Annotated in this window: 50 protein-coding genes, 1 pseudogene and 1 riboswitch (2 of these 52 cut by a window edge); of the genes and pseudogenes, 31 read left to right on the top strand and 20 right to left on the bottom strand. The window is 35.6% G+C overall.

Annotation, left to right across the window (positions count from 1 at the left end):
- A protein-coding gene (locus tag NST60_RS12070; RefSeq protein WP_016201597.1) for a tyrosine-type recombinase/integrase crosses the window boundary here: on the top strand, nt 1–455 show its 3' portion. It extends 103 nt beyond the left edge of the window; only the last 455 of its 558 coding nucleotides appear in the window; its start codon lies off the left edge, out of view; the stop codon is at nt 453–455.
- A 38-nt stretch (nt 456–493) separates the two neighbouring features.
- Here NST60_RS12070 and NST60_RS12075 read toward each other — a convergent pair whose 3' ends face one another.
- The gene (locus NST60_RS12075) at nt 494–1,186 is read right to left on the bottom strand and encodes a universal stress protein (RefSeq protein WP_016201598.1); all 693 of its coding nucleotides are present in this window, start codon (nt 1,184–1,186) and stop codon (nt 494–496) included.
- 230 nt (nt 1,187–1,416) lie between these two features.
- Here NST60_RS12075 and NST60_RS12080 point away from each other — a divergent pair, with 230 nt between their 5' ends.
- The 8 genes from NST60_RS12080 (at nt 1,417) to queF (ending at nt 8,047) form a co-directional block, all read left to right on the top strand.
- Entirely contained in the window at nt 1,417–3,834 is a 2,418-nt protein-coding gene (locus tag NST60_RS12080; protein WP_169189464.1) for a Na+/H+ antiporter subunit A, read from the top strand.
- Complete coding sequence (locus tag NST60_RS12085) at nt 3,818–4,243, top strand: Na(+)/H(+) antiporter subunit B (protein ID WP_016201600.1); 426 nt, start codon at nt 3,818–3,820, stop codon at nt 4,241–4,243. Before NST60_RS12080 ends, NST60_RS12085 begins: the two co-directional genes overlap by 17 nt.
- Nucleotides 4,243–4,581 carry a Na(+)/H(+) antiporter subunit C gene (locus NST60_RS12090; protein ID WP_016201601.1) on the top strand — a complete coding sequence of 113 codons (339 nt, stop codon included), beginning with the start codon at nt 4,243–4,245 and terminating at the stop codon, nt 4,579–4,581. The genes NST60_RS12085 and NST60_RS12090 overlap by 1 nt, the downstream gene beginning before the upstream one ends.
- Nucleotides 4,574–6,058, top strand: coding sequence for a Na+/H+ antiporter subunit D (locus NST60_RS12095; RefSeq protein WP_016201602.1), 1,485 nt, complete (start codon nt 4,574–4,576; stop codon nt 6,056–6,058). The genes NST60_RS12090 and NST60_RS12095 overlap by 8 nt, the downstream gene beginning before the upstream one ends.
- 36 nt (nt 6,059–6,094) lie before the next feature.
- The gene (locus NST60_RS12100) at nt 6,095–6,577 is read left to right on the top strand and encodes a Na+/H+ antiporter subunit E (RefSeq protein ID WP_101728931.1); all 483 of its coding nucleotides are present in this window, start codon (nt 6,095–6,097) and stop codon (nt 6,575–6,577) included.
- Nucleotides 6,570–6,854: a Na(+)/H(+) antiporter subunit F1 gene (locus NST60_RS12105; protein ID WP_016201604.1), complete on the top strand. Its 285-nt coding sequence runs from the start codon at nt 6,570–6,572 to the stop codon at nt 6,852–6,854. The genes NST60_RS12100 and NST60_RS12105 overlap by 8 nt, the downstream gene beginning before the upstream one ends.
- On the top strand, nt 6,832–7,212 hold the full coding sequence (mnhG, locus tag NST60_RS12110) for a monovalent cation/H(+) antiporter subunit G (RefSeq protein ID WP_016201605.1): 381 nt from the start codon (nt 6,832–6,834) through the stop codon (nt 7,210–7,212). Before NST60_RS12105 ends, mnhG begins: the two co-directional genes overlap by 23 nt.
- 163 nt (nt 7,213–7,375) lie before the next feature.
- Nucleotides 7,376–7,422: riboswitch (PreQ1 riboswitch) on the top strand.
- A 124-nt stretch (nt 7,423–7,546) separates the two neighbouring features.
- Nucleotides 7,547–8,047, top strand: coding sequence for a preQ(1) synthase (queF, locus tag NST60_RS12115; RefSeq protein ID WP_101728930.1), 501 nt, complete (start codon nt 7,547–7,549; stop codon nt 8,045–8,047).
- 64 nt (nt 8,048–8,111) lie between these two features.
- Here the strand turns inward: queF and NST60_RS12120 are convergent, their stop codons facing one another.
- Nucleotides 8,112–9,029 carry an aldo/keto reductase gene (locus NST60_RS12120; protein WP_016201607.1) on the bottom strand — a complete coding sequence of 306 codons (918 nt, stop codon included), beginning with the start codon at nt 9,027–9,029 and terminating at the stop codon, nt 8,112–8,114.
- Between the two features lie 257 nt (nt 9,030–9,286).
- Here NST60_RS12120 and amyS point away from each other — a divergent pair, with 257 nt between their 5' ends.
- The gene (gene amyS, locus NST60_RS12125; protein WP_224427788.1) at nt 9,287–10,831 is read left to right on the top strand and encodes an alpha-amylase; all 1,545 of its coding nucleotides are present in this window, start codon (nt 9,287–9,289) and stop codon (nt 10,829–10,831) included.
- 55 nt (nt 10,832–10,886) lie between these two features.
- Here amyS and acsA read toward each other — a convergent pair whose 3' ends face one another.
- Both acsA and NST60_RS12135 read right to left on the bottom strand, forming a co-directional pair.
- Nucleotides 10,887–12,605: an acetate--CoA ligase gene (gene acsA / locus NST60_RS12130; protein WP_016201610.1), complete on the bottom strand. Its 1,719-nt coding sequence runs from the start codon at nt 12,603–12,605 to the stop codon at nt 10,887–10,889.
- Nucleotides 12,606–12,760: 155 nt separating this feature from the next.
- Nucleotides 12,761–13,123 (bottom strand): DUF3899 domain-containing protein, encoded by a 363-nt coding sequence (locus NST60_RS12135; protein ID WP_101728927.1) that lies wholly within the window; start codon nt 13,121–13,123, stop codon nt 12,761–12,763.
- Nucleotides 13,124–13,630: 507 nt separating this feature from the next.
- Here NST60_RS12135 and NST60_RS12140 point away from each other — a divergent pair.
- The 9 genes from NST60_RS12140 (at nt 13,631) to NST60_RS12180 (ending at nt 27,803) form a co-directional block, all read left to right on the top strand.
- Complete coding sequence (locus NST60_RS12140) at nt 13,631–15,301, top strand: peptide ABC transporter substrate-binding protein (RefSeq protein WP_341098849.1); 1,671 nt, start codon at nt 13,631–13,633, stop codon at nt 15,299–15,301.
- Between the two features lie 155 nt (nt 15,302–15,456).
- Nucleotides 15,457–16,386, top strand: a complete 930-nt coding sequence (gene opp3b / locus NST60_RS12145) for an oligopeptide ABC transporter permease (protein ID WP_016201613.1) — start codon at nt 15,457–15,459, stop codon at nt 16,384–16,386.
- A gap of 1 nt (nt 16,387) precedes the next feature.
- The gene (opp3C, locus tag NST60_RS12150; protein ID WP_016201614.1) at nt 16,388–17,542 is read left to right on the top strand and encodes an oligopeptide ABC transporter permease; all 1,155 of its coding nucleotides are present in this window, start codon (nt 16,388–16,390) and stop codon (nt 17,540–17,542) included.
- A gap of 18 nt (nt 17,543–17,560) precedes the next feature.
- The gene (locus NST60_RS12155) at nt 17,561–18,616 is read left to right on the top strand and encodes an ABC transporter ATP-binding protein (protein ID WP_016201615.1); all 1,056 of its coding nucleotides are present in this window, start codon (nt 17,561–17,563) and stop codon (nt 18,614–18,616) included.
- A complete protein-coding gene (locus NST60_RS12160; protein ID WP_016201616.1) occupies nt 18,613–19,554 on the top strand; it encodes an ABC transporter ATP-binding protein in 942 nt (313 codons plus the stop codon). The genes NST60_RS12155 and NST60_RS12160 overlap by 4 nt, the downstream gene beginning before the upstream one ends.
- Before the next feature lie 403 nt (nt 19,555–19,957).
- A complete protein-coding gene (locus NST60_RS12165) occupies nt 19,958–22,444 on the top strand; it encodes a helicase-related protein (protein WP_341098850.1) in 2,487 nt (828 codons plus the stop codon).
- A 372-nt stretch (nt 22,445–22,816) separates the two neighbouring features.
- Nucleotides 22,817–25,600, top strand: a complete 2,784-nt coding sequence (locus NST60_RS12170) for an ATP-binding protein (RefSeq protein ID WP_224427790.1) — start codon at nt 22,817–22,819, stop codon at nt 25,598–25,600.
- Between the two features lie 12 nt (nt 25,601–25,612).
- A complete protein-coding gene (locus tag NST60_RS12175) occupies nt 25,613–26,470 on the top strand; it encodes a CheR family methyltransferase (protein ID WP_016201618.1) in 858 nt (285 codons plus the stop codon).
- Between the two features lie 217 nt (nt 26,471–26,687).
- On the top strand, nt 26,688–27,803 hold the full coding sequence (locus NST60_RS12180; protein ID WP_100525938.1) for an IS4 family transposase: 1,116 nt from the start codon (nt 26,688–26,690) through the stop codon (nt 27,801–27,803).
- A gap of 164 nt (nt 27,804–27,967) precedes the next feature.
- On the opposite strand, the gene NST60_RS12185 is transcribed toward NST60_RS12180, so the two are convergent.
- The 3 genes from NST60_RS12185 to NST60_RS12195 all read right to left on the bottom strand — a co-directional run bounded on the left by NST60_RS12185 (nt 27,968) and on the right by NST60_RS12195 (nt 30,724).
- Nucleotides 27,968–29,113 carry a fused response regulator/phosphatase gene (locus NST60_RS12185; protein WP_016201619.1) on the bottom strand — a complete coding sequence of 382 codons (1,146 nt, stop codon included), beginning with the start codon at nt 29,111–29,113 and terminating at the stop codon, nt 27,968–27,970.
- 199 nt (nt 29,114–29,312) lie between these two features.
- Complete coding sequence (locus tag NST60_RS12190; RefSeq protein WP_016201620.1) at nt 29,313–29,996, bottom strand: DUF4956 domain-containing protein; 684 nt, start codon at nt 29,994–29,996, stop codon at nt 29,313–29,315.
- 29 nt (nt 29,997–30,025) lie between these two features.
- Entirely contained in the window at nt 30,026–30,724 is a 699-nt protein-coding gene (locus tag NST60_RS12195; RefSeq protein ID WP_101728924.1) for a polyphosphate polymerase domain-containing protein, read from the bottom strand.
- Nucleotides 30,725–30,975: 251 nt separating this feature from the next.
- Here NST60_RS12195 and NST60_RS12200 point away from each other — a divergent pair, with 251 nt between their 5' ends.
- Entirely contained in the window at nt 30,976–32,961 is a 1,986-nt protein-coding gene (locus NST60_RS12200; protein WP_169189459.1) for a carbohydrate-binding domain-containing protein, read from the top strand.
- Nucleotides 32,962–33,056: 95 nt separating this feature from the next.
- Here the strand turns inward: NST60_RS12200 and NST60_RS12205 are convergent, their stop codons facing one another.
- Nucleotides 33,057–33,899 carry a hypothetical protein gene (locus NST60_RS12205; protein ID WP_212117636.1) on the bottom strand — a complete coding sequence of 281 codons (843 nt, stop codon included), beginning with the start codon at nt 33,897–33,899 and terminating at the stop codon, nt 33,057–33,059.
- A 328-nt stretch (nt 33,900–34,227) separates the two neighbouring features.
- On the opposite strand from NST60_RS12205, the gene NST60_RS12210 reads away from it, so the two are divergent.
- On the top strand, nt 34,228–35,343 hold the full coding sequence (locus NST60_RS12210) for an IS4 family transposase (protein WP_100525938.1): 1,116 nt from the start codon (nt 34,228–34,230) through the stop codon (nt 35,341–35,343).
- Between the two features lie 142 nt (nt 35,344–35,485).
- Here NST60_RS12210 and guaC read toward each other — a convergent pair whose 3' ends face one another.
- From guaC to NST60_RS12260, 10 genes are all read right to left on the bottom strand, one after another.
- Nucleotides 35,486–36,466 carry a GMP reductase gene (guaC, locus tag NST60_RS12215; RefSeq protein ID WP_341098851.1) on the bottom strand — a complete coding sequence of 327 codons (981 nt, stop codon included), beginning with the start codon at nt 36,464–36,466 and terminating at the stop codon, nt 35,486–35,488.
- A 223-nt stretch (nt 36,467–36,689) separates the two neighbouring features.
- Complete coding sequence (locus NST60_RS12220; RefSeq protein ID WP_016201623.1) at nt 36,690–37,337, bottom strand: class D sortase; 648 nt, start codon at nt 37,335–37,337, stop codon at nt 36,690–36,692.
- Nucleotide 37,338: 1 nt separating this feature from the next.
- Entirely contained in the window at nt 37,339–38,523 is a 1,185-nt protein-coding gene (locus NST60_RS12225; protein ID WP_016201624.1) for a processed acidic surface protein, read from the bottom strand.
- 121 nt (nt 38,524–38,644) lie between these two features.
- Nucleotides 38,645–39,307, bottom strand: coding sequence for an SIMPL domain-containing protein (locus NST60_RS12230; protein WP_254415922.1), 663 nt, complete (start codon nt 39,305–39,307; stop codon nt 38,645–38,647).
- Nucleotides 39,308–39,650: 343 nt separating this feature from the next.
- Nucleotides 39,651–40,859, bottom strand: coding sequence for an MFS transporter (locus tag NST60_RS12235; protein WP_341098852.1), 1,209 nt, complete (start codon nt 40,857–40,859; stop codon nt 39,651–39,653).
- Nucleotides 40,860–40,872: 13 nt separating this feature from the next.
- Nucleotides 40,873–41,292 (bottom strand): MarR family winged helix-turn-helix transcriptional regulator, encoded by a 420-nt coding sequence (locus tag NST60_RS12240; RefSeq protein ID WP_016201627.1) that lies wholly within the window; start codon nt 41,290–41,292, stop codon nt 40,873–40,875.
- A gap of 195 nt (nt 41,293–41,487) precedes the next feature.
- Nucleotides 41,488–43,494, bottom strand: coding sequence for a catalase (locus tag NST60_RS12245; protein ID WP_341098853.1), 2,007 nt, complete (start codon nt 43,492–43,494; stop codon nt 41,488–41,490).
- Nucleotides 43,495–43,771: 277 nt separating this feature from the next.
- Entirely contained in the window at nt 43,772–45,208 is a 1,437-nt protein-coding gene (locus NST60_RS12250; RefSeq protein WP_341098854.1) for an NAD(P)/FAD-dependent oxidoreductase, read from the bottom strand.
- Between the two features lie 448 nt (nt 45,209–45,656).
- Entirely contained in the window at nt 45,657–46,109 is a 453-nt protein-coding gene (locus NST60_RS12255) for a hypothetical protein (protein WP_101728789.1), read from the bottom strand.
- Entirely contained in the window at nt 46,106–46,864 is a 759-nt protein-coding gene (locus NST60_RS12260) for a hypothetical protein (protein ID WP_016201631.1), read from the bottom strand. Before NST60_RS12260 ends, NST60_RS12255 begins: the two co-directional genes overlap by 4 nt.
- 407 nt (nt 46,865–47,271) lie before the next feature.
- Between NST60_RS12260 and NST60_RS12265 the strand changes: the two genes are divergently transcribed.
- The 3 genes from NST60_RS12265 (at nt 47,272) to NST60_RS12275 (ending at nt 49,771) form a co-directional block, all read left to right on the top strand.
- Nucleotides 47,272–48,609, top strand: coding sequence for an ISLre2 family transposase (locus NST60_RS12265; RefSeq protein ID WP_341097941.1), 1,338 nt, complete (start codon nt 47,272–47,274; stop codon nt 48,607–48,609).
- Between the two features lie 440 nt (nt 48,610–49,049).
- Nucleotides 49,050–49,496, top strand: coding sequence for a hypothetical protein (locus tag NST60_RS12270; RefSeq protein ID WP_016201632.1), 447 nt, complete (start codon nt 49,050–49,052; stop codon nt 49,494–49,496).
- Nucleotides 49,484–49,771: a YxcD family protein gene (locus tag NST60_RS12275; RefSeq protein WP_016201633.1), complete on the top strand. Its 288-nt coding sequence runs from the start codon at nt 49,484–49,486 to the stop codon at nt 49,769–49,771. Before NST60_RS12270 ends, NST60_RS12275 begins: the two co-directional genes overlap by 13 nt.
- A gap of 59 nt (nt 49,772–49,830) precedes the next feature.
- Here the strand turns inward: NST60_RS12275 and NST60_RS12280 are convergent, their stop codons facing one another.
- Both NST60_RS12280 and NST60_RS12285 read right to left on the bottom strand, forming a co-directional pair.
- Nucleotides 49,831–50,868, bottom strand: coding sequence for a PTS transporter subunit IIC (locus NST60_RS12280; RefSeq protein ID WP_016201634.1), 1,038 nt, complete (start codon nt 50,866–50,868; stop codon nt 49,831–49,833).
- Between the two features lie 289 nt (nt 50,869–51,157).
- Nucleotides 51,158–52,618 carry a sugar porter family MFS transporter gene (locus NST60_RS12285; RefSeq protein WP_341098855.1) on the bottom strand — a complete coding sequence of 487 codons (1,461 nt, stop codon included), beginning with the start codon at nt 52,616–52,618 and terminating at the stop codon, nt 51,158–51,160.
- 967 nt (nt 52,619–53,585) lie between these two features.
- Between NST60_RS12285 and NST60_RS12290 the strand changes: the two genes are divergently transcribed.
- The 7 genes and pseudogenes from NST60_RS12290 to NST60_RS12320 all read left to right on the top strand — a co-directional run.
- Nucleotides 53,586–54,056 carry a helix-hairpin-helix domain-containing protein gene (locus NST60_RS12290; RefSeq protein WP_169189453.1) on the top strand — a complete coding sequence of 157 codons (471 nt, stop codon included), beginning with the start codon at nt 53,586–53,588 and terminating at the stop codon, nt 54,054–54,056.
- The gene (locus NST60_RS12295) at nt 54,056–54,337 is read left to right on the top strand and encodes a VOC family protein (RefSeq protein WP_016201637.1); all 282 of its coding nucleotides are present in this window, start codon (nt 54,056–54,058) and stop codon (nt 54,335–54,337) included. Before NST60_RS12290 ends, NST60_RS12295 begins: the two co-directional genes overlap by 1 nt.
- Before the next feature lie 245 nt (nt 54,338–54,582).
- Nucleotides 54,583–55,053, top strand: coding sequence for a GNAT family N-acetyltransferase (locus tag NST60_RS12300; RefSeq protein WP_169189451.1), 471 nt, complete (start codon nt 54,583–54,585; stop codon nt 55,051–55,053).
- 261 nt (nt 55,054–55,314) lie between these two features.
- On the top strand, nt 55,315–55,863 hold the full coding sequence (locus NST60_RS12305; protein WP_224428056.1) for a GNAT family N-acetyltransferase: 549 nt from the start codon (nt 55,315–55,317) through the stop codon (nt 55,861–55,863).
- 62 nt (nt 55,864–55,925) lie between these two features.
- Nucleotides 55,926–56,167: pseudogene (locus NST60_RS12310) on the top strand (metallophosphoesterase family protein); the annotation flags it as partial.
- A gap of 331 nt (nt 56,168–56,498) precedes the next feature.
- Nucleotides 56,499–57,050: a hypothetical protein gene (locus NST60_RS12315; RefSeq protein ID WP_205835685.1), complete on the top strand. Its 552-nt coding sequence runs from the start codon at nt 56,499–56,501 to the stop codon at nt 57,048–57,050.
- 95 nt (nt 57,051–57,145) lie between these two features.
- Nucleotides 57,146–57,671, top strand: partial view of an HAD hydrolase-like protein gene (locus tag NST60_RS12320; RefSeq protein WP_016201642.1) — the 5' portion only. 152 nt of this gene lie beyond the right edge of the window; the window shows 526 of its 678 coding nt (coding positions 1–526); it begins with the start codon at nt 57,146–57,148; its stop codon lies beyond the right edge, outside the window.

A 57,671-nucleotide genomic window follows, 5' to 3' on the forward strand; every position in this document is an offset into this window, starting at 1 on the left:
TTAATACAGGAATAAGAGTTAGTGATCTACTCGCATTGAAAGTTCAGGATGTAAGGGATGAATCAGGGATTAAGGAGTTTTTGTATCTTCGTGATTCAGGTGAAGTAAAGGCATACTATTTAAACAGTAAGGTGCATGCTGAATTAGAAAGTTATTTGCAAGAACATGAATTCAAAGAGGATGAGTTTCTTTTTAAGTCTCAGAAGAATAATCAACCGATTACCCGCCAGCAGGCATATCGGATTATTAATAAGGCTGCGAAGTTAGTTGGAATTACGGGGAAGATTGGAATGCACACATTAAGAAAAACATTTGGCTATCATGCGTATCGAAAAGGGATTGCTATTTCGTTATTGATGGATGTATACAATCATACCTCTCGTTCGGAAACGCTAAAATATATAGGCATTAAAAAACAAGAAAAAAGACTAGTAAAAGTGGATGTCAATCTCTAAAGAAAAACTCCACCAAATTTGGTGGAGATTAGCCAGGACTATAGATAATCATCATCGTTACTAGCATTCGTGTCGATGTCAACATTTGTTAATTCGTTAACAATGTCCTCGTGTACTTGCACTTGCAGCGTTTCTTTATCTTTCATAAATTTGAATACACCATTATTAAAGTCCGTACCGTGTTCTTTAAAGAAAATTCCTTCATAAGCTACTTGTTTTGTATGATTGAAGATTAGGCGGTATCCATTTTGTTCTTTTACTAAATATGCACGTACACCTTTTTCATATTGTCCCTCTGGATTTTTCAAAAAACGGGCAACAGAAATGATATGAAGATCAACAAAAGGAATTTCACGTAATAACGAATTAATAATCGAGCCTTTTGCAATCTGCTCCCAACGACTTTGCGCTGTTTGACCAAGGACGATTTGTGTGATGTTCTTTTCTCTAGCTACTTCTGCAACTACTTTGGAGATTGGTCTAGATTCCTTATCTTTAATGATAAACGCATCAGCGCTATGATGTTCAGCCAATTCTTTCCATCTTGCGATATAATTTGATTTTTCTGCATCTAACTCATCGAATGGCTTTGAATCCACTGTTAGGATATAGAGTGGACAATCAAGCATATTAGCTAATTTACAACCACGTTGTATAAGACGTTCACCGTTAGGACCGTAATAAACGCAGACAAGAATACTTTCATCCATGCGTTCTTTTCCATTTACCATGATTTTTTCACCTCAGGTATAGATGTGAATGATTTACACCATTAATAATAAACTATGTATGACTATAACGTATGCTACTTTATGAGTCAATGTATTTCTTAAATAATCCAAATGAACAAATATAATCTGTTTCTTTTACTAATAGTAAGGTTAGACATAGTTTCCGTTATAAATACCTTTTTGTCTTAAGTTAATCAAAAATAGAACCAATTTAAAGGAGGGGAATAAAAATGACTTGGTTACATTTTATGATCTTATTTCCATTTATGTTTGCAATATTTGTACCTTTTATTTATAAAAGGCTAACGCCACGAATTCATACTGGCTGGTTCGTGCTATTTGTTCCATTAATCATTTTTATTTATTTGTTGACGTATATCCCGAAAATGGCAAAAGGAGATGTTTTTACTTCTACAGTCAAGTGGATACCTGCATATAGTATTAACTTTACTACGTATTTAGATGGGCTTAGCCTAGTTTTTGGATTGTTAATTGCAGGGATAGGAAGCTTAGTCATTTTATATTCTATTTTCTATTTATCAAAACATCGAGAAGCGTTGCATAACTTTTATGTATACTTATTGCTATTCATGGGAGCAATGCTTGGGTTAGTAATGTCTGATAATTATTATGTTTTATATGTGTTTTGGGAAATTACTAGTGTGTCGTCCTTTTTGTTAATTGCTTATTGGTATGAAAGGGACCGTTCAAGATATGGAGCACAAAAGGCAATGTTGATTACTGTTTTTGGCGGACTTGCGATGCTAGCTGGTTTGATCATGTTGTCTATTATGGCAGATACAACAAGTATTAGAGAGACGTTGCTTCAACTTAATCAAATCCATAGCCATGAACTATTTATACCTGCTATGATCTTAATTTTGCTCGGAGCATTTACGAAGTCGGCCCAATTTCCGTTTAGTATATGGCTTCCTGATGCAATGGAAGCACCAACGCCAATTAGTGCATACTTACATTCTGCGACGATGGTAAAAGCAGGGATTTATCTGGTTGCACGTTTAACACCAATTTTTGGAGGAACAATAGAGTGGTTTTGGCTTGTTGTAGGCATAGGGATTTTTACTTTATTATATGGGTCCTTTAATGCTGTGAAACAGACTGATTTAAAGGCATTATTAGCATACTCGACTATAAGTCAATTAGGATTAATTATGAGCTTGCTGGGGCTAGGATCTGCTGCGTTATATAAGGATTTAGGAGTAGATGAGGCAGCGTTATATGCGACGGCTATCTTTGCAGCTATTTTTCACTTAGTAAACCATTCAACGTTTAAGGGTTCTTTATTTATGGTAGTAGGAATTATTGACCATGAGACTGGTACTCGGGATTTGAGAAGACTAGGCGGTCTCATTCACTTAATGCCTATTTCCTTTACCCTTACAGTAATTGGCAGTTTTTCAATGGCAGGTCTTCCTCCATTTAATGGTTTCTTAAGTAAAGAAATGTTCTTTACAGCTGTAGTGAATGCATCGCATATGGAAATATTTAATCTTCAGCATATTGGAATCTTACTTACGATTGTCGCTTGGATTGCCAGTGTGTTTACATTTATTTATTGTATGATTTTAGTTTTTAAAACCTTTAGAGGAAAAAATAAAGCACCTAAACTAGATAAAGAGGTGCATGAAGCACCTATTGGCTTATTAATCTCGCCAATGATCTTAGGTGTACTTGTGATTGTTTTCTTCTTTATTCCTAATCTCGTATCAAAGTATTTATTAAAACCAGCCTTTGCCTCTATTTTGCCGTCACTTGCACATACGGTTGACTCTAAGAAAATTAGTGCCTTCCATGGGTTTAATACAGAACTTTGGATGACAATTGGTGTGGTAGCATTGGGAACGATTTTATATTTACTACTAAAAAAATGGTATAAGATTTATCGTCTATATCCACAAGCCTTTACATTAAGCAACTTATATAATCTTAGCTTGGAGTATGTAGAAAAGCTGTCTAAATCCATTACTAATTTTTATATGACAGGATTTCTACGTGATTACTTAGTCTATATTTTTGGATTCATTATTATAATCATCGGAGGTTCCTTGCTGCTGTTTAATGGAGTTACGTTTGATATGTCTCAAGATTCTCCGATAAGTATTTTTGATATAGGAATAGTCATTGCGATGATTATTAGCTCCGTTACAGTTCTACTCTCCAAATCAAGAATTACCTCGATTGTGGCTGTAGGAGCGTTAGGGTTTCTAGTTTCGTTTTTCTTTGTTCTTTTCAGAGCTCCAGATTTAGCATTGACTCAATTAGTAGTAGAAACAGTAACCACCGTTTTATTTCTACTGTGCTTCTATCATTTACCGCAATTAAAGAAGGAAATCAGCAGAGTTCGTTTTAAAGCGGTTAATGCTATTGTTTCTATAGGAGTAGGTGTTGTAGTAACGATTATTGCTCTTTCTGCTAACGGTACACATTTGTTTGACTCTATTTCGAGTTACTATGAGGATTCCTATAAGCTGGCCGGGGCAAAAAATATCGTAAATGCCATTTTGGTTGATTTTCGTGGAATAGATACTATGTTAGAGATTCTTGTGCTTACCGTTGCAGGCTTAGGTGTATACACGTTAATAAAGGTAAAACTAGTAGGAGGGGATAAAAATGAAGAAACCAAATGATATTATTATTCGAAGTATCACAAAGGTTGCTGTCGTGATTATTCTCACCTTCGCCATAAATCTTTTTGTCTCTGGGCATCATTTTCCAGGGGGCGGATTTATTGGTGGACTCACTTTTGCTGCTGCGATTATTTTGCTTTTTCTAACCTTTGATATAGAATCGGTGCGGAAGAATATTCCCGTAGATTTTAAAGTACTCGCAGGGGTTGGCGTATTAATCGCTGTCTTAACGGGTATTGGCGGAATGGTATTAGGTGAGGCATTTTTAACGCAAGCCTTTGGTTATTTTGATTTACCAATCTTCGGAAAAACAGAGCTAGCAACGGCTGTTATTTTTGATATTGGAGTTGCTTTAGCTGTTATTGGGACGGCTATAACCATTATTATGACGATTGGGGATGATCGATAATGGAGACTTTAATGTCTATTCTTGTAGGAATATTATTCTCGATTGGAATTTATCTTATTTTAACAAAGACTTTATTACGAATAATTTTAGGAACATCAATTCTTGGTCACGGTGTAAATTTGCTTATTATTACAATGGGAGGGTTGAATAAAGGAGGTCCACCACTCTTAGGAATAACGGATCATACTTTTGCAGACTCATTACCACAAGCATTGCTGCTTACCGCCATTGTTATAAACTTTGCAACGACTGCTTTGTTTTTAGTATTGAGTTATCGAGCATATAAAGTACTTGGCACCGATGATACAGATCTACTGAGGGGTAATGAGGATGAATAATATTGTAATATTGCCGATCATCCTTCCGATTGTATTTGCGATGATTATGGTAATTTTTAGAGACAAGGTCATGCTCCATCGTGTACTAAGCTTGGTAGCGATTGGTTCTGTGTTTGTGGTGACTGTCATTTTGATTGGGCAAATAAAGCATGCAGGAATTCAATCAGTCCAGTTGGGAGGATGGGAAGCACCATTTGGTGTAAGTATGGTTGCAGATATGTTTGCAGCTATTCTCGTTTTAGTTACTAGTATTGTAAGTTTCTGTTGTTTACTGTACGCATTTCATTCAATCGGAGAGCAAAGGGAAAAATATTATTTTTATCCGTTATTTTTGATTCTGGTAACGGGTGTAAATGGATCCTTTTTTACAGGGGATATATTTAACCTATTTGTTTGTTTTGAAGTGATGCTAGTTGCTTCCTATGTTTTAATTTCTTTAGGTGGAACAAGGGTTCAGTTAAGAGAATCGATTAAATATATTTTAATTAACATCATCTCTTCTTTTCTATTTCTTGTTGCAATTGCTTATTTATATGCGATTACAGGAACATTAAATTTTGCGCATTTATCCGTTCGTATTGCTGAAGTTGGTCAAGATGGATTAATGACAACTGTAGCCATTCTCTTTTTAGTGGTGTTTAGTCTAAAGGCTGGGCTATTTTTATTCTTCTGGCTTCCTGGATCTTATAGTGCACCACCGACAGCTATCTCTGCTATTTTTGCGGCTCTTTTAACAAAAGTCGGTATGTATGCGATTATCAGAGTCTTTACCTTGATTTTTTATCATGAAGTTCAAATCACTCATCTATTGATTGGTATACTCGCAGCTATTACAATGACGCTTGGTGCGATCGGAGCAGTTGCTTATCGAGATATCTATAAGGTTATGACCTATAATGTGGTCATTGGTGTTGGCTTTATTTTAGCGGGATTGGCGACTTACACGACAGTAGGGTTGACTGGTTCCATCTATTATTTCATTCACGATATGGTAATTAAAGCACTTATTTTCCTATTGGGGGGCACCATTATTCATCTTACTGGTACAAGTAAACTAGATGATATGAATGGATTGATTCGCTTGCATCCTCAATTAGGTTGGATGTTCTTTATTGCAGCATTGTCCTTATCTGGAATTCCCCCTTTAAGCGGTTTTCTGGGTAAAATATTTATTACACAAGGAACTTTTACTGCTGAATATTATTGGCTAGGTGCATTTGGACTGATAAGTAGTCTATTTGTTCTTTATTCCATAATGAAAGTATTTATGTCCGTGTTTTGGGGCTATACAGATTTAACGCTAGAACAAGAAAAAGGGACAACAAAGGGATTAATGCTACCTATTGCTCTGCTTACTTTCTTAACGATTGCTTTAGGATTAGGGACAGAAGGAATACATCAATATGTAGATACAGCAGTGGAAGGGTTAATGAATCCTCATTATTATATAGAAGCTATTTTGGGAAATGGAAAATAAAGTGAGTGATTAAATAGGCAGAAAGGGGTGGTAACCATGCCCATGCAAATACTAATTAACTTGTTAATAGGTGTCGTATGGATGTTCTTGCAGGACACCTGGAATGTTTTAACCTTCTTTACAGGTTATTTATTTGGAATACTTGTTCTTTTCATTCTACGTCGATATATGCCTACTAAATTTTATTTAGAGACATTTATAGCTGTAGTTAAGCTATTTATTGTATTTATTGAACAACTGTTTACTTCGAGTGTAGTCGTTATTCGTCAAATAACCCAACCAAAACTTAATATTTCCCCAGGAATATTTTCTTTGGAGACGGAATTGGAGGGGGAGTTAGAGGTATCTTTATTAGCTTTATTGATGAACTTAACCCCAGGATCGGTCGTTGTTGAGGTTGCACCTGATAATAAAAAGTTTTTTATCCATGCTATGGATATACCAGCTCAAAAAGAATCAATTTTTCATTCGAAAGAAAAATTTGAAAAAGCTATAAAGAGGGTGACACGGTATGATTGATAACTTATTAGTTGGATCCTTAATTTTACTTATTTTGTCTATACTTGCAACAGTCTATCGGCTGGTCAAAGGACCATCTGCTCCTGACAGAATACAAGCACTAGATAGTTTAGGAATTAACTTAATTGCTGGAGTAGCTATATTTTCTGTCCTGCTTCGAAATACAGGTTTCTTTGAGGTAATTTTATTGATTGGGATTCTATCGTTTATTGGAACGATTGCTTTTGCCCGATACATTGAAAGAGGTGTGGTCATTGAACGAAAGCAATCCGATTGAGCTAATAGCTGTTCTGTTAATTTTCTGCGGTGCAATCTTCTGTTTTCTTAGTTCCTTTGGGTTAATAAGGCTGCCTGATGTGTATACAAGGTCTCATGCTGCCTCAAAGGGATCAACGATGGGAGTGCTTTTTACACTGGTTGGTACATTTTTCTTTTTTATAATAGAAGGCGTTTTTAGTATCCGGCTATTTTTAGGAATATTCTTTGTTTTTCTAACTTCACCTGTCGCCTCACATGTAGTGGTTCGTTCAGCGTATCGTTCCAAGGTTAAGCTTGCGGATGTAACAGTACAGGACGATTTAAAGGTGGAAATGGAAAAGGAAGGAATCAAGCCGCTAGAAGTTCAGCCTAAGTAGTAGGGGATAGATAGTCCAGAGCCGCAGAGGAGCGGTTCTACTGAGGTCCATTTGGATGTCCTCAATAGAACCGTCCGTCCGCGCCCCCTTTGCTTACCTCAAATTTCTAATTGACGAATTTTCGCCGATTCTATATAGTTAAAAAAGATACACCCGTACTGAAGCGGGAGAGGTTCATAGCGAATACCCTCTATAAAAAACTATGGATACATGCAATCTACGCCATGTCCATAAAGGATATGGCTTTTTTGTTTGATTCAGTTGGTTTTTCTGCTAAGGTAAATGCCTCTCTTTTCAGCAGTGTTGGGAAACACCAAACAAGGAGGACTCTTTCATGTCTGGAAGAAAGAACGAAGAAGGATTACAAGACTTAACTTTATTAGGAAACCAAAATACTCCATATAAAAGTGATTATGCACCAGAGGTATTAGAATCTGTAGATAATCTTCACTCTGATAGAGATTATTTTGTAAAATTTAATTGTCCGGAGTTTACTAGTCTTTGTCCAATAACAGGCCAGCCTGACTTTGCGACAATGTATATCTCTTATATACCAAATAAGAAGATAGTGGAAAGTAAATCTTTAAAATTATATTTATTTAGCTTCCGTAATCATGGTGATTTTCATGAAGATTGCGTCAATATTATTATGAATGATTTAATTAAACTATTGGATCCAAGATATATTGAGGTATGGGGTAAATTTACTCCACGGGGTGGAATTTCAATCGACCCATGGTGTAATTATGGAAAACCAGGAACGAAATTTGAAGAGATGGCGACACACCGTTTAATGAATCATGATATGTATCCTGAAAAAGTAGACAATCGATAATAAAAAACAGTTACCTGCTCGTTATTTTTCCGGGGAGGTAACTGTCTTTTTAGTTTAAATTTAGTTATGGTAAAATATTGCCCGCTGCACGGTAAATGCTGTACCACTCTTCCCTTGTCAAATGAACGTCACTTGCGTTACAGCAGTCTATTAAGCGATCTATATTCATTGTTCCAATAACGGGTTGCATTTTAGCAGGATGACGCAATAACCAAGCGATCGCAATCGTTGTATTGCTAACTTGATACTTGTCTGCAATTTCATCCATTTGTTTATTTAGTTCAGGGAATTTTTCGTTCCCAAGGAAGACCCCTTCAAAGAAACCAAATTGGAACGGAGACCAAGGCTGAATAGTGATATCATGTAAGCGACAGAAGTCTAAAATGCTGCCGTCACGGTTAATAGCAGAGTCATTTTCCATATTCACATTAATCCCATTTGAAATCATATTTGCATTCGTAATACTTAATTGTAATTGATTAGCAACAAGTGGCTGTTTTACATGCTTTTGCAACAATTGAATTTGCATCGGATTTTGGTTAGAAACGCCAAAATGACGCACTTTTCCTGATTGTTCAAGTTTATCGAAAGCCTCTGCGACTTCTTCAGGTTCCACTAATGCATCTGGACGATGTAATAGAAGAACATCTAAGTATTCGGTGTTTAGTCTTTTTAGAATGCCATCTACTGAATCTAAAATATGCTCTTTTGAAAAGTCGAACATGCCTTTACGAATACCACATTTAGATTGTAAGATAATCTTCTCACGAACACTTGGAGACATATGGATAGCATCTGCAAATATTTCTTCGCAAACACCACTACCATAAATATCTGCATGATCAAAGAAGTTAGCCCCTTGTTCTAAAGAAGTTTGGACAAATCGTTCTGCTTCATTTTTTTCTAATGAGTTAATACGCATGCAACCAACTGCAACTACAGGTACTTCTAAATTACTGCTACCTAGTTTCATTGTTCTCATGATTTCTATTCCTCCTAAATAAATTGGAAAGCGCTTTTATTATTTCATCATTCATTTTGACATAATAATGGCTTAAACAGCAAATATTAAGTACTTTTTATCCCGCTCTTAACGGGCAGTATGACCCAACCACAAGCTGAGGGGATTTTTTTAAAAAAGAAATGAAAGATGTCCTATTTACTATTCCGTCCTATTAAATTTATAATTATTAAGGAGGGTTGAAAACGCTTTCTTAACAAAGGAGAGGTGGGAGAAGAATGAAAGGTTTTATAGGTAAAACGTCTATTATTGTAATTATTATTTTCTTGTTGTTTCCCTTAGGAAGTGAGAAGTTCGCATCAGCGGCTTCTACAAATGGAACGATGATGCAATATTTTGAATGGTATTTGCCGAATGATGGAAATCATTGGACAAGGCTTCAAAATGATGCGGCAAATCTAGCTAATAAAGGAGTAACTGCTGTCTGGATTCCTCCAGCATATAAGGGAACAAGTCAAAATGATGTGGGATATGGTGCATATGATTTATATGATTTAGGCGAGTTTAACCAAAAAGGAACAGTCAGGACGAAGTATGGCACAAAAGCTCAATTAAAATCAGCAATCGCAGAATTACATAAAAAAAATATAAATGTATATGGTGATGTAGTGATGAACCATAAAGGGGGTGCTGATTTTACGGAGAACGTAACTGCCGTTGAAGTAGATCCCAATAATAGAAATAATGAAACATCGGGCAACTATCAAATTTCTGCCTGGACAGGCTTTAATTTTCCTGGCCGAGGTAATACTTACTCTCCGTTTAAATGGAGCTTGTATCATTTTGATGGGACAGATTGGGATGAGAGCAGACAACTAAACAGAATCTATAAATTTCGTGGAACAGGAAAGGCTTGGGATTGGGAAGTTTCCAATGAAAAAGGAAATTATGACTATTTAATGTATGCAGATATTGATTATGATCATCCAGAAGTAGTAAGTGAAATGAAAAGCTGGGGAACCTGGTATGCTAAAGAATTAAATTTAGATGGGTTCCGATTAGATGCGGTTAAACATATAAAGCATGATTACTTACGGGATTGGGTTACCCATGTAAGAAATCAAACAGGTAAAGAGATGTTTACTGTAGCGGAATATTGGCAAAATGATATTGGAACGCTAAATAATTATTTAGCAAAGACAAATTATAATCAGTCTGTTTTTGATGCACCCCTTCATTATAATTTTCATTATGCATCTAATAGTAATGGAAATTATGACATGAGGAATATTCTAAAAGGAACAGTAATGGAAAGCAATCCTAGACTGGCAGTTACCTTAGTTGAAAACCATGATTCCCAGCCAGGGCAATCTTTGGAATCTGTTGTAGGTACATGGTTTAAACCTTTAGCCTATGCTTTCATTCTTACAAGAGCAGAAGGATATCCATCTGTCTTTTATGGAGATTATTATGGAACGAAAGGGAATAGCAATTATGAGATTCCGTCATTAAAAGCACAGTTGGATCCAATTCTAACTGCCCGTAAAGATTATGCATATGGTACACAGCGTGACTATATTGACCATTGGGATATTATTGGTTGGACAAGAGAGGGAGATACTGCTAAAGCAAAATCTGGACTAGCCACCTTAATAACAGATGGTCCTGGAGGGTATAAGTGGATGGAAGTAGGAAAACAAAATGCCGGAGAAGTCTGGTACGATATAACGGGGAACAGAAAAGAAACAGTCACTATTAATAGTGATGGCTGGGGCCAATTCTATGTAAATGGAGGCTCACTTTCTATTTATATACAAAAATAAGGAAGAGAAGAGTTACCTTGCTCACTGGTAACTCTTCTCTTTGTATGTTGTTAAATTAATCTTCCATTGTAGAAAGGTCTCCAGTAGGGAGTCCAAGTTCCCAAGCTTTTAATACACGTCTCATAATTTTTCCACTCCGTGTTTTTGGAAGCTTTTCACAGAATTCAATTTCTCTTGGGGCAGCATGAGCAGCCAAACCTGTTTTCACAAATAAACGTATTTCTTCTTTTAATTGATCCGTTTTTTCATAGCCATCAACTAGTGCAATAAAAGCTTTAATAATTTCGCCTCTAATAGGATCTGGTTTTCCGATGACACCAGCTTCTGCTACGGCAGGAAACTCAATTAGTTTACTTTCTACCTCAAATGGTCCAACTCGTTCACCAGCGGTCATAATAACGTCATCGACTCGACCTTGGAACCAGAAATAACCCTCTTCATCCAAATAAGCGGAATCTCCAGACACATACCATTGATCATGTTGGAAATAACTATTAAATTTTTCTTCATTGTTCCATATTGTATGCATCATTGATGGCCAGCCTTTTTTAATGGCCAAATTCCCCATTTGATTAGGCGGAAGGATATTTCCATCATCATCTAAAATAACTGCTTCAATCCCTGGAAGTGGTTTCCCCATGGAACCTAACTTAATGTCCATACAAGGTAAATTACATATTAGGTGAGCACCGGTTTCTGTCATCCACCAAGTGTCATGGATCCGATGTCCAAATACATCAAATCCCCAGCGAATTACTTCAGGATTAAGCGGTTCGCCTACGCTTAGAATATGACGCAAGGAAGAGAGTGTATATTTTTCTGTTACTTCCGCTCCAGCAGCCATCAGCATTCTAAAGGAGGTAGGGGCACTATACCAAACGGTCACTCCAAAGGTTTCAATCGTTTTATACCATATATCAGGACTAAATCGACCACCTGCAACAACATTTGTGGAGCCAGTAAGCCATGGACCAAAGATTCCGTAAGAAGTACCTGTAACCCAACCTGGATCAGCAGTACACCAGTATACGTCATCTTCTTGTAAATCTAATACCCACTTTGCTGTTTGGTAATGTTGAATCATAGCATTGTGAACATGAAGCACACCTTTTGGTTTTCCAGTTGAACCAGAGGTGTAGTGTAGGATTAATCCATCTTTGCGATCGACCCATTCTATGTCTAAATCTGTAGAGGCTGTTTGAAAATGATGAAGGAAATCTTTTGTTTTATTATCTTCTTGTATGTTTTCCCCTACAATAAAAATAGTTTCTAAAGCAGGCAATTCTGTATGTGGAATTCTATTTACCAGTTCAGGTGTTGTAATGATTACTTTTGCTTCACTATCATGCAGGCGGTCTTTTACAGCATCTTCCATAAAGGCTTCAAACAGTGGACCAACAATAGCTCCTAATTTGATTGCTCCAAGTAAAGCAAAATATAACTCTGGTGAACGAGGCATGAAAATAAACACACGATCCCCTTTGTTCACTTTTCCTACATCCTTTAATACATTCCCAGCTTTATTTGAGAATTTCTTTAAGTCTTTAAATGTGTAAGTTTCTTTTCTTGATGGATGAAAATAATGGAGGGCTACTTTATTGGCGCGGTAGTTTTCAGCATGACGGTCAATTGCCTCATAGGCCAAATTAACTTTTCCAGTCTGATGCCAAGAAAAATCCTTTTCTGCTTGGTCCCATTTGAAATGTTGGTACAATTCCTCATAGTTTTCAAGGTTATGCTTGCCTTTAACAGGTGGAAACGCTTCCAATTTCATTAATACATCCCCCTCATTTCAATTTTTTTACAACATTATTATAATTGGTAAACACTATATATACAATTTTAATGTTGTAATTAAATAAATATTCCTACATTTTGAAAAAATGAGATGGAATGTATGGGGGCAAAAGCCTATTTCAAGGCTCATAGTTAAACATAGTAAGTCAGTAGTAAAATTAATAAATAAATTAGTAGCATGAAAGCTTGAAATTTAAGGATAGAATAAATTCCTTTATTAAATTTTTGAGAAGGGAGAGGTTTTTCCTTCCATTCGTCCAAATAATCATTACTTTTTAGAATAACATGATGAAATCTTCGGAAACTGAATGTCACACCGTCCAAGAAGCCTCCCTTTGCAATATACATAAATAGAAAAATAACGAGATAAAAGAAAGTTAAATAATAGACGGAATTAATATAAAGAACAAAAGAATATTCTGAGGAAAAAATAAGAAAAAGAACGAACGTCATGAAGATATTTATTAGGAAAACAGACCATTTTTTATTATGCATGAATTTTCACCTTTATTAATAAGTTTTTAACGCGAATAATCGTATTTTACCTTAACTCGATCAGAAAGTACATTTTGAATAAAGTTGTAAAATACTTCTATTCTTACATTCTGAATTAACATTGTGGAATATTGTTTTCCTTTTACACTAAAAATAAGAAAAATCACCAATAGAATAAAATCACCTACTATAAAAAATTCTACCATAATAAAATCATCTACTAATATAAGGTAAAAAAGTATATTGGCATATGGATATTTTTGACATAGCATCAGTCTTTTGCCATATTATATACCTATTAATTTAAAGAATTTTTTAGAATTTTATCAAAAAAGTAAGCGTTGTCTTTATTGGTTTAACGCATGATTGCCCTATCATTATATAACAATATTTGAAATTATCTCTATATTTAGTCTTTACAACTCTACTAGAATAATAGTATACTCACTTTAGCTTCTTTTTTAGATGTAATTTACAGAATAATATAACAATGGGGGGTCTTTTTTAATGAAGCGAAAATTTACTTGGCTGCTTTCACTGACGTTAGTGTTGAGTGTATTTTTAGCAGCATGTTCTGGTGGCGACGACAAAGCATCTGAAGGTTCAGATAAGCCAGCAGAAAATACAGATGTAGAACAAGTATTAAACTTAATTAACGGAGATGCGATTCCATCAATGGATCCATCAATGGCAACTGATGAATATGGTTTCCAATTCTTAGGTGCTACAATGGAAGGTCTTTATCGTTTAGGTGAAGATGCTAAAGTTGAAAAAGGTATTGCAGAATCTCATGAAGTATCTACAGACGGTTTAACTTGGACATTCAAGTTACGTGAAGATGCAAAATGGTCAAACGGAGATCCTGTAACTGCTAACGATTTCGTTTATGCTTGGCAACGTGCAGTAAACCCTGACACTGGTTCTGAGTACGGTCCATACATGATGGGCGGCGTAATCAAAAACGCTACTGAAATCAGCAAAGGCGAAAAGAAACTAGAAGAATTAGGAGTTAAAGCAGATGGCGACTACACATTAGTTGTTGAACTTGCTAATCCAACTCCATATTTCGAGTCTTTAACAACTTTCGGTACGTTCTTACCATTGAACCAAAAATTCGTTGAAGAAAAAGGCGATGCGTTCGCTACTAGCTCTGAAAATCTATTAGCTAACGGTCCATTCGTGTTAGAAAACTGGGAAAGTACTGCTCAAAAGTGGAATCTTGCTAAGAATGACACTTACTGGGATGCAGGTACAGTTAAGCTAGAAAAGATTAATTATGTTGTAGTTAAAGATGCTCAAACAATGGTTGACCTATATGAAAAAGGTGAAGTTGACCGTGCGAGCTTGTCTTCAGACTTAGTTGACCAATACTCTTCTGATGAAGATTATACAATTAAAGCAGACAACTCTGTATTCTATATGAAAATTAACCAAACAAGAAACGAAGCACTTGCAAACACAAATATTCGTGCTGCTATCAGCCGTGCGTTTGATAAACAAGCTTTAGTAGACACTATTTTAAATAATGGTTCTTTAGTTGCTAACGGTTTAATTCCAGCTGAATTCACTCCAATGCCAGATGGTAGTGGTGATTTCCGTGAAGTTAGTGGCGATCTTGTAACATATGATACTGCTGCTGCAAAAGAATTCTGGGAAAAAGGTCTACAAGAATTAGGTGTTGATTCCGTAGAAATCGAATTCTTAGGTGGAGATACAGATGTATCTAAAACGATGAATGAATACCTTGCTAACCAATTACAAACAAACCTACCAGGTTTAAAAGTAACTCTAAAACAAGTACCATTTGAGCAACGTTTAGATTTAGATACTAAGCAAGATTACGATCTACAATTAGCTGGTTGGGGTCCTGACTACCTAGATCCATACACTTTCTTAAGCCTATGGATTACTGATGGTGGAAACAACAAAATGGGTTACTCTAATGCAGATTATGATAAGTTATTAGAGGAAACTACTACAACTTTAGCTACAGACAATGAAGCTCGTTACCAAAACTTCTTAGAAGCTGAAAAAATTCTATTTGAAGATGCAGCAATCGCTCCTGTATATCAACGTGCTGGCGCATTCCTATCATCTCCAAAAATTCAAGGCTTAATCGAAAATCCATTTGGACCAACTTATGAATACAAATGGACTAGTGTAGGAGCTGCAGAGTAATTTCGCTTTTTTGAAAAATTCGATGCTATGAAATAAGAGGGAGTGTATGCTTTTATAGCATATACTCTCTTGTATTTTTGAGTAGGAAAATTCTGATTATAGCAAAAATAAATTATTATGCTATAATAAACAAAGAAAAATTAGGAGGTGCACAGATGGCTCGATATCTTCTTCGACGTTTATGGTATATGTTCATAACATTGTTCATTATCGCTACAGTATCCTTCTTCCTGATGAAGTTCCTTCCAGGGAGTCCACTGAAAGCTGACGATAAGTTAAGTGAAGAGCAAAAAACAATTATTTTGGAAAAATATGGATTGAATGATCCGGTTCCTGTACAATATGTACGATACTTAGGAAACCTTGTGCAAGGGGATTTAGGTGTTTCATTTGCATTTGATAATACCCCTGTTACGAAAATACTATCCTCAAAAATCGGTCCGTCCGCACTTTTAGGTGGACAAGCATTAGTTCTAGGGACAGTGGTCGGGATTCTACTAGGCTTGATAGCCTCCATTTATAGGAACGGTCCAGTCGATTATACGTCTACGATTATCGCTGTACTGGGGACATCGGTTCCATCGTTCGTTTTTGCAGGACTATTGCAATATGTTTTCGCAGTAAGAATGGATTTACTACCAGTAGCTCTCTGGGGCGGCTTTGAATATACCATTCTACCAACTATCGCACTTGCAATCTCCCCTTTAGCAGTTGCTGCGAGGTTCACACGAACAGAAATGATTGAAGTGTTGCATTCAAATTATATAACAACAGCTCGTGCAAAAGGGGTTACTGAAGCAGGAATTATTTTCAAACATGGATTGCGAAATGCATTGATTCCGCTAGTAACAGTAATTGGCCCTATGGCAGTTAGCTTAATGACAGGATCATTAGTAATTGAGAAAATTTTTGCAATACCTGGGATTGGAGAACAATTTGTTACATCTGTTACTGTAAATGATTATCCGACAATTATGGGAACAACATTATTATTTGCTTTTGGCTTTGTTATCATAATTTTAATCATTGACCTCCTATATGGATTAATTGATCCGAGAATTAGAATTGCAGGAGGAAAAAAATAAAATGGATAAAAAGAATCTTAATCAAATAGATAAAAATTTATTTAGACCTCTTAAGCAAGAAGAGAATATTAGTGAGAAAATAACTGCACCAAGTAGAACCTTTAGTCAGGATGCAAGAAGAACGTTGTTTAAAAATAAACCTGCAATAGTAAGTATATTTATAATATTATTAATAATCTTAATGAGTATTATTGGTCCCCATATGAATGATTACGGGAATAATGGACAAGATTTGTCTCGTGCAAAGCTTCCTCCTAGAGTACCAGTATTAGAGAATGTTTCTTGGTTAGGTCTAAATGGTACTTTATCAGGTAGATATGAAGGTACGAATGTAAAAGATGCAACTGCCAAAGCAATGGCTCGTTATAAGAGCACAGATGAGTTTGTTGATATTAAAGTTCTAGATGAAGGAGACGGTACAAGAAATTCTGCTGCAGTAAGAGCAACCTTCCACATCTATGAAGCGAAAGAACTTAATGATACTTATTTCTGGTTTGGGACTGATACACTAGGCCGTGACCAATGGACAAGACTTTGGGAAGGTACAAGAGTATCATTGATCATTGCATTTGTTGCAGCGATACTTGATTTATTAATTGGTGTAACCTATGGTGGTGTATCTGGATTTTATGGTGGAAGAGTCGATAACGTATTACAGCGTATCGCGGAAGTATTAGTAGGAATACCAAACCTAGTAGTTATTCTGTTAATGATGCTTATCCTCCAGCCTGGGATAGTTTCCATTGTTATTGCATTAGCGATTACAGGATGGATCGGAATGTCCCGTATTGTTCGTGGAGAAGTATTAAAGCTTACAAATCAAGAATTCGTACTTGCTGCGAGAACATTAGGGACGTCAAATGGTACGATTATTAGACGACACTTAGTTCCGAATATTACTGGAATTATTATTGTTAATACAATGTTCTCGATTCCTGGAGCTATTTTCTTCGAAGCATTCCTAAGCTTCATCGGACTTGGTATTGTACCTCCGAAAGCCTCATTAGGTGCTTTGATTGAGCTTGGATTTGCTAACTTGCGATTATATCCGTATTTACTAGTTTTCCCAGCGACTGTATTGTCAGTATTAATGATTGCATTCAATATATTGGGTGATGGTTTGCGTGATGCATTCGACCCTAAAATGCATAAATAAGAGAGTAGGTGTTTATAAATGAGTAAATTATTAGAAGTCAAAGATTTAAGAGTATCATTTAACACCTACAACGGTGAAGTACAAGCTGTTCGCGGTGTTAGCTTTGAGTTAAATAAAGGAGAAACACTAGCAATTGTAGGGGAATCCGGTTCTGGTAAATCCGTTACTTCTAATGCTTTAATGAGACTACTTCCCGAACCGCAAAGTGTCATTAAAAGTGGAGAAATATTATTAGAAGGCGAAGATATTGTTAAAAAGTCCAAGAAAGAAATGCAAAAAATTCGCGGTAAAGATATTTCAATGGTGTTTCAAGATCCGATGTCTTCCTTAAACCCAACAATGAAAATTGGGAATCAGATCATGGAAGGTCTAATTAAGCATCAAAACATGAACAAATCTGATGCAAAGAAACGTGCTCTTGAGCTGCTTGAGTTAGTTGGTATTCCACAACCGGAAATTCGTATTAACCAATTTCCACACCAATTCTCAGGTGGAATGCGTCAACGTGTGGTTGTTGCAATCGCGCTTGCGTGTAACCCGAAGATTTTAATTGCTGATGAACCAACAACAGCACTTGATGTTACGATTCAGGCACAAATTTTAGAATTAATGAAAGACATTCAAAAGAAAACAGATAGTGCGATTATTTTTATTACTCATGACCTTGGCGTTGTAGCAAACGTTGCAGATCGCGTTGCGGTTATGTATGCTGGAAAGATTGTTGAAATTGGAACAGTTGATGATATTTTCTATAATCCGAAGCATCCATATACATGGGGATTAATAGGATCTATGCCAACATTAGACAGTACGGATGAAGAGCTTTTCGCTATACCTGGAAGCCCACCGAATATGTTAAAGCCTCCAGCAGGAGACGCATTTGCGCCTAGAAATCAATTTGCACTAGAAATTGACACGGTAATGGAACCACCAATGTTTAAAGTTTCGGATACGCATTATGCAGCAACTTGGTTATTGCATGAAGATGCTCCAAAAGTTGAGCCACCAGAAGCTGTTAAACAAAGAATGCTTGGTTTCGCGAAAACAGGTCGCAAGGACGGTGAAAAACGTTGACTAGAGAAAAATTACTAGAAGTAAAAAACTTGCAAAAGCACTTTTCCGCAGGTAGAGATAGAATCATCAAAGCGGTGGATGGTGTATCCTTTGAAATTTTTAAAGGAGAAACATTTGGTCTAGTTGGAGAATCTGGTTGTGGGAAATCTACAACAGGAAGAACAATTATCCGTCTTTACGATGCAACAGGTGGAGAAGTTAAATTTGAAGGCGAAGATGTGCACGGTAAAAAATCAAAGGCAGAGCTTCGCAAATTCAACCAAAAAATGCAAATGATTTTCCAAGATCCGCATTCATCTCTAAATCCACGTATGACAGTACTTGATATCATTGCAGAAGGTATTGATAATCATAAGCTTGCAAAAACACCAGAAGAGCGTCGTCAAAGAGTAGAAGAGCTACTAGAAGTAGTAGGATTGAATAAAGAGCATGCTACACGCTTTCCGCACGAATTTAGTGGTGGTCAGCGCCAAAGAATCGGGATTGCTCGTGCACTAGCTGTTGAGCCAGATTTCATTATCTGTGACGAGCCGATTTCTGCACTAGACGTTTCCATTCAAGCACAGGTTGTTAACCTTTTGAAAAAGCTGCAAAAAGAACGCGGACTAACGTATTTATTTATTGCCCATGACCTTTCAATGGTTAAATACATTAGTGACCGTATTGGCGTTATGTATATGGGTAACCTGGTAGAGCTTGCAGAAGCAGATGAACTGTATGAGAACCCAATTCACCCATACACAAAATCATTGCTATCAGCAATTCCGCTTCCAGATCCACGTTATGAACGTGAACGTAAAAGAATTGCTTATGATCCATCTGTACATGATACAAGTGAACCAGCCGAATTAAGAGAAGTTGCTCCAGGTCACTTTGTACGTTGTACAACGAAAGAATTAGAGCAATACAAACGCGAGTTAAGCTTAAAGAAAAACTAAGTAAAAATTTAATCTATTAAAGAAGATCCTCCCAAATAATCCTTGCCAAAGTGCAAGGATTTTTATTATTTCCTGAGAAATCTTATTTACATTCTTTATTCCCCTCTTTGAAAAAAATAATCGTAAATAACAGAAAAACTATTTTCTAAAAATCGATAAAAACTGACATTCACCGTGTAGACTTAACAGTAATCTTTCTTACTTTTTTAAATAGATAGTGTTTATTAACAAAAAAGTGTTTATAAGTATTTAGGAGACGGACAAATAGCAATAAATTTTACAAAAAGAGCTTAAATAAAACACAAGAAAATCCAAAAAATATTAAAAAAATCTACATGTCTAAGATAAAATAAAGGAAAATAAGTAAAAGAAGGATAGTAATCCATTATTATAGGAGTTCATCATGATAAATCCAATATTAAAAACCCAGTATGATAAAGCGATTCAACTAACAAAAATGCATATTATAAAGGATGTAAATAAGTATTTAGAAAACAAAGAAAGTCTACCGACATTTGCACAGTATATGGCAGATCGGAAAGTTTATATAGAGCAAATTTGGTTAAACACATGGCTTAATATAGCAACTAGTTATATAAAGTACGCTGAAAAGAAACAATATCTTACAAATAAAGGATTGGATATTAGCTACCTTAGTAAAAAGCAGATCAATCGATTATTTCGAAGTGAAATACGAGATGTTGGCGCATTTTCTTATGAAGAGTGGCTGACAAAAAAGTTAGGGGAAGATAAGGAAAACTGGAAAAACAAATATAGAAAGCAACGAGTAGCATATGTAGAAAAAGTGGAAGAACACAAAGACATGGAAACAAAGCGTAAATATACAGTGAAGTTTTCTTATTATATCGAACAATTGATAGAGAAACATTATGAGGAACTGTTTCTTTATATTCGCTATTTAACTGGAAGTAATATTGCGCTTGAGATAGACAGAAATGGTATTATTTTATCTTCCATGGAGTTAACCTTTGAAGAATATTTATCGAATGAAATGAATATGCCTTATAATCAATTTTATTTTTTAGAGGATCGGACAGAGGCATATGAAAATCTAATCCTTCAACATCTAATCGATTTTTTTCCTACTTGGGTAAAAGACAGATTGCCAACTCGTATAAAGGAAGAATATACGGAAGTATATAGTCATTCCTTAACCAATTCTTCTTTGCTTGAAGCAAGTATGCCGTTACTTCAAGAAGTGACAGTAGAATTTTTAGAGGATTTGTTGCCTGAATACGTAATAGATTTGGAAAAATTATTGGACATTCCTTTTGATATGGAGATTCATAAAGAGATTATGGAAAAAGATAGACAAAGGAAGGCGCAAAAGGAAGCAGAGGATCGGGAAGAGCAAAGACGTCGCAAAGAAGAAGAAGCTAGAATGATTGAGGATATATTTGGTAGGGAATATTATCCTCCAACCAATATAGATGTTAAATATGTACTTCATACAGGGGAGACAAATACTGGTAAAACTTTTCAGGCTATTAACCGGATGATGGAAGCTAGTAGTGGTTTATATTTGGCACCATTAAGATTATTAGCACTAGAAATTTATGAGAAACTAAATCAGCAAGGGATTCCTTGTTCCCTTAAAACAGGAGAAGAAGAAAAGCTTGTTCTTAATGCACAGCACCAATCAAGTACGGTGGAAATGTTTCATGAAAAAAACTATTACGAAGTGATCGTTATTGATGAAGCCCAAATGATTGCAGATAGGGAAAGAGGATTCTCCTGGTACCGGGCTATTACGAAAGCAAATGCGAATGAGGTTCATATTATCGCAAGTCTTCATGCAAAAAACATGATTTTACAGCTATTAGGCGATACAAATGTAGAGGTTCATGAGTATCGAAGAGAGACACCACTACAGGTAGAAAATGATTTATTCCAGCTCAGCCATACGAGAAAAGGAGATGCCCTTGTTTGCTTTTCAAGAAGGAACGTATTAGAAACAGCTTCCGAGCTACAAAGAAGGGGCTGGCAAGTCAGTGTTATCTATGGAAGTATGCCCCCGGAAGCAAGGAAAAAACAAATGGAGCGTTTTATTAAGGGAGAAACGAAAGTTATTGTTTCGACAGATGCGATTGGGATGGGGCTGAATTTGCCAATAAGGAGAATCGTTTTCTTAGAAAATGACAAATTTGATGGTATTAGAAGAAGAATGTTAACCTCTCAGGAAGTTAAGCAGATTGCAGGAAGAGCAGGAAGAAAGGGAATTTATGATATTGGGCGAGTTGCTTTTACAAGTGATCGTAAAAAGATGAAATATTTATTAGAAAAAAAGGATACGGACCTTTTTGGATTTACAATAGCGCCTACAAGTGCCGTTTTAGAAAGATTTCAAAAGTATTCCAATAATCTCGGCTTGTTCTTTTATCTATGGGGACATTTTAAAAGCCCTGAGGGAACGAAAAAGGCATCTTTAGCAGAGGAAATGCTGCTATATGAAATGATTATGGATACGATGGTCGAAGCGAGAATGTCCTTATATGATTTATTTAGTTTTTTGAAGCTCCCGTTTGCAACAAGTGAAAGTTCATTACGAGTCCAGTGGAAAACGAATATGGAAGCAATTGTTGAAAACAGGGATTTACCAGAACCAAAAATAAAGCAGGATAGCTTAGAGGAGTTAGAGCTTGCTTATAAATCTATCGGGCTTCATTTATTATTCTTATATCGATTAGAAAGAAGAACAGAAGCCTATTATTGGGAAAAGGTTAGATTGGAATTGAGTGATCAAATTAATGAGCAACTAAAGAAAGGGATAAAAGGAAAGAGACGGATAAAGAGATGTAAAGTATGTGGAAAAGAATTATCCGCCAAAAGTAAATTTTCAGTGTGTAATGAATGTTTTTACAAAAAATAAAGGATAACTAAACGAAGTTATTTTATAGATAGGCTGCTTACTATAAGATTGTTGTTTTTTATAAGGGGATAATTTTTCAAGAGATACTGAGTAGCCTGAAGATACATAGACGCCCGGAGGTTGAGACCTCGCAAGTGTATTCAGGCTTCCGGTTAATGGCAACAAACTATACTAAAACAGTCTTTAGAGAAAAAGGTTTTTTGCTTGTAAAATTGCCAAAGGATGTTTCAAAGAATAAGCTTGAAAAGTTGTACCATGAAAAAAAGTAATATAAACTATATGAAATAGAGTAAAATAGAACAAATTCCCTTTTCATTTTTGTTACAGATACTATACTATTAAAATAGAAAATAAGTTAAGGAAGGTAATCAAATGGAATCGAAATTTAAATTTGGAATTCGCTCCAAAATTATCCTTGGTTACATTGTTATCATTCTTTGCTTACTTGTGTCGGTAATTCTACTAAATAATCAAATTCGTTCCCTTCAGCAGGAACGTAACTCGATTATCAATTATGATTCTCGCATATATGAATTAACTTCTTCCATTGAAAAAAGTATATTAGATATGGAAACAGGTCAGCGTGGATATATAATCACAGGTAACCAAAGTTACTTAAGTCCGTATAACGATGGGAAGGAAAATTGGGAAACGCAATTTGATGAGCTATATCATTTAATGCAAAATAAACCTGCACAGCAGGACAATTTGCTAGAAATAAAGGAAAGTATTGAGAGTTGGATTAATATAGCAGGAGAGCCAACCATCCAATATAAAGCACAAAACAATACAGAGGCACTTAATGAATTTTTCGAGGCAGATATTGGTCGAGATTACATAAACGATGTTACAGCAAAATTTATGAATCTTAGAGATACTGAAAAGACAGCATCTGCTAATAGAGCGGCACAGCTAGATAAACAAAATAATATATTAACGATCGGGTTATTTGGTGCATTAGTTTTGATTTCACTTGTCGCTATTATGATGGCGAGTCAAACATCTAAATCAATTGTTAGAACGATAAGAGAAGTAACAGGATCTATTAAGACAATTGCTGCATCTAAAGGAAACGTCACTACCCGAATTCATGTCCGGACAAACGATGAAATAAAAGAGCTTGCTGATGCAACAAATGGACTTCTTGATGCCGTAGAGCAGAGAGAATGGTTACAATCTAATGTTGCTGATATTGTTATGAAATTTCAAGGGATTCCCTCTATTGAAACATTGGCTAGCGTGTTTATAACAGAAATAGCACAAAAAACAGATGCAAGTTTTGGTGCCTTTTATGTAAAGGATAAACAACAGAAAAAGGAAATGTATGTAAAAACAGCAACCTTTGCTGAATCAGGCGATACAATTGGAAGAGATTCTTTCCAATTAGGAGAAGGGCTTATTGGACAAAGCGCAAAAGAACAACGCATTCTGTACTATAAGGAAGTTCCAAGTGATTATCGCTTAATTGCAACAGGTTTAGGGGATGTATCGCCACGAAGCATTATTATTGTACCGGTTATGTTTGAAGGAGGCGTAATTGCTGTATTAGAGCTTGCAACCATGACAGAATTTACAAAGCTTCAACAAGATCTAATAGCTGGTATAGTGGAAACGTTCGGATTAACCATCAATAGTATTATGGGGAGAATGGAAGTAGTTCGCCTATTAAATGAATCGAGAGCCATGACAGAAGAGTTACAAGTACAATCAGAAGAACTGCAGACACAGTCAGAGGAATTGCAGTCCCAGTCTGAAGAGTTACAAATGCAAAAAGAAGAACTGATGGCTACCAACGAGCAGCTAGAAGATCGGACAAGAGAAGCGGAAGCGAAGACAAGAGATTTAGAAAAAGCAAAAGAAGAATTAGAAGAGAAAACAGAATTGGTCATTCAAAATTCTAATTATAAATCAGAGTTTTTAGCTAATATGTCTCATGAATTAAGAACACCGCTAAATAGTATTCTTATTCTATCAGAAATGTTAGCTGAGAATGATTCGAATCATTTATCGGCAGAAGAAATGGAATTTGCGAATGTTATTCATTCCTCCGGTAAAGATCTTCTTTCCCTTATCAATGATATTCTCGATCTTTCAAAAGTAGAGGCAGGAAAGCTCGATGTACATTTTGGAGAAGTAAGTATCCATGATATTACTTCACAGTTGGAAAGAAGTTTCGCTCCTGTTGCCAAACAGAAGGATGTAGAATTTGTTGTGAATAAACAGGAAGATCTGAAGGATATTTTATATACAGATGAAAAGAGATTCCAACAAATTATTAAAAACCTTTTATCCAATGCGTTTAAATTCACGGAAAGTGGAACAGTATCTTTAAATATTAAGAAGAAAAACCAAATGAGTCGTAGTATGAGAGAATTAAGCAGTGAGTGGTTGGAAGTTTCTGTGTCGGATACAGGTATCGGAATTCCGAAAGATAAACATAAGCTTATCTTTGAAACATTCCAGCAAGCAGATGGTGCTACTGTACGTAAGTATGGAGGTACAGGTTTAGGATTATCCATTTGTAGAGAATTTGCTAGATTACTAGGTGGTTGGATTTCCTTGAAAAGCACGGAAGGTAGGGGAAGTACCTTTACTCTCATTATTCCAAGTCTTCCGAATGGAATAGCTGATGCTAAATTGAATATTAGTGAAATGAATGTTGCTGCAACTATGGAAGTGAAAAAGCAAGAAGTTCGCCAAGAAATAGATCTAGAAGAACAAAAGCAAGTGGAAGAAAGAAAAACGGAAATCATGATGACTAATGATGACCATGAAAATGTATTTAAAGGGAAAAGGGTATTAATTGTAGATGATGATAACCGTAATATTTATGCTCTAAAAACGACGCTTGAAAAAAGAGGGATGGACGTCCTTGTTGCGTATAATGGTAGGGAATGTCTGGACATTCTCGATGGAACAACGGATTTAGATGTTATTCTAATGGATATTATGATGCCAAATATGAACGGTTATGAAACAATGACTATTATTCGTCAAACGATGAATTTGACAGAGATACCTATTATTGCCTTAACTGCAAAAGCGATGAAAAACGATCGAGAAAAATGTTTAGAAGCGGGTGCATCTGATTATATTAGTAAGCCGCTAGATTTAGATCAGTTATACTCGGTCCTAAGAGTATGGCTAGCTAAGTAAGGAGGAACGGTTATGGATCATCCATTCCTGAATAACGAACAAGAGGTAGAAAATCAAGATCATGCAGACGTTGAAGTAGATCTGCTGCTTGAAGGGATTTTTCGATTATCAGGTTTTGATTTTCGTCAATATAACCGATCCTCTATTACGCGCAGAATCTATTATAGAATGAAGATGGATAATATACCTACGATTACGAGATTGCTGGAAAAAGTGATTCACGAAGACGCTATTCTAGAGCAGCTTCTAAATGACTTTTCCATCAATGTAACGGAAATGTTTAGGAATCCAAGTTTTTTTCGCACATTTCGAGAGCAAGTAATTCCCCATTTGCGAAAGTATGATGAAATTCGGGTATGGCATGCAGGTTGTGCTACAGGTGAAGAAGTATTTTCAATGGCTATTCTGTTGGAAGAAGAGGGGTTAAAGGATAAGGCCGTTATTTATGCCACAGATATGAATGAAAATGTTCTTGAAAAGGCGAGCAAAGGTGCATTTCCTCTGCATAAAATGCAAGCATATACGAAAAACTATATGCTTGCCGGAGGAACGAATGCTTTCTCGGAATATTATAAAACAGATCATCAATTTGCTTATTTTCATTCTGATTTGTTGAAAAATATTATTTTTGCTCAACATAATCTGGTTACGGATCAATCGTTTAATGAATTTCATGTGATTATCTGTAGAAATGTTTTGATTTACTTTAATCCAATGCTCCAAAATCAAGTCCATCATCTCTTTTATGAAAGCTTAAGTAAAGATGGATTTCTTGGTTTAGGAGATAAAGAGACATTAAGTTTTGTTGATGTCATGCCAAAATATAGAGAGCTAGCAGGCGGAGAAAGGCTTTATCAAAAAATCTATTAGCTTCATATCCAGCTCTAACAACAAAAGAAAGGATTTCTCCTATGGTGAGAAATCCCTTTTTATTTATAAACATTCAATCACTAGTGTTGCGTTAATTTAATTTAACTATTAAAAATACTTGAAATGTTCAATTTTATCATTTTATGCAAAGAAAAAGTCCTTTATAATGGATAAGTTAGGTGGTAACCCGTCCAAATCCACTAAAAAGGACTATCGCATGGACAAGATTACACGAAAAACTTCATTTGGACAATGGTTTTCACCAATAAATCTTCAATTATTTGAAGAAAACGTGAAAACGTTGAAATTAGATTTCTATACGAAAAAACTAACGACAGAGTCATTTCTAAAATTATTACTTTTTGCGCAGCTAGAAGAAGTCGAAAGTCTGCATGCGCTGAGCGATTGTCTTTTCGATGATCAACTGCAAAAGGGCATTGATCTTGATTCTATCAGTATTTCCCAACTCTCACGCCGTTTAAATGGCATGAATCCAGACTTATTCCAAAAGCTTTTCCTTGATTTAGTTTCACAAATTCATGCCAAAACGCACAACACGAAACTTGTGATGCCATTAAAAATCATTGATTCAAGCACATTGCCTCTCAATTTGACTAATCATAAATGGGCAAAATTCCGCAAAACAAAAGCGGGTGTTAAATTGCACTTACGCCTTGTGTTTATGGAAAAAGGTATATCCTATCCCGAAAAGGCCATTATGACAACGGCCAAAGAACATGACCGCGGTCAGCTTGAAGTAATGGTTGATGACAAGGAATGTATGTATGTGTTTGACCGTGGTTACTTAGACTACGAACGCTTTGATCGGATGACAGATGACGGCTACTTTTTCCTTTCTAGGCTGCGAAAAAACGCAGTCATACGGGAGGTTTACGATTTTAAACTACCCGAGAATACATCTGTTTTGTCGGATCAAATGGTGTTGATTGGTACGACGCAAAACCGTGCCGAAAATTACTTTCGTCTTCTAAAAGTGATTGATTCAAAAGGAAATGAGCTTCATTTAATCACAAATCGTTTTGATTTAAGTGCTGAAGAAATCTCAAAGATGTATAAATCACGCTGGGCGATTGAGTTATTTTTCAAATGGATTAAACAACATCTCCATATCAAAAAGTTTTACGGCCAAAGCGAATGGGCAATTCAGAATCAAGTGTTTATCGCACTTATTGTTTTTTGCCTGCATGTTCTCGCACAAATCGAGACAAAAAGTAAACGAAAAACCCTACAAATTAGCCGATATTTACGGGCAGCTTTGTGGAAACCAGCACATATTTGGCTTCGAAAGATTGAAGGAAAAACCATTCCTTAATAAACAAATTGTCGTCGTCTCTTAAGTCTAATTGTAAAAAAATTTCCAAATGGATGGATCCACCTTTAGTTGGGTATTTACTTTTTTGGCTCTTAACAGGGGACATATTTAAACTGAATATTCTAACAACATTTATGCAACACTAGTGACATTCAATATAAATATTAATTGTTTGCTTTTGCTTGGATCATTAATACACACATATCATCTGGCTGATCGGACTGTTGCTCTTTTGTAAGTAAATGATCCATTACGGAACAGGTATGTTCCCATCTTTTAGAGGAAATAGAGCGAATTTGTTTTTCTGCTTCAAATTCGCAAGGACCCATTGCTTCTAATACCCCGTCTGTATAGAGAATAATTTGGACATCTTTCTCAAAGGAAACCTCTTTTGTATTAATTTCCATTTCATCAAAAAATCCTACTGCACAAGTACTTTGTTCTAACGTAACAACATCATTTTCATCCACTAACATATATCCATAAGGATGCCCTGCATTAACATACTCCACTGTTTTTTTCTTTGTATCAATTACTAAATAAATGGCAGTAAAGTAAAATGGAAGTCCCTCTTTTTCATTTTTTAATAAAGTCATGTAACGATTTAATTCTTTTATAACCAGGTTAGGCTGTACTAATTGTTTAACTGATTCTCTTAGGACAGAAGAGATAAACATACATACTAAAGAGGCGGAGATGCCGTGGCCCATCATATCTAAAAGAATAATTGCATATTTATCCTCATCGACTTTATACCAATAATACATATCACCTGCCAGATTAAAAGAGGGCAAATAGGAAACTTCGATATGCATATGCTCATCTTTTAAGGGAGAGCTCAATAAGCTTCTTTGTACATGAGTTGCTAAATCTAATTCGTACTGAATCTTTTTCTCATGTTGGGTATGCCAATCAAGTTCGGCTTTTAACCGTAGGGCAACGCGTATTCTTGCAAGGAGTTCAATTTTATCAAGAGGCTTCGTGATATAATCTACACCGCCAATATCCAAGGCTTCCGCAAGTTTATTTTTATCCTCTAATGCTGTTACAAAGATAATCTGTATATCCTTAAGGTGTTCCACTTTTTTAATACGTTTACAAGCTTCAATGCCATCTATTTCTGGCATCATAATATCAAGTAATATTAAGTCCACACTATTCCCTGTGGAATGAGGAGCATCAAGTTGTAAATAATGAAATAATTCATTGGCTGAGGTAAGTGAGACACAATCATCGTACCCAGCGTTTTTTAGTATTTTTTCCATTACAAATAGATTGACAGTATTGTCATCTACTAAAAGAATAGTCATAATTCTTATAACTCCTTGTCTATTATGATGATAAGAAAAATTATGTATAACTTGCTTTATTAATAACCATCAAGTATATATAATTATACAGCTATTTATTAGATAATAATAATTATTCGTACTGTATATAGAGAAGAAATAGAGGAAAAAAATAAAAACATCGAAGCATAAGTATGTCTTTGCTTCGATGTTTCTATTTTTATGCGGTGAAGTTGCCATCATAACTAAGCATAATTGCTGACTTTACACCATCAAGCTTAGAAATGTTATTGATGAAAGTAGCATTGTTCTCTTTTACACGAATTTCGTAAGTTACTTCAAAGTCATTTCCTGGCATAATTGATTTTGATTTAACCGAGAATTTTTTTGCATGATCGGAAATAGTCTTTGTTAACGAATCCTCCAATGATTCATTTGTATATTTAATAACTAATAAATATGGATTTTCGATCTTAATACGGTTTGTAAACAGAATAAGTACAATTCCAATTAAGAGTGCACCTAATATAACTAGAACAATAAATCCTGCACCACAAAGAATTCCAGATACAATTGCCCAGAATAAATATACTAAGTCCATTGGATCTTTAATTGGTGTTCTAAAACGTACAATGGATAATGCGCCGACCATTCCAAGTGATAGTAAGACATTGGATGATATTCCGATAATGATTAAGGCAGTTGCCATCGATATAATAATAAGGGAAATATTAAAGGTGTGAGAATATATTACACCTGAAAAAGTTTTTTTGTAAACATAATAGATGAATAAACCGACCCCAAAAGCTACTAATAGTCCTATTAATGAATCAATTACTGAAAAGTTACTTGTTTTTTCTAAAATACTTGATTTGAATATATCCTCGAAACTAATATTACTCATAATTGTTCCTCCTTGAAAATGTATATTTATTATCCGTACATTCTACTGATTTGATATTTAGAATAGGTTCCTTTTCTTCTATCACTTATTTGCAGAAGGTTTTTGATTATTTCAGGCAAAAATTCATCGTATTTAACCTCTAAAATAGTGATATTTGGGTTGGTTTCAACCATAGGTAAATCTCTGTTTAGAACATCATTATTGCGAAAACTTGTTTGAATAGAACTATCAAAGGTTACCCGGACATTTCCATAACGATATATAAAGACTTCACGTACATAATCTACAACTGTGTGTGGCTTTAGCTGATATAAACTCATATGAATGAATAATTCCTTGATCAAGTCACGAGGGTCATTTTCCATCCACTTAATATCTCCGATGCGGATTTTTTCATATTCTTCTGCAGTAATTCTACATTTATCTTTATAGGTCAAATTATTGCGTTTGCTCTTTCTTTCTAAATTTAAATAGTTTGTATTATAGTCATACAGCCTTACTCGAAATTTATCGCGATTAAGAAGACCTTCTTTTTTTTGTGTGAGTGCTTTGTTTTCAAAATTATCGAAGTAAACACTTCTAATTAGATACTTCCCATCATTAGTAGCATGGGGGTCAACTTCCATTACATGCTTTAATTTATTTCTTAATAGATAACAATCTATTTGATTTAATTCATGTTTTAGTTCGGTTCTACCATTTAAACCGTTTAGTTTTTGTGCTTCCATGTTGATTCTCCTTTCTTTTAGCTGCTTGGACACATTATCATTTATAAACCTTAATCTATCCTTAAGATTTTTAAGTAGGTTTTAATTTTTTATAAAAATAGTGTAAAAGCAATTGGTGGAGAGGCTAGTAGAGGAACTTTTCTCCCATATATAGAAAGAAACAGGAAAAATAAATAAAAACCAACTTCTAAAGGAATTGTTAAGGTTTTGCACTCATAATGAAGGCATAGTAAAAGAAAGGAGACATGATAATGAAAAAAAGTAAAATGAAAAAGTTAGTCTTGCCTATTGCATGTACCTTGCTTTTATTTGCATGTAGTAAGGATAGTGATAACTCTAAAAATAGTAATGCTGGCTCACTTAGTGAAATAGATGTGAGTGCATATATTAGTGAAAATATAAGTTATGAGGAGGAGGATTATCAAACGAATTGGGAAGACGAAAATTCTATTTCTATTACTTTAAATGGAGACAAAGTTTCTTATGATGAATCTGCGGCAATAATGACATCTGGAACGACTATTACAATAAGAACTGGAGGGGTATATGTTTTAAGCGGTGACTTGGAGGACGGACAGATAGTAGTTGACGCACCGGATACAGGAAAGGTTCAACTCGTTTTAAATGGAGTAGACATTCATAATAGTAAGTCTGCGGCGATTTTTATAAAGGAGGCAGAGGATACCATTATTACCCTTGCAGAGGGTACGGAAAATCAGGTGTCTGATGGAGAAACTTATACGGAAGATGATGGATCGGGTGAGCCCAATGCAGCAATCTTTAGTAAGGATGACTTAACAATAAATGGGACAGGTGTTTTAGAAGTAGTTGGGAATTATGATAATGGGATTGGAAGTAAAGACGATTTACGAATTATGGAAGGAACGATAAAAGTAACTGCTGTAGATGATGCTATTTTGGGCAGAGATTTAGTAGCGATAAAGAGTGGAACATTTGATATTAATGCGGGTGGAGATGGCATTAAATCAACGAATACAAATGATACAAAAGGTATTATTGCCATTGAAGATGGTACATTTAATATAAAAGCTGGAACAGATGGTATACAAGCTGAGTCCTCTCTCTATGTGGCAGATGGTGATTTTACCATTACAGCAGGTGGAGGCAGCCCTGAGACTATCGAAGTAAGAGAGGAAATGATGGGAGGACAACCTTGGGGAGATAGCGCGGAAGAAGAGACGGAAGTGGAGGATACACCAAGTACAAAAGGGTTAAAGGCAAATAAGGAGATCGCTATTGGTAGTGGAGCGTTTGAGATAGATACGTTAGATGATGCTGTTCATAGTGATGCAAACATTACAATCATGGATGGTGAATTTACTATTCTAACTGGTGATGATGGTATTCATGCAGAGAATGAGCTTTTAATCGCTAATGGAACGATCGATATTAAAAAAAGTTATGAAGGAATAGAAGGAAAAACAGTCACTATTAATGACGGAGATATCTCCGTTATAACAGCAGATGACGGTATTAACGTTAGTGATGGTAGCAGTGAAAGTGCCGCCCCTGGTGAAGGAATGGGAATGGAATCAGCAGGGAATGCATTGCTAACCATTAATGGAGGAAATGTCTACGTAGAGGCAGATGGAGATGGATTGGATGCAAATGGATCAATCGTGGTAACAGGCGGTACGATCATTGTTAGTGGCCCAACGAATGACGGAAACGGAGCGTTAGACTATGATGGTAGTTTTGAAATAAGTGGAGGGACATTAATAGCACTAGGCAGTTCAGGGATGGCCCAGGCAACATCTGATACATCTGAGCAAAATTCTATAATGATGACTTATTCAGAGACACAAAAAGCAGGCACACTTGTTCATTTAGAAGATAGTGATGGGAATGCTATTGTAACAGTAAAACCGAAAAAAGATTACCAAACAGTTGTGATTAGTTCATCGAAGATTACAAAAGATAGTACTTATGTATTGTACTCTGGTGGAAGTAGCACAGAGGTAAAAAGCAATGGTTTATCGACAGGATCATATGAAAAAGGAACAGAAGTTGTTGAATTTACTGTTTCCGATACATTAACCTATGTAGATGAATCTGGTATTTCAGAGGCACCTACCAATAATATGGGGGGCCCAGGTGGTGGCGGTGGCCGAGGACAAGGCGGAACACCACCAAGCGGTAATTTCGAAGGTGGCCGAGGACAAGCCCCCGAGGGTAATCAAAATAATGGACAAACTAACGAATCTAGTTCTCAATAAATGTTGTTCATTCTTGTCAATTTAGAAGAACGAAAAAGGACATTGAGCATTTACTCAATGTCTTTTTTCATACTTTTTTATTATATTACCTCTCGTTATTTTTCTCTAAAGGTTAAATACCTCTTTGCCCGCTTTGGATATACTCCTGCTGTAAGAAGTAGAGACCAAGTTGCTTGACCTTCTAAGCGCCCGATAGAGCCATGCAGAATTATCCCGAGAAACTGTTCATCAACAGGAATTTTATTTACTTGAAATTGTTTATTTGTATGGATATTGGAAAGATAAACGGTGTTTCCATCTATATTGGTTATTTGAAAGAAATTATCCTTCACCTCCTTACATTCCTCTAGGCGTTGGCTAACCTTTGTTAAATCTTCTTGATAATTCCAATCTGATTCGAAAAATTGAGGATACATTTGGAGATATAATCTATTTAACAATTCCTCGCATAACTGTAGCTCATTAATCGTCTGTTCATAAGGAGTTAACATCTTTGTCCATGTCGTTTTCTCCCTGTGGTCTAGCCATATGGAAAACTTTTTAAATTCGGAGATAAAGTATTGGATACTATCGCTTTCTTTGGAGATTTTTAAAGCATTAGGTAAGTGAATGTAAAGGAGTAACTCGATGAAAGATTTTTTGCATTTATGCCAAGAGGTGGGCATGTTATCTTCTAGGTAGTCGGTCAGATAACTGGAGAAGGTTCGGAGAAATTCATTACGGAAAAAATCAGTAGGATTTTCTTTTTTATAAGCAATTAAGTCATCGCCGTAATACTCAAACAGTCCTCTATATCGCATATTAAATTGGGAGCTAATTTCTATTTTCTTTAGTATCTCGCTTCTGCTTTGTGTGCCGGTAAGTGGGATGAGTTTAATTCTCGTTTCTGGGGATTTCGACCGTTCGCGGTGGTTTGTGTGGAAGGAAAAGCTCTTCATAAAAATTCAATCAACCTTTCTTTTTCTATTTTGGGGATTATAAGAGGTAATTCTAGAGGTTAACTATATTATACTTTGATTATGAATCTATGTCACTATTTAACTGGGTGTTTCTGTAAAAAACAGAGAAGGACTTATTGAGTAAGTCCTTCTCTGTTTTTCTTGAAAATTAATATACCTTATCTCCCACTAGTGTTGCATTAATTTAATTTCACTATTAAAAATACTCGAAATGTTCACTTTTATTATTTTATGCATAGAAAAAGTCCTTTATAATGGATAAGTCAGGTGGTAACCCGTCCAAATCCACTAAAAAAGGACCAATCTCATGGACAAGATTACACGAAAAACTTCATTTGGACAATGGTTTTCACCAATAAATCTTCAATTATTTGAAGAAAACGTGAAAACGTTGAAATTAGATTTCTATACGAAAAAACTAACGACAGAGTCATTTCTAAAATTATTACTTTTTGCGCAGCTAGAAGAAGTCGAAAGTCTGCATGCGCTGAGCGATTGTCTTTTCGATGATCAACTGCAAAAGGGCATTGATCTTGATTCTATCAGTATTTCCCAACTCTCACGCCGTTTAAATGGCATGAATCCAGACTTATTCCAAAAGCTTTTCCTTGATTTAGTTTCACAAATTCATGCCAAAACGCACAACACGAAACTTGTGATGCCATTAAAAATCATTGATTCAAGCACATTGCCTCTCAATTTGACTAATCATAAATGGGCAAAATTCCGCAAAACAAAAGCGGGTGTTAAATTGCACTTACGCCTTGTGTTTATGGAAAAAGGTATATCCTATCCCGAAAAGGCCATTATGACAACGGCCAAAGAACATGACCGCGGTCAGCTTGAAGTAATGGTTGATGACAAGGAATGTATGTATGTGTTTGACCGTGGTTACTTAGACTACGAACGCTTTGATCGGATGACAGATGACGGCTACTTTTTCCTTTCTAGGCTGCGAAAAAACGCAGTCATACGGGAGGTTTACGATTTTAAACTACCCGAGAATACATCTGTTTTGTCGGATCAAATGGTGTTGATTGGTACGACGCAAAACCGTGCCGAAAATTACTTTCGTCTTCTAAAAGTGATTGATTCAAAAGGAAATGAGCTTCATTTAATCACAAATCGTTTTGATTTAAGTGCTGAAGAAATCTCAAAGATGTATAAATCACGCTGGGCGATTGAGTTATTTTTCAAATGGATTAAACAACATCTCCATATCAAAAAGTTTTACGGCCAAAGCGAATGGGCAATTCAGAATCAAGTGTTTATCGCACTTATTGTTTTTTGCCTGCATGTTCTCGCACAAATCGAGACAAAAAGTAAACGAAAAACCCTACAAATTAGCCGATATTTACGGGCAGCTTTGTGGAAACCAGCACATATTTGGCTTCGAAAGATTGAAGGAAAAACCATTCCTTAATAAACAAATTGTCGTCGTCTCTTAAGTCTAATTGTAAAAAAATTTCCAAATGGATGGATCCACCTTTAGTTGGGTATTTACTTTTTTGGCTCTTAACAGGGGACATATTTAAACTGAATATTCTAACAACATTTATGCAACACTAGTGCTTATCTCCATTAAAAATAGAGTTTTTAACGATAACATAATCAACATTGCGAATGGCATCTAACTTTTTGCCGCCAGCATAAGAGATGGAAGATTGAAGATCTTGTTCCATTTCTGTTAATGTATCTTGCAGAGAGCCTTTATGCTCTACAAACATTTTTTTGCCTTCGACATTTTTCTTTTCTCCCTTTTGAAACTCAGAAGCAGAGCCGAAATACTCTTTATATAGTTTCCCTTCTTTTTCGGTTGTTTCACCTGGAGACTCTTCATGTCCAGCAAATAATGAACCAATCATAACCATTGTTGCTCCAAAACGTACAGATTTTGCGATATCACCATGTGTACGGATACCACCGTCTGCGATAATTGGCTTACTCGCAGCTTTTGCACACCAGCGCAATGCAGCTAACTGCCAACCACCTGTTCCAAAACCTGTTTTAATTTTTGTAATACATACTTTTCCAGGGCCGATTCCTACTTTTGTTGCATCTGCACCTGCGTGCTCTAGTTCTCTCACTGCTTCAGGAGTTCCCACATTACCAGCAATGACGAAGCTATTAGGTAAATGCATCTTGATATGCTTAATCATCGCAATCACTGCATTCGAATGACCATGAGCAATATCAATTGTAATAAATTCAGGAACGAGGTTTTCCTCTGCTAATTGTAAAATAAAGTCATATTCTTCTGATTTTACACCAACACTGATAGAGGCAATCAATTCACGAGATTGCATATCACGTATAAAAGTCTTGCGTGTTTCTGGCTGGAAACGGTGCATAATATAGAAATAGCCATTCTCAGCTAAATATACTGCAATTTTTTCATCAATAATGGTTTGCATATTGGCAGGAACTACGGGTAGCTTAAATGTATGACCGCCAAGTGTTACGGTTGTATCACATTCTGAACGGCTTTCTACAATACATTTAGCCGGAATTAATTGTATATCTTCGTAATCAAACACGTTATCCATTAAATACACTCCTAAACACGAATATTAAGGTCGGTATGATCTAAAAATGTTCGACCATTAGGTACTTTACATTATTTTTGCTAAGATGTCAAAGATTTTCATCTAATAAGAAATTATAATTGAAGCGTTCTCATTTTTTGTGAAGAGGTAGAATATGTGTGGAAAAGTGGAGAGGAGTAAGAGAAAACCTTATATCTTAAGATACAAGGCTTTAGATCTGCTATTAATATATAGTTGAATCAATTAATTCGGATACCAAAATATACCTTTCTGGTGCAGCACCAATATATTGAAAGGGATAGCAGGTAGAAACAGTTAATGTTGCTTTTGGTTTTGGAACGATCACTGACCGATCTTCCTTATCGACAATTCGTACATTTTTTATTTTGTAAGTAAATTCCCCTGCAGAGGTGGTTACAACAAGTAAATCTCCCTTACCTACTTCTCCAAGACGGCGAAAAACAGTGTCACGATGCCCGGAAAGTACAGAATTATCCTTTTCGCCTGGTAAAACACTTCCTGCGAAATGTCCAATTCCTTTTTCTAATTCATCTTCATTTGTCCCATGGTAGATGGGGAGTTCCATCTCTAATTTAGGAATATACAGCTTACCGATATTATCGCCAACATTTGGACGAGAGGAATATAGCTCTTTATTCTTGGTTTCTTCTTGTATATTTTCCTTAATTTTTTTTGGTGTTTCAGCAGAAGTTATTTGTGCAGATTGAAAGAGAAAGTATCCTTTAAGAAAAGTATACGCATTTGTAGTGCTGAACCATATACCAAATCCTACGAGGATAACAGCTGCAACAGATAGAATCACATGGTGCTTCTGTCTTTGACTTCTCCATTTCTTTCTTTTTGTTCTCATGTTAAATCTCTTTTTTACGAGATCTTTGTAATAGGAACAGACCAGCTATCATAATTACTGTTCCAATCAATATATTCTGTACATAATTTGCTGCTGTTTTTGGAAGCTTTGCGCCTTTTACTGTTTGTATCGTTTGAGGTTTTTTCACCGTTTTCTTTGCATCAGCAGTTTTTGCAATAATCTCCTTTGCTTCTTGCAAATCTTTTCCGGTTTCTTTAATCACTTCACTACCAAACATTTCAGCCGTAAAAAGAATATCAGCTAAAAATTGTCCTTCTTTACTATAAATCTCTAATAGTAAATCAGCACCATTCGTAGATTGTAAGGATAATAGATTATTTATTGATATTTGCTCTTTTTGCCCATCTTTTACAAGGTAGTACTGAATATCAATTTGAAAAATATCAAGTAATTCTGTGAAAATACTTAATAGCTCGCTAATTTGTTCCGCAGTTAATTCATCCGCCGATTCAAATTCTTCAAAAGCAATCATTCGATCACTAAGGACGAGTAAACGATCTAAGACAGTAGGGTCCTCAAAATCTAGTTTCTCCAAATGGTTTAATAGATTTTCAATTTCTGCTTCTGTTAATCCGATTTCATCGAATAAGCCAAAAATTTCTTCATCTGTAAATAAACCATTCTTATAGAGATCAACCATATAATCAAGGTCCTCAATGTATTCGTAATCATCTAAGGAATCATTGTTGTTTATTAAAAAGGCCTCTAGCTCCTCTTTTGATGCAAAGCCGTACTTAGTTAGTAACTCTTGAAGATTTTGTTCATCAATTGGAGTACCAAACTCACCGTTGATATAAAAGTCAACAAAATCATAAAGTTCTTCCGCGAAAATAAGATATTCTCCGTCAAGAACATCTTGACCTTTATCTATATCCCCATTTTCAATAAGAAGTTCATTTAATTCTTCTCTTGTTAATTCAAAATCTATTAATACTGGCTGAATGGACTCTTCACTGAGAGGAGTGCCTAATTCGTCAATCGAATAAAAATCTTCTAATGTCCATCCTTTACTTGTTAAGTAGCTAATATATGCTTCCTTTTCCCAGCCGATATCTTGTAAAAACTTTTCAAGTTCCTTATCATTAGTTTCTATTGCAAATGAAGTACTAGGCAATAGAGTAAAGCAAAGAGAAAAGCAAATTACAAGAGATAATAGTTTTTTCATAAGTTCCCCCTAGGAAATATTAGTAGTATTACCAGATAATTATAATTGGTAGAACAATTTTTGAATAGAGGGGAATTTATAAAATAATAGGGAAATATTAGAAATAGAAAAATGTTACTTTTTAATAGGAAAATTTAGCTTCAACCTTCGCTTCTATCATTAACTGTCCAGGTTCTAGATTAGTAGAAACTCCTCCTACCTCCGCAAATGAGACTTTTGCAAGCGGGATAGGAACATTAGATCCAGATGGAATCTCTAGTACCTTTACTGGGATAGGGTCTATTGTTATGCGCAAGGTTTCAGCAATTGCCTTTGCCTTTGATAAAGAATCTTTAATTGCCTTTTGAAGTGCTTGCTCGTAATGATCTGAACGATTGCTAACATCAAAGTGAATACTGGTCACTTGATTTGCACCGTTTTGTACGGCTGTATCAATAACAGTACCAGCAAGCTGAATTGTTTCTACGAGGATAGATAGCAAATGGGTTACTTTATAGCTTTTGAAAACTTGTTTATTCTCTACGTAGTCATACTGAGGAAAAATAGTATAGTCAATGGTTTGAATATTGGCAGAAGGGACGCCTAAACCTAAAATAGAAGTCACAACCTGTTGGTGTGTACTAGCATTTTCCTGCTGGGCAGTTGTTACATTTTTGGACTCTGTGTTAATACCAAGTGTGATCTTGCAAATATTCGGTTCAATTGACAACGTACTATTTCCATATACTGTTAAGCTTCTTTTTGACGGGACATGTGTGTAAGAAAGTGGAGAGGAAGGGTACATTATTATTCACCTCTGTATTTTTTATTAATTCTATAACAGTTGTTTATGTGGCAGTGTTTATTCGTCTCTTAAAATTTTCTTCTATATATGAAATACGTGATCCATTACCTTTTTTCCTTCTTTAGAAAACGTCTTATATCGCTTGGAACTACTTGTTTGGTGTATGAAAGTAGGAAAAACAGTTTTATAAAGAATATACAGATTATAGAATTATATGAAGAAAAAATTCAATCCTAATAGATATTTTGAAAAATATGATCCATCCGGAAAAGGATATGATCCAAAACAAGAATATATGATCCAATCTCAAAAAAGGACTGCCTATTCAAGGGCAGTCCTTTTCTCACATAGAAGATGAAGCAAAAACTTTCGTCTTTCTTTCTAATCTTCCATAAAGAAGATAATAAAGAACGATAACAACAAGAGCCAGGGCGCTTAATATCATATAAAGATGAGGATACCCAGTAAGCGGTATAAGGAAACCAAGTACATATGGGCCAAAGCCTAAGCCTGCATCTAAGAAAATGTAGTAGGTAGATGTTGCAAGTCCAATGCGATGAGGAGCGGTCACCTTGACTGCTACAGCTTGAGCACAGGATTGCATATTACCAAAACCAAATCCAATGAATACTCCAGATAATAATAAAGTGAAGCTGCTTTCTGACTGGCTTAATAAAAGCAGACCTGCACTAAGTAGAATGATAGCAGGATACATGACGTAATTCGCACCCTTGCTGTCCATTAGTCTGCCAGTAAATGGTCTGGAAACCATAATCGCTGCTGCATAGACGATAAAAAAGAAGCTAGCTGCATCTACGAGATTAATTTCCTTTGCATAAAAATTAATGAAGGATAGAACGCTGGAATAGCAAAGGGAAACAAGTAGGATAATAAAAGCGATAGGTAAAGCCTTTGGCTCCAAAAAGCTAGATAGTTTTAAGCCCTTTGACTCGGCTGTATTTTCAACTGTAGCTTTTGTTAACTCAGGTACGGTTACTAAAATTCCAATAAAAAGAGAGATGATTCCTAAAAGAAAACAAAAGCTAAAAATAATTTGGAAGGTGGTATGCTGGCTCATAAATAATCCAATGAAAGGGCCAATGGCAGTTGCTAAGGTGGTGCTCATGCTGAAATAGCCAATTCCCTCACCTTTTCGGGAAGATGGAATAATATCTGCCACAATAGTTCCGGCAGCAGTACTAGCAATTCCAAGTGTAATTCCATGTAAAAATCGATTAAATAAAAGAAAATTAATACCCAAATCTACAAAATAGAGACCGGTAGTAATCGTAAAACATAGAAGACCGATCATTAATGTTTTTTTCCGGCCAATACGATCGATGGCCTGCCCGATAAATAGGCGGCCAATTAACGTTCCGATAATAAAGATTCCTGTTACTAAACCAGCTTGACTTGTTGTAGCATGAAATTCATCGACTGCAAAGACAGCGATGGTTACCATTAATAAATAAAAAATAAGCGTTAAAAAGAAATTGACAGAGGAAATAACAATAAATTCCTTTGTCCATAATTTATCCTTTGGCGTTTCCACTAAAATAATCCCCCTATTTTAATAAATTATTTCGAATACTGCTCATAATTTGAATCGCTTCTTTTAAATCATTTTCAGTTAAATTATGAACGATTTCTTCTTCAAATTTGTCGACAGCAATACGTACTGTTAAATACGTTTCTTTTCCTAGTTCGGTTAACTGCATTCTCTTCTCGCGTTTATCTTGGCTTGTCATCTGTTCTACGTAGCCTAGTGCTTCCAGCTGTTGGATTGTTCTTGTAATCGTTGGTTTCTCCACCCCTTGATAACTAGAAAGCTCCACTAAGGTTGCAGAACCATATTCATATAAACAAAACAGGATGGTCCATTGTGCCCTTTGAATATGGTGGGTTCCTAACACGTGCACAAGTTTGTTTTCAAATGGTCGATACAGCAATAATAGTTGCTGAAAAAAACGCTGTGATGTTTTCATAAGTTTTTCCTCCTTTCGAAAATGGTTATCTAAGGTAACTGTTATCATTGGTAACTATTAATATAGCAGATACATAAGGTACTGTCTACGGGGTAAAAGTATAGTTTTCACTAAGGAAGGCTTATAAATGTAAGGTTTGGGAGGAATAAAAAAGATTTGCTTATATCTGATGAATATAAGCAAATCTTTTTACGATTATACGGTTCTACTCCAAAATCTAGCTTCTGCTACACCTGTAACAAAGTTATTAATGGTAACTTTAGTAAGATCAAATATACCAGGTTCATTTATGGTGACTCGGCTTTTTTCTAGTGCAGCATAGTCACTTACGGAAATACCTAGAGGTTTAAAGTGATTAAAAGTCATTTCTATAAATTCGATGGCTTTATTCTCGAGTTTGCCATTTGTGCTAATAAGTAATGCAGCATCAAAAAGGCTAGCATCGGCAGTATCATATGTGTCTGTTACTTTTAATTCTCCATCTATCGTATGCAGATTTTTATCAACGATGCTAAAATTGACTTTATTAGCTGCTAAAGCCTGAACCCATTGAAGTAATTGGGCATTATCTGGCTCTCCGTTTAAAAGAATCGCAACACAACGAGTGTCGGGTTTCTTTACAGTAGTGGCCATGCTTAAGGCTGGAGATTTATTGGCTGATTTTACTTCTAGGTTATCTTTAGGCAATACTGCCCCAATGTTATTAGCAACTTCTTCTGCAATACTGCGATCAATGCGGTTGAGAAGTTCTACCGCATTGTTTTTAACTGCTTCTGATTTGCACTTTCCAAGTTCAAAACTAAAAGCATCTCTCACATGCTGTTGTTCAAATGGTGTTAAGCTATTATAAAAAAGTTTAGCTTGTGAATAGAAATCAAGGAAGCTTTCACTGCGACCCCTAATTTTTCCACCATCCACTTTTTCCTGATAATGCTCATAACCGCCTTGATCAACAGGTACTGGTTCTGGCTGATTATTATTCAATCCATTCTTATGATAGCTTGTTTGTCCATGATGAATGGTCATTTGATGCATGCCATCTCTTTGATTATTGTGAAAAGGACATACTGGTTTATTAATCGGAATTTGGTGGAAGTTAGGTCCGCCCAGTCTAGATAATTGGGTATCTGTATAAGAGAATAGACGCCCTTGTAATAATGGATCATTGGAAAAATCGATTCCAGGTACAACATGTCCAGGGTGGAAAGCAACTTGTTCTGTTTCCGCAAAGAAATTATCTACATTTCGATTCAAGGTTAATTTCCCAACAATTTTAACAGGAACCTCTTCTTCCGGCCATATTTTTGTAGGGTCTAATATATCGAAATCAAATGCAAATTCATCTTCTTCAGAAATAATTTGCAGACCAAGTTCCCATTCAGGATAGTCACCTTTCTCAATCGCTTCGTATAAATCCTGGCGGTGGAAATCAGGATTTTTCCCAGCTGCTTTTTGTGCTTCATCCCAAACTTGAGAATGAATACCTAGTTTCGGTTTCCAATGAAACTTAACAAAATGAGCTATTCCTTCTTTATTAACAAGTCGGAAGGTATGCACACCAAAGCCCTCCATCATTCGGAGACTCCGGGGGATAGCTCGATCGCTCATTGCCCACATTACCATATGGGCTGTTTCATGGTTTTGACCAACAAAGTCCCAAAAAGTATCATGTGCACTGGCTCCTTGGGGAATTTCATTATGGGGCTCCGGCTTTACTGCGTGCACGAAATCAGGAAATTTAATTGCATCTTGGATGAAGAATACTGGAATGTTATTTCCAACTAAATCATAATTGCCTTCGTCTGTATAAAATTTAACAGCAAATCCGCGCACATCGCGAACAGTATCACTAGAACCTCTAGAGCCTTGGACAGTAGAAAATCGAACAAAAACAGGTGTTGTTTTATTTGTATCATTTAGGAAATCGGCTTTCGTGTATTCTTCAAGAGATTCGTATAATTGAAAAACGCCATGTGCACCGACTCCACGTGCGTGAACAATACGTTCAGGAATTCTTTCATGGTCAAAGTGAGTCATTTTTTCCCGAAAGTGAAAGTCCTCCATTAAGGTAGGACCTCTTAGTCCAGCTTTTAAGGAGAATTCATCCTCTGCCATTTTTAATCCCTGATTGGTTGTTAATCCAGCCTGTTGTTCATTATCAATGGTGTATTTTTTTAACTGCTCGATTTTTTTGTTTTCCATTAAAATACCTCCTAAATGATAATATGTATCAATTAATAATCATTATTTTTATTTATACCCAATATTATGTATTTAAAACATGCCAAATAAAAAAGCTAAGACTGCCTATAAAAGGGTCCTAGCTCTGTTTATCACACACTTAACGGACAGTTAGACTCAACCGAAAGCTTGCAAGAATTAGAGGAAAACAGGTGGAAGAACCATTATCCGTAAAGGGTCTGAATGGTTAAATAACCATTAGTGAGGGAGGAACCCCACACTAATGGAAGTTTCCTTTTTAAATAACTTCTGAGGTGTCTTCTTGATTTACAGGCCATTCCCCTGTAAATTCTTCGACATCGTATTCGAAAAAATCTTTTAAGTTAGCGTCCTTATCATCCAAAAATAATTCATCCGTAATGGCTGTAACAATACGGGGGATCCCATATCTCATGCCAGAAAGGGCAGAAGCAGATAAGCCACAGCTAATCAATGCAGCATAATTAAAGGAGTATATGCCATGAAGCAATGGTTCTCCTTCTTTGTCACGGCTAATAAAAGCGAAGCCTGGGCTCAAATAAGGATGCGCATCAAGCGTAGGAGCTGCAATTTCTGCCGGAGCTGCATAGCAGTCCTTCCAACGGGCGATATGCTTTTCTAGTAAGTGTAACTCTGGACGCAATTTTGGGTCTGTTAATAAACCAGTACTAATGAATAAGAAATCAAATAAATAGTTTCCTTTTGGGGTAGTTATTTCTGCTTGCTTTCCTTTTTCTGTTACTTTCACCCATGGAGAGCTAAGGTGAAGATGGAAACCTGACCAAGAAGATGCGCGATTAAAGGTATCATTTGTTGGTGGTTGATTATGCTGAAAAAAGTGAGCAATGCCTGCATATTTATCTTTATCTGATAAGGCAGGAAAATGCTCGATCATTCCAGACACTTCCATTTGCCTGATAGGATTAATACGTTGCATTTTTTGGCGCCGAACGAAAACATGAGCTTCGGCAATCCCTTGAGATAAGGCGTAATGGGCATTATCAAAAGCAGAGGCACCACCACCCAATATAGCGACTTTTTTCCCTTCTAATGAATCAAAATCAATTAGTGAGGAGGTATGAGCGTATAAATGAGAAGGAAGATTATCAGAAATCATTGGAGGAACATGCCATTCACCGCCCCCTTGGATGCCAGTAGCCAGAATTACCTTTCGAGCAAGCAAGGATGAGGAAGCTCCCTTTTTTTTAATATGCAGTCGATGAAGCCCCTTTTCTAAAGGTTCAATTAACGTTAGCTTTACTTCATTTTGAACAGGTAATTGAAGGGTTTGCCGATACCATCTTAGGTAATTCATCCAATCTCCACGGGGAATTTTATCAATCTTTTCCCATCCTTCTACCCCAAACTGTGCTTCCCACCAAGAACGAAAAGTAAGAGAAGGAACTCCGAGATCAATAGAGGTTAAATGTTTAGGAGTACGTAACGTGACCATACGGGCATAGGTCTCCCATGGTCCCTCTAGGCCTTCTTTATTTTCGTCGATTACAAGAATGTTTGATACTCTTTCACGTAAAAGACCAAATGCGATTCCTAAACCAGATTGTCCGCCACCAACAATGACGACATCAAAAACATGTCCTTCTGCATGCGTTTTTGGACGAACCCAATTTGGTCCTCGATAATTAAGGTAAGCTAGATCTGATTGTACGCGTTTATTTAAGGTTTCTAAGCTCATAATACTAACTTCCTCTCCTTTTAAAATAAGGCTGTTTTCGTAAAGTTTGTTGCGATTACCCGCAGCCGGAACACACTTCGCTTTCCGTGGGGCTAGGCTTAAGCCTCCTCAGCTTCGCCTCCGGGGTCTCAGACTGTCTCGCTAATCCCCGTGGCGTCTTCGTGTATTCCGGCTGCTCCATTTTTCCAACTAATTCTTTTTTTCTATTGAAAAAACAACAATCCTTTAGAAAACAGCCTAAAATGAAGTATATGTAAACATTCCTCACGTCAATATGCCATGCCAATATATTAACATGTTCCTTTGTTTATTGTATGTATATAATGTCTAAATTTTCTAAAATCTTTTGGTCAATTCGTTTAAAAACTGTACATTAAAAAAACGAATAATTACAGAAGTCTAAAGCTATCACCATTGGCTTTTTGGCTTTTGTTATTATTCGTAAATATCACATTCTTTTTCTCATGCCAATACTCTGTGCCTTATGCCTCCATAATATTTCTTTAATGGTTGGGGCATCCTCTTTTGAGCTTTGGATAAGTACAATAATTTCTGGCATGCTTGGATGCATCTTATTTTTTTTCTTTCGTTGGAAAAGATAATACAAGCAATAACCGCTGAAAAATCCGATAATCGCTGCAAGGATTCCACTAAAAATTGGTCCTACTACTAATTTAAAGCCTACGCTTGCTCCAATGACTGCTAAACCAGTAGCAAATGCAATACCGATTTCAAAAGAAGAAACATGTAGATCTGCAGAGTCCTTTTTTTTATTGCTTTTAGGAGGGAATTCATCCATATATAGTACCATCATTTCTTCCGGAAGGATCCCTAATTCTTCTATTTCGGAAAGTGCACGCTCGATTTCGATAGATGGTTGAAAGGTTCCGACTATAATCATCCCTTTGCACCTCTTAAACTAAACTTGGAACCTGCATACCGATCTGTTAAGCGTTTTTGTTGAGAATCATTTGCAAGCTTATTATGTTGAATACAGGTAATATACGAATGGTAAACAGAACCCCCAACTACTGAAGGCATGAATAGTAACCAATGTGGATTTAAAATGGTAATGGAAGAATCGAAATTACCTGTAATAATCAATACGATAGCTTTATGAGCGTGAGATAGTATAACATATGTCCACCACCAAAATATCGCATAAAATCCTAAGAATATTCGATGGTTATACAAATGTCCTAATCCAGGAAATGTTAGAGAATAGAGAATCCCTAAAAGAGGACTCTTATTTTGCAAATATTGTATTTCAAATGGAAATATTTCTAAACTAGCTAAATCTGGTGTAGAGAGTTCAACGAATTTATTTAATTGAATGGCTGAACGATAGCTATCCCCTATAGTTATTAAATAAATAACAATATAGCCAATCATCCAATCTATATTGATAACCGATTTAGCTAGCTCTATTTCTCCGCAAAAGGAGTAAATCATAGCTTCATTAATGTGGGCACCAGTATTAATAATCACTTCTAAAATGGTTAGGAGCGTCGCACGAGCATACTGATTAAGAAGGTAATGCCCAAATCCTGGGAAAACAGCTGACCACCAAGCGACTAAACAAGGTTTTTGATGCATTAAATAGGTAATACCAGCTGTACTATACTTTGCTTGAGGAAAGGTTAAGCTTGTACTCATTTACATACCTACTTACTTATTTTGGAATATACATTAGGTTATGATATTAACAAAATCCTATTCATGTATTTACAAAAAATAGGAGGTGGAATTTTTAGTAGAAAGCGGAATATTAAGGAAGTATTTATCCCTCTCTGTCTGTTAAGATCCGATAAGTAGGAGGAAGAACTCCTGCTGATGGAAGTTTTCTTTATATGTTCATCATGTGAATAGGCTTTCATCGTATGAGTAAAATGTTTGTGGGAGAATAAATATCCTTTTTGTCTAGTTGGGGGACTCGTCCCCCAACTAGACAAAAAGGCCACCAAGCGAAAGCGCGGTAGCTGGAAAAAATTAAGTATTAAAAAAGAGAGCTTCCTTTTGTAAAGTAGAGTTTGACTAGAAAACTACGAAAAGGAGAGGCTCTCATGAATCAATGTAACATAAAAATGCCATCATTAAAAGAATTGGAAAAAACTTTATTTCGAACACTACAAATGACGTTTCAAGAAATCCTTGTTCAAACGTTAGAAAATTGGGATCAAGAGATTGCCAAGCAACGAGACAAAAGAAGATTTGCTTTACGTGATAAACGAGAAATACGATTAGATACAGCGTTTGGAGCTGTGGAGCTGAAGCGTAATTATTATTTTGATCGTGTGACTAAAAAATATATTTGTCTATTAGATCACTATATACAGTTTCAGGGGAATAAGGGATTTAGTCCGCTACTAGAAGAATGGGGGCTAGAACTAGCGACAAATGGCTCCTCCTATCGAAAGGCGGTGGAAACGTTCGAACAATTTTTAGGCTATTCGGCGATGAGCCACGAAGCATTACGGCAACATCTTCTTCAAACAAGCGTACTTCCCGCTAAGGAAAAACGCCCTTTTCAAAAGGTATTGTTTGTAGAAGTAGATGGATTATATGTGAAGAGTCAAGAAAAGAAAAAGCGTGGATGGGAGTTGAAATTCGCCGCTGTACACGAGGGATGGAAAGAAAACGGAAAGCGAATCAGGCTCCGAAATAAAAGGCATTTTCTTTATGAAGGAAAAGAACCCTTTTGGGAAGCCTTTGAAACGTTCTTACAGAATCATTATGCGTATGATCCTACCCAAACCTTGCTTATTATTAATGGTGATGGAGCAGGCTGGATAACGGCATGTCGGGAGTATTTTCGGGAACGCGCCTTTTTCACCATGGACCGTTTTCATGTCGCTCGTTCGATGAAGCAACTAATGAAGAGCCATCCTCGATACCGCTACATGAAAAGAGCGTTAAGAAACTACCAGGTAGAAACATTACTTCTAGAGTTGAATAGCGCAGTAGGAACAATGGATACACCAGAAAAAGAAGAAAAACTAGAGCATTTCCTTGCCTTTTTAACGCATCATCAGGAAACCATAAAAGATTACCGTAGTTGGTTACAGGAAAAAGGTGTGGACACGACAGCGTATCGTCCAATGGGAAGTGCAGAGGCGATGATGAATCAATTAGCCAAACGATTAAAGAATGGAAGAGCATGGAGCAAAAAAGGGGTCATGAGCATGGCGCGCTTGTGGATTGGATTGAAGGATGACCTATCCATCCAAACGATATATGGGAAATGGGAAAAAGCCACGGAAAAATCAAAGAAAGAGCATCGAGCGAAAAGAAAAATACCCACAAAATTAGTAACAGAAACCGTGCGTCAGAACATGCCATACTTAAATCAAGCGATTGGAAAACCCGTTCACTTTGCCTTACAGGGATTAAAAGGTTTTTAAAAAATGAGAGAATCAACAGTTGGAAGAACAAAACCAATTGGAAAGCGGATACAAACTTAGAGGTTTTACTTTATAAAAAAGGGAGCTAAAAAAACTCCCACAAAAACTTGACTCAATCGCTTTCATCATATAAGTTGACTAGACATGTTGTTTATATTAAAATGTATTTATACTTAAAAATTGCATACTCCAAAGGGGAGTAGCTAACAGTTACGTCGTCAATACGCGATTAAATCGCCGGCTTAACTGGCAACTGGATGTTGTTTGCGAGACCTTTGCCGTTCTTGGTAAAGGGATAAATAGATACATTTTTAAAGCCTTTACCAATCAAATGGGAGGGCTTTTTATTTTTCCTGCAAATACTAACAAGGTAAGGAAAATATAAAGTCTAAGGTATGCTTAGTATACAAAATCGATGATAATTATCAGGAGGAATAAAAATGAAGAAAATTTTATCAGCAATTCTCACATTAGGATTGGTTTTATCACCAGTAAGTATCGTGTTTCAAGACTCGGTTACAACAGTTGAGGCAAAGTCTTATAAGTCCGGAAAAAGAAGCTTTAACAACAATAATAGCAATACAAATAATAATTCCTTTTTCCAAAAGAAAAATAATACAAACGATACGACAAAATCAAATCAATCTAGTACAACAAATAAATCAGGTGGCTTCTTCTCTGGCGGCGGTTTAATGAGAGGTTTAATGGTAGGGGGGCTTGCTGGTTTATTATTTGGTAGTCTTTTTGCCAATATGGGAGCATTTGGATCTATTTTAGGGCTGTTAATTAATATTATTGCGATTGTATTGGTATTCAATTTAATCAAGAAATTATTCACTTTCTACCGAAACAAGAAAAGAGAGGAAGCAAATAATTGGAGAAACTAATCATTCCGGAACAAGATATTATTAATGCGATATGTGTTTATATCTCGCGAAAAAAGCAAGTGCGACCAGAGGAAGTAGAAGTAGAGCTAATGTATGATGATGACTATGGATTTTCTGCCGAAGCATACGTCCAAGATCGTAAACAAGTGCTAATCACTCAAAATATGATTGAAGCACTGCGATTATGGTTAGATGAGTATTTAAATATGGATCCCTATATGGGGTTAAAATTAGTGCTCGATGAAGAAGAGGGAATTATTGCGATAGCAAAATAGAGAAAAAGTAGAGGATACCAAGGTTTGTTAACTGGTATCCTCTACTTTTTGGATTAAAATCAATCAAAATTTAATTTATAGTCGTCCGATTTAATCATTTTTAATTTTTTTGAAAAAATGTACAGGAAGAACACATTTAAAAGAAACGGAATAATTAAGAAGGTAGAAACCATTATAGTAATATTTTTACTAGTCCAGCCGCCTTCTGCTAAGCGCATAAAATTCATAGGACCGACTAATCCTGATAATCCAAAGCCAGCGCTATAAGGTGTCCCTTGGATATTTAAATAGCCAGCTAATCCACCTAATACAGCAGCAGTAATAATCATTGGGATAACAATCTTTGGTTTCATAAAGAAATTCCCCATCTGGATTTTAGGTGATCCAAGTACATGTGCCAATGCAGTCCCTAGAGAGTTTGCCTTATAGCTTGCTATTGCTAATCCAATGCCTGCTGCGACAATTCCTAGGTTTGCAGCCCCTGAACCAACTCCAGCCAGAGAAATAACGGTTGCCACCCCTACTGTAGAGATAGGAGAAAGAATAATTAAACAGAATACGACAGCAATAATAATACCCATTAGGATAGGTTGTAGGTTTGTAATATTTTCGATTGCAATACCGATTAATCCAGTCGTAGATTTCATATACGGCAATAATAAATAGCCCGCCATTCCTGGTATTAAAATACATAAGGTTGGTAGTAGAAGAATAGAATATGCTTTCAGGCGGTCGCCGACAAAGCGAACAAATAATACCGCAAGTGCAGCGGTAATACCAGTATTTATCACGACCCCAATGCCATTTAAGGTAAATAATCCATCTGCTGTTTTTTGAACAACACCACTTCCAACCATTGCGGCAATGCCGATACTAGCTGTTTGAATTGAGGACAGCTTGAAGGATATTCCGACCATTACACCAATCAACACAGGTAATAAGCTCATAATAAATGCAGTAATATCTAAAACGTGCTGAAGCGGAGGAAAGAAAGGAATAAAGAGCTTTAATATTTCACCAAGTAATGCATTTGGGATTAAAGAAACGACGATTCCGATACTCATACCATTTAATAATTTACTGAAAAACTCTTTCACCTTAGAACTCCCCATTCTCCTTGAATTTGGAGTTTATTATATTGTAATATTTGGATACTCGTCAATGATTATTTTTAACGCTTCAACGCAGGAAAGTAAAAGTGATGCTAGTTTATCTATCTTCTATATAAATTGCAGTAAATTAGTTGATTGATTTTAACAAATGTAAAATTATCCGTTAAAAAAAATGCAAATTGTCAAAACGAAAGAGAGTTCCTACCTTTTTGAGGGGAACTCTCTCTGAAAAGCTAATGAAATACTTTAACTTTTATTATTTAAATAGTAAAAATTAAGAATGTAGTTGGTTTTCTCCTATTTTAGTTTTCCGGACATCTCGAGGTTGTTTATCAAAGCCGCGGAAATACTGTTCTAATTGCTCTAACGTTTTTCCTTTTGTCTCAGGCAAGAATTTGCTAACAAACGTTATCGCAAATATACCCAGTACCGCAAATAGAAAGAATGAATTGGATAAGCCGATATTATCGAGAAGTATCGGGAAAACTAAACCAATGAGAAAGTTTGTGGTCCATAAGCAAAATACGGAAACACCCATTCCAACTCCTCTAAGCTTTAAAGGAAATATTTCAGCTAGCATAAGCCATGTAACGGGGGAAATCGCACCTTGTTGGAAAGCTAAAAAAGTAACAGTCATGCTAAGTACAGCATAAGGCAGAATGGTTGTTCCACTTAAAGTGAAGGAGAAAATTCCAATCAATAGTAGGGTAGTTGTTGTACCGATTAATCCTGTAATAAGCATCGGCCTTCTACCTACACGTCCAAGTAGCCAAATTCCTACAAATGTAGCTAAAACAGAAATGACTCCATTCGCTATATTTGCTATTAAGGCAACTTCCGTAGTGAATCCTGTATTTTGCAATATTTGTGTACCATAATACATAATCGAATTTACACCGGTAATTTGCTGAACGATTGCGATTCCGATGCCGAGAAAAACAATTCTTCTAATCCATGGTTCTGCCAAGTCTTTGAAACCAACCTGTTCGACTTTTGCTTCTGATTCGACTGCTTTCTTGATTTGCTGTAATTCTGCTTTTGCTCTTTTTTCTTTTCTAATATGCAATAGTACGCGAAAAGCTTCTTTAAATCGGCCCTTCGATGCATACCATCTCGGACTTTCAGGTACTACAAGCATTCCAATCCATAAAACAATAGCAGGGATTGATGCAATGACGAGCATATATCTCCATGCATGTCCTGCTCCGTCCATTGTATTTCCGATAATGGCATTTGTAATATAGGCAAGTAATTGACCTGTAACAATCATTAATTCATTTTGTGTTACCATTTGGCCACGGCGTTCGGCTGGGGACATTTCCGCCAGAAAAGTAGGAACAGCTACAGAGGCTCCTCCAACCGCGATACCTAGTAAGAAGCGGAAAGTAATCATTATGGGGATATTCGGTGCAAAAGTACAACCGAGTGTTGTAATAAGAAAGATAACAGCAAGATAAAGAATAACCTTTCTTCTTCCATAGCTGTCTACCAGTTTACCACTGAACATCGCTCCGAAAGCTGCTCCGAATAATAGGGAGCTAGCAACGAGACCCTCAGTAACTGCATTGAGGTTAAGCTGATCTGGACGGGCCATATAAGGTAAGGCACCATTAATTACTCCAGTATCAAAGCCAAAAAGAAGACCACCAAATGTGGAGATAATTGCAATAATTTTTAAATTGTTTTTTTGATTTGTTTTTGGGTTCCTACTGTCAGGATTTAATTGATCACTCATAGTTATTTACTTTCTCCTCCTCTTATAATAATGTTTTTTCCGTGTGTTCATTATTATATTTGTGATTGAAATGTAAATCGATGTTCATCTCCTTTGCTAGTTTATATGTTCTATCCCTTTTAAAAATGGAAACCTTTCAGTGTAAGACAAAGGTAATTGTTTTACTAGAATAATAAAAGGAATAAATCTCCTTTATTATACATTATTATCAGAATATTTCAAATTGTTCGTAGCGTTTTATTATGTAAGGGATAGGCGTACCAATATATTACCCTGATAAAAAATTTTAAAAACATATTTAAATTCGGGGAAAATTTTTTTCTTCCCTTTATGTGGCTATTCTATTTTGTGATGGAAGAATTTCTGAAAAAGGCTGTTTTCGTAAAGTTTATTGCTATTACCCGCAGACGGAATACACTTCGTTTTCAGTGGGTCTCAGACTGTCCCGATAATCCCACAGGAGTCTTCGTGTATTCCGTCTGCTCCATTTTTCCAACTAATTCTTTTTTTTCTATTGAAAAAATAACAATCCTTTAGAAAACGTCTTGAAAAAAGGAGACCCGTTAAAACTAAGTAGTTCAGTTTTTGTGGAGAAACATCGTAAATAGCACATAGATTATCATACCTTTTAGCACAGTAAATAGCAGAACTATTTTCCTTGATATATCAACGTTTTTATAAGAAATTAACAACAAACTATCATAACAAATAGCACCCAAAATAATAACTTGACAATGCCTATTGTCATTGTGCGAATTAGTGTGCTAATTTACTTGTAAAATACTATGTGATTATCAGTCTGTTGCGAGAAAAATCAAGGATTTATAACAGTATGTGGTAAAATACACTTAAAGATTATGAAAATTTAGTTCTTCAACTAACGAGGCAGGATAGTTGAATTAGGAGGATATTAAAAATAATTGTCGAAGTTTACAATTATCTATTATTTTTAGATAGGAGGGATAATTTGAATTCATATCCAAAACTACCATTATCTAATGATGAAAAAAAACAGTTACGAAAAGCTAAAGTAAAAATAGGTGAAATACATACACTTAATACAACTCAAATTGTAGAGATATTAGAGACTTCAATTGAAAGGGCACGGCTAGTTAAAGCCTTAGCAGAATTTCAAACAGTACCGACTATCGGATATGAACTAGCAGAAAAACTGGTGTTCCAGTTAGAACTTTTTTCTTTAGAAGAGATAAGTCAAAAAAATGGGGCTCAGCTTTTTGACAAATTAGAACAGAAAATGGGTGTATGGACTGATAGTTGTGTTGAGGATCAAATACGTTGTGTAATAGATTATGCAAATAACCCAGGCAGTAATAGAAAATGGTTTGATTTCACGAATGAAAGAAAATCATATAGAAGTACTTTTGGATATCCGGAAGATAGGCCCAAAAAAGCCTGGTATGATAAAGGGAGGATATAATGAAAACAAAGTTATCACACGTTAGAGTAAATGTTAAAAATTTAGATACAGCATTGAAGTGGTATACTACTGTATTAGGATTTAAAGTCGCTGGTACTTGGCCACCAGAAAAACCCAACTATGCACACTTTGAAGCTGACGTATTCGCTATTATGGAGGATGAAAATTTTCCATCATACGGAAGGTTTAATTTTGATGTTTCAGATGTTGAATCATTTTGGAAAGAAATAAAAGATAACGTAAATATAATTGAGGAACTTTCCTTAACCCCATGGGGTTAAGGAAAAATTTACAATTCGTGATTTAGACGGGAATGAACTAGGATTCGTTCAAGAAGTTGAATAGAATAAAAATCTAAGATTGTACAATATCTCACAAAAATTAATGGGTGCGATACTTTTACTAAAAGGTATCGCATTTCTTACTAAAGTTGGATAGTTGAACTAGAGTGAATAATAGATGTGCCAAAATTGGTAATAATTGTGGGATTGGGTAAATATAACATACAAGTGTAGGGAGATTAAAAATGGAGATTCGTTCAGTATACAGTTTAGATTACTATGAAATCTCGCCATTACTAAATCAATGGTGGGGAGGAAGACAAATGGCAGATAAGTTACCAAAGCTCTTTTTTGATCATTTTACAGATACAAGTTTTATTGCTGAAAAAGATGGGAAAATAGTAGGATTTCTTATTGGGTTTTTATCACAATCAAAGTCTGAAGAGGCGTATATTCATTTCGTTGGAGTACATCCAGAATATAGAAAACACAATGTAGGAAAAACACTCTACAACAAATTTTTTTATGTGGTTAAACAAAAAGGTGGTAATATAATCCGTTGTGTAACTTCACCTATCAATAAAGTTTCAATTTCCTTTCATACTAATATGGGTTTTGATATTGAACAAGGAGATGCAGTCGTAGATGGAGTTCCCGTGTATAAGGACTATGACGGACCAAATCAAGATAGGGTTTTATTTAAAAAGAATTTATAATAAATTTGGGACCCTCATAGAACTATCGGGGTAATAATCCATGAAGGATTATTACCGTTTTTGGTTATGGTACTAACAGGGCAGCATTCCTGTAATAAGTGGAATCTTGCTTATGGTAGAAAAGGGGCAGGTTTGTGGAAGAAGGTTTTTCCTTTTAATTGGAGAATAGTTATTATGATAAATGTAGGCAATATCTAAAATTAGATATTGTCTTTTTATTTATAGAAATTAGAAACCATTTCGTCATGGGGGACTCTTATTATGAAATATGATGAAAGCAATAAGATGATTACTACTGAAAGGCTAGTAATTAGATTATTCCACGAATCTGATGTAGTAAATGTAGCCAACCTTTGTAATAACTATAATATTTATAAAAATACACTTTATTTACCCTATCCATATTCAGTGGATGATGCTAAATCTTGGATCCAAAACCATCTTGAAAATTATAATAATGAAATGTCTTATGAGTTTGCAATAACTGATAAGGAAAATGGTGAGCTATATGGAGCTATAGCACTATTAAGCAATCAGAAGTTTAACAATGGTGAAATAGCATACTGGATTGGTGAAGAATTTTGGGGAAATGGATATGCAACAGAGGCAGCGCAAGCAATTTTATGGTTTGCATTTAATGAAAAACACCTACACAAAGTATTTGCTCGTTACTTTAAAACAAATCCAGCCTCAGGAAGAGTTATGCAAAAACTAGGGATGAGGGAAGAAGGGGTACTAATTGATCAGGTAAAGAAGGATAATCATTATTTAGATTTGGTTTATTATGGAATCATCAACTCATATAAATAAGCAATCGGGATAGCAATCCTTTAATAGTTAGAAACCTAGCTTATGGCAGAAACTGGCATTTTTATGCAATTCTTGAAATTGATGAGACAGGGATTGCTGAAGTGAGGTTTAAAAAAGTTTCCTATGATGTTGAAAAGGAACTAAACAATGCTGTTAGTAAAAACCTTCCTTTTATTGACTTATATCGAGAAACGCTCGAGACAGAAAAACTCATTCCCATGAAATAGAATTACTACAACAAATTATTGATAAATTTGGTTATAAAAATGAAATAATAAAATTTTTTGAAAAGAATTATTGGTGATTAAAAGAGTTTTAAGAGCAAAGATAAGGTTCTCATTTGGGAACTTTTTTTTTATTTAGAAACAATCCTGGTAGCATAATAAATGAAGAGAATCTTTTGTGTCACAAACCTCGCAGAATAGTTTAAGTGAAAATGATTTACAAGTCCATAGTGAATAGTAAAATAAGACATCTTAGTTATCAAACTAGGCATAAATGTACAATTGAATTATTTTGGAGTTCCAATACGTCTGTAAAAAAATGTATTTACATACATAGAAATTCTAGGTAAAATATAATTAATTATGGGAAAAATTGAGATAATACTTAAGAAAATAAACAAGGTGGGAAGAATGAGAGTAAATATTTTTCTATTGATTGCATTAATTATATTAATTGCTATTCTAGGCTACCGAATAGTTCCCTTCTTAACAGAGGGACGAAGCTATTACTTTAAGCATACTGATTCAATCGACCTTTCAAATGAATCTTTTGGGCATGTACGACTAAACGATAATATTAAAAATCAATCTTTTATAAAACGTTTTGGAAAGCCACTTTCCATGGAAGACAATGATTTATATGATTATTATCATTGGGAAGGTGGATTAGAAACTGCCTCCATTAACAGTGGGAAAAACAAAGGGGATATAATTCGGATAATAATTAATGAATCAGATGGAGTAAAGAAAAACACCCGTCTTAAAACAGCAAAAGGAATTGAAATTGGGAGTACGAAAAGAGAGATTATTGCTTTGTATGGATCAAGTTATTACAAAAGAAGCGAACAAGGGGTTGATATTATAGGTTATGTTGACCATAAATATGATGTAACTATTGAATTTTGGTTGATAGAAGGCGATAGAGTTGGAGAAATAAGATTAGATTACGCAAATATTAACTGATGCGGCAGACTTGCCAGAATAGTTAATAATTCTTTTTTCTTTCTATGATAAACAGGAGGAGAAAAACAGAAATTTTTAAATTGGGAGAGAACACAATGTCACAATCAATTATTTTTGATATGGATGGAACACTGTTTCAAACAGATAAAATTTTAGAACTATCACTTGAGGATACTTTCAACCATTTACGGTCATTAAATAAATGGGATACAGTAACACCAATAGATAAATACCGTCAAATTATGGGTGTACCTTTACCAAAAGTCTGGGAAGCATTGCTACCTAATCATTCCAATGAAGTAAGAAAACAAACTGATGCTTATTTTCTGGAAAGATTAATTGAAAATATAAGAAGTGGAAAAGGTGAGTTATATCCAAACGTTAAGGAAGTTTTCAGTTATTTAAAAGAAAATAATTATTCAATTTACATAGCAAGCAATGGTTTATCGGAATATTTAAAAGCAATCGTTAATTACTATAATTTGGATAATTGGGTTACTGAAACCTTTAGTATACAACAAATTGAGTCGTTAAATAAATCAGACTTGGTTCGGACAATATTAGTAAAATATAATATTACATATGGAGCAGTTGTTGGGGACCGATTATCTGATATTAATG

Source organism: Niallia sp. FSL W8-1348 (assembly GCF_038006745.1).
Lineage (GTDB): Bacteria > Bacillota > Bacilli > Bacillales > Cytobacillaceae > Niallia > Niallia alba.

What these genes read in the sequence shown, in the direction of transcription:
- NST60_RS12075 (WP_016201598.1), bottom strand. Translation starts at nt 1,186, where the DNA reads ATGGTAAATGGAAAAGAACGCATGGATGAAAGTATTCTTGTCTGCGTT.
- NST60_RS12080 (WP_169189464.1), top strand. Translation starts at nt 1,417, where the DNA reads ATGACTTGGTTACATTTTATGATCTTATTTCCATTTATGTTTGCAATA.
- NST60_RS12085 (WP_016201600.1), top strand. Translation starts at nt 3,818, where the DNA reads ATGAAGAAACCAAATGATATTATTATTCGAAGTATCACAAAGGTTGCT.
- NST60_RS12090 (WP_016201601.1), top strand. Translation starts at nt 4,243, where the DNA reads ATGGAGACTTTAATGTCTATTCTTGTAGGAATATTATTCTCGATTGGA.
- NST60_RS12095 (WP_016201602.1), top strand. Translation starts at nt 4,574, where the DNA reads ATGAATAATATTGTAATATTGCCGATCATCCTTCCGATTGTATTTGCG.
- NST60_RS12100 (WP_101728931.1), top strand. Translation starts at nt 6,095, where the DNA reads ATGCCCATGCAAATACTAATTAACTTGTTAATAGGTGTCGTATGGATG.
- NST60_RS12105 (WP_016201604.1), top strand. Translation starts at nt 6,570, where the DNA reads ATGATTGATAACTTATTAGTTGGATCCTTAATTTTACTTATTTTGTCT.
- queF (WP_101728930.1), top strand. Translation starts at nt 7,547, where the DNA reads ATGTCTGGAAGAAAGAACGAAGAAGGATTACAAGACTTAACTTTATTA.
- NST60_RS12120 (WP_016201607.1), bottom strand. Translation starts at nt 9,029, where the DNA reads ATGAGAACAATGAAACTAGGTAGCAGTAATTTAGAAGTACCTGTAGTT.
- amyS (WP_224427788.1), top strand. Translation starts at nt 9,287, where the DNA reads ATGAAAGGTTTTATAGGTAAAACGTCTATTATTGTAATTATTATTTTC.
- acsA (WP_016201610.1), bottom strand. Translation starts at nt 12,605, where the DNA reads ATGAAATTGGAAGCGTTTCCACCTGTTAAAGGCAAGCATAACCTTGAA.
- NST60_RS12135 (WP_101728927.1), bottom strand. Translation starts at nt 13,123, where the DNA reads ATGCATAATAAAAAATGGTCTGTTTTCCTAATAAATATCTTCATGACG.
- NST60_RS12140 (WP_341098849.1), top strand. Translation starts at nt 13,631, where the DNA reads ATGAAGCGAAAATTTACTTGGCTGCTTTCACTGACGTTAGTGTTGAGT.
- opp3b (WP_016201613.1), top strand. Translation starts at nt 15,457, where the DNA reads ATGGCTCGATATCTTCTTCGACGTTTATGGTATATGTTCATAACATTG.
- opp3C (WP_016201614.1), top strand. Translation starts at nt 16,388, where the DNA reads ATGGATAAAAAGAATCTTAATCAAATAGATAAAAATTTATTTAGACCT.
- NST60_RS12155 (WP_016201615.1), top strand. Translation starts at nt 17,561, where the DNA reads ATGAGTAAATTATTAGAAGTCAAAGATTTAAGAGTATCATTTAACACC.
- NST60_RS12165 (WP_341098850.1), top strand. Translation starts at nt 19,958, where the DNA reads ATGATAAATCCAATATTAAAAACCCAGTATGATAAAGCGATTCAACTA.
- NST60_RS12170 (WP_224427790.1), top strand. Translation starts at nt 22,817, where the DNA reads ATGGAATCGAAATTTAAATTTGGAATTCGCTCCAAAATTATCCTTGGT.
- NST60_RS12175 (WP_016201618.1), top strand. Translation starts at nt 25,613, where the DNA reads ATGGATCATCCATTCCTGAATAACGAACAAGAGGTAGAAAATCAAGAT.
- NST60_RS12180 (WP_100525938.1), top strand. Translation starts at nt 26,688, where the DNA reads ATGGACAAGATTACACGAAAAACTTCATTTGGACAATGGTTTTCACCA.
- NST60_RS12185 (WP_016201619.1), bottom strand. Translation starts at nt 29,113, where the DNA reads ATGACTATTCTTTTAGTAGATGACAATACTGTCAATCTATTTGTAATG.
- NST60_RS12190 (WP_016201620.1), bottom strand. Translation starts at nt 29,996, where the DNA reads ATGAGTAATATTAGTTTCGAGGATATATTCAAATCAAGTATTTTAGAA.
- NST60_RS12195 (WP_101728924.1), bottom strand. Translation starts at nt 30,724, where the DNA reads ATGGAAGCACAAAAACTAAACGGTTTAAATGGTAGAACCGAACTAAAA.
- NST60_RS12200 (WP_169189459.1), top strand. Translation starts at nt 30,976, where the DNA reads ATGAAAAAAAGTAAAATGAAAAAGTTAGTCTTGCCTATTGCATGTACC.
- NST60_RS12205 (WP_212117636.1), bottom strand. Translation starts at nt 33,899, where the DNA reads ATGAAGAGCTTTTCCTTCCACACAAACCACCGCGAACGGTCGAAATCC.
- NST60_RS12210 (WP_100525938.1), top strand. Translation starts at nt 34,228, where the DNA reads ATGGACAAGATTACACGAAAAACTTCATTTGGACAATGGTTTTCACCA.
- guaC (WP_341098851.1), bottom strand. Translation starts at nt 36,466, where the DNA reads ATGGATAACGTGTTTGATTACGAAGATATACAATTAATTCCGGCTAAA.
- NST60_RS12220 (WP_016201623.1), bottom strand. Translation starts at nt 37,337, where the DNA reads ATGAGAACAAAAAGAAAGAAATGGAGAAGTCAAAGACAGAAGCACCAT.
- NST60_RS12225 (WP_016201624.1), bottom strand. Translation starts at nt 38,523, where the DNA reads ATGAAAAAACTATTATCTCTTGTAATTTGCTTTTCTCTTTGCTTTACT.
- NST60_RS12230 (WP_254415922.1), bottom strand. Translation starts at nt 39,307, where the DNA reads ATGTACCCTTCCTCTCCACTTTCTTACACACATGTCCCGTCAAAAAGA.
- NST60_RS12240 (WP_016201627.1), bottom strand. Translation starts at nt 41,292, where the DNA reads ATGAAAACATCACAGCGTTTTTTTCAGCAACTATTATTGCTGTATCGA.
- NST60_RS12245 (WP_341098853.1), bottom strand. Translation starts at nt 43,494, where the DNA reads ATGGAAAACAAAAAAATCGAGCAGTTAAAAAAATACACCATTGATAAT.
- NST60_RS12250 (WP_341098854.1), bottom strand. Translation starts at nt 45,208, where the DNA reads ATGAGCTTAGAAACCTTAAATAAACGCGTACAATCAGATCTAGCTTAC.
- NST60_RS12255 (WP_101728789.1), bottom strand. Translation starts at nt 46,109, where the DNA reads ATGATTATAGTCGGAACCTTTCAACCATCTATCGAAATCGAGCGTGCA.
- NST60_RS12260 (WP_016201631.1), bottom strand. Translation starts at nt 46,864, where the DNA reads ATGAGTACAAGCTTAACCTTTCCTCAAGCAAAGTATAGTACAGCTGGT.
- NST60_RS12265 (WP_341097941.1), top strand. Translation starts at nt 47,272, where the DNA reads ATGAATCAATGTAACATAAAAATGCCATCATTAAAAGAATTGGAAAAA.
- NST60_RS12270 (WP_016201632.1), top strand. Translation starts at nt 49,050, where the DNA reads ATGAAGAAAATTTTATCAGCAATTCTCACATTAGGATTGGTTTTATCA.
- NST60_RS12285 (WP_341098855.1), bottom strand. Translation starts at nt 52,618, where the DNA reads ATGAGTGATCAATTAAATCCTGACAGTAGGAACCCAAAAACAAATCAA.
- NST60_RS12295 (WP_016201637.1), top strand. Translation starts at nt 54,056, where the DNA reads ATGAAAACAAAGTTATCACACGTTAGAGTAAATGTTAAAAATTTAGAT.
- NST60_RS12300 (WP_169189451.1), top strand. Translation starts at nt 54,583, where the DNA reads ATGGAGATTCGTTCAGTATACAGTTTAGATTACTATGAAATCTCGCCA.
- NST60_RS12305 (WP_224428056.1), top strand. Translation starts at nt 55,315, where the DNA reads ATGAAATATGATGAAAGCAATAAGATGATTACTACTGAAAGGCTAGTA.
- NST60_RS12315 (WP_205835685.1), top strand. Translation starts at nt 56,499, where the DNA reads ATGAGAGTAAATATTTTTCTATTGATTGCATTAATTATATTAATTGCT.